The 57,671-nt window shown below is 44.4% G+C and carries 60 protein-coding genes (2 of these 60 running past the window's edge); all 60 read right to left on the bottom strand.

Features of this window, described 5'->3' with window-relative positions; all coding sequences use genetic code 11:
- A protein-coding gene (locus tag SporoP37_RS14860) for a DNA translocase FtsK (protein WP_085431346.1) crosses the window boundary here: on the bottom strand, positions 1-1,925 show its 5' portion. Its footprint begins 418 nt before the window's first position; 1,925 of the gene's 2,343 nt are visible here — the first part of the coding sequence; it begins with the start codon at positions 1,923-1,925; its stop codon lies beyond the left edge, outside the window.
- An 88-nt stretch (positions 1,926-2,013) separates the two neighbouring features.
- Entirely contained in the window at positions 2,014-3,681 is a 1,668-nt protein-coding gene (locus SporoP37_RS14855) for a ribonuclease J (protein ID WP_081244411.1), read from the bottom strand.
- A gap of 113 nt (positions 3,682-3,794) precedes the next feature.
- Positions 3,795-4,685, bottom strand: a complete 891-nt coding sequence (dapA, locus tag SporoP37_RS14850; protein ID WP_099662713.1) for a 4-hydroxy-tetrahydrodipicolinate synthase — start codon at positions 4,683-4,685, stop codon at positions 3,795-3,797.
- A gap of 46 nt (positions 4,686-4,731) precedes the next feature.
- Complete coding sequence (locus SporoP37_RS14845) at positions 4,732-5,757, bottom strand: aspartate-semialdehyde dehydrogenase (protein ID WP_085431344.1); 1,026 nt, start codon at positions 5,755-5,757, stop codon at positions 4,732-4,734.
- A gap of 117 nt (positions 5,758-5,874) precedes the next feature.
- The gene (locus tag SporoP37_RS14840) at positions 5,875-6,465 is read right to left on the bottom strand and encodes a dipicolinate synthase subunit B (RefSeq protein ID WP_081244408.1); all 591 of its coding nucleotides are present in this window, start codon (positions 6,463-6,465) and stop codon (positions 5,875-5,877) included.
- Entirely contained in the window at positions 6,438-7,244 is an 807-nt protein-coding gene (locus SporoP37_RS14835) for an NAD(P)-dependent oxidoreductase (RefSeq protein ID WP_158233579.1), read from the bottom strand. Before SporoP37_RS14835 ends, SporoP37_RS14840 begins: the two co-directional genes overlap by 28 nt.
- On the bottom strand, positions 7,237-7,515 hold the full coding sequence (locus SporoP37_RS14830) for a YlmC/YmxH family sporulation protein (protein ID WP_081244406.1): 279 nt from the start codon (positions 7,513-7,515) through the stop codon (positions 7,237-7,239). The genes SporoP37_RS14835 and SporoP37_RS14830 overlap by 8 nt, the downstream gene beginning before the upstream one ends.
- A gap of 58 nt (positions 7,516-7,573) precedes the next feature.
- Positions 7,574-8,833: a M16 family metallopeptidase gene (locus tag SporoP37_RS14825; RefSeq protein ID WP_085431831.1), complete on the bottom strand. Its 1,260-nt coding sequence runs from the start codon at positions 8,831-8,833 to the stop codon at positions 7,574-7,576.
- A gap of 75 nt (positions 8,834-8,908) precedes the next feature.
- Positions 8,909-11,029, bottom strand: a complete 2,121-nt coding sequence (pnp, locus tag SporoP37_RS14820) for a polyribonucleotide nucleotidyltransferase (RefSeq protein ID WP_085431342.1) — start codon at positions 11,027-11,029, stop codon at positions 8,909-8,911.
- 142 nt (positions 11,030-11,171) lie between these two features.
- The gene (gene rpsO, locus SporoP37_RS14815) at positions 11,172-11,441 is read right to left on the bottom strand and encodes a 30S ribosomal protein S15 (protein ID WP_081244404.1); all 270 of its coding nucleotides are present in this window, start codon (positions 11,439-11,441) and stop codon (positions 11,172-11,174) included.
- Positions 11,442-11,572: 131 nt separating this feature from the next.
- The gene (gene ribF / locus SporoP37_RS14810; RefSeq protein ID WP_081244403.1) at positions 11,573-12,511 is read right to left on the bottom strand and encodes a riboflavin biosynthesis protein RibF; all 939 of its coding nucleotides are present in this window, start codon (positions 12,509-12,511) and stop codon (positions 11,573-11,575) included.
- 12 nt (positions 12,512-12,523) lie between these two features.
- The gene (truB, locus tag SporoP37_RS14805) at positions 12,524-13,435 is read right to left on the bottom strand and encodes a tRNA pseudouridine(55) synthase TruB (protein ID WP_085431341.1); all 912 of its coding nucleotides are present in this window, start codon (positions 13,433-13,435) and stop codon (positions 12,524-12,526) included.
- Between the two features lie 96 nt (positions 13,436-13,531).
- Complete coding sequence (rbfA, locus tag SporoP37_RS14800) at positions 13,532-13,882, bottom strand: 30S ribosome-binding factor RbfA (RefSeq protein ID WP_081244401.1); 351 nt, start codon at positions 13,880-13,882, stop codon at positions 13,532-13,534.
- 22 nt (positions 13,883-13,904) lie between these two features.
- A complete protein-coding gene (locus SporoP37_RS14795; RefSeq protein WP_081244400.1) occupies positions 13,905-14,183 on the bottom strand; it encodes a DUF503 domain-containing protein in 279 nt (92 codons plus the stop codon).
- Positions 14,180-16,483, bottom strand: a complete 2,304-nt coding sequence (gene infB, locus SporoP37_RS14790; RefSeq protein ID WP_085431340.1) for a translation initiation factor IF-2 — start codon at positions 16,481-16,483, stop codon at positions 14,180-14,182. Before infB ends, SporoP37_RS14795 begins: the two co-directional genes overlap by 4 nt.
- The gene (locus SporoP37_RS14785) at positions 16,461-16,808 is read right to left on the bottom strand and encodes a YlxQ family RNA-binding protein (RefSeq protein WP_081244398.1); all 348 of its coding nucleotides are present in this window, start codon (positions 16,806-16,808) and stop codon (positions 16,461-16,463) included. Before SporoP37_RS14785 ends, infB begins: the two co-directional genes overlap by 23 nt.
- Positions 16,805-17,083, bottom strand: coding sequence for an RNase P modulator RnpM (gene rnpM / locus SporoP37_RS14780; protein WP_081244882.1), 279 nt, complete (start codon positions 17,081-17,083; stop codon positions 16,805-16,807). The genes SporoP37_RS14785 and rnpM overlap by 4 nt, the downstream gene beginning before the upstream one ends.
- Positions 17,084-17,104: 21 nt before the next feature.
- A complete protein-coding gene (gene nusA / locus SporoP37_RS14775; RefSeq protein ID WP_081244397.1) occupies positions 17,105-18,292 on the bottom strand; it encodes a transcription termination factor NusA in 1,188 nt (395 codons plus the stop codon).
- Positions 18,293-18,397: 105 nt separating this feature from the next.
- Positions 18,398-18,868 (bottom strand): ribosome maturation factor RimP, encoded by a 471-nt coding sequence (gene rimP / locus SporoP37_RS14770; protein ID WP_081244396.1) that lies wholly within the window; start codon positions 18,866-18,868, stop codon positions 18,398-18,400.
- A gap of 141 nt (positions 18,869-19,009) precedes the next feature.
- Complete coding sequence (locus tag SporoP37_RS14765) at positions 19,010-23,317, bottom strand: PolC-type DNA polymerase III (RefSeq protein ID WP_085431339.1); 4,308 nt, start codon at positions 23,315-23,317, stop codon at positions 19,010-19,012.
- Between the two features lie 64 nt (positions 23,318-23,381).
- Entirely contained in the window at positions 23,382-25,076 is a 1,695-nt protein-coding gene (locus SporoP37_RS14760) for a proline--tRNA ligase (protein ID WP_085431829.1), read from the bottom strand.
- An 18-nt stretch (positions 25,077-25,094) separates the two neighbouring features.
- Positions 25,095-26,354 (bottom strand): RIP metalloprotease RseP, encoded by a 1,260-nt coding sequence (gene rseP / locus SporoP37_RS14755; protein ID WP_081244394.1) that lies wholly within the window; start codon positions 26,352-26,354, stop codon positions 25,095-25,097.
- Positions 26,355-26,390: 36 nt separating this feature from the next.
- Positions 26,391-27,545 carry a 1-deoxy-D-xylulose-5-phosphate reductoisomerase gene (dxr, locus tag SporoP37_RS14750; RefSeq protein WP_085431338.1) on the bottom strand — a complete coding sequence of 385 codons (1,155 nt, stop codon included), beginning with the start codon at positions 27,543-27,545 and terminating at the stop codon, positions 26,391-26,393.
- An 18-nt stretch (positions 27,546-27,563) separates the two neighbouring features.
- Positions 27,564-28,358, bottom strand: coding sequence for a phosphatidate cytidylyltransferase (locus SporoP37_RS14745; protein ID WP_081244392.1), 795 nt, complete (start codon positions 28,356-28,358; stop codon positions 27,564-27,566).
- Complete coding sequence (locus SporoP37_RS14740) at positions 28,355-29,146, bottom strand: undecaprenyl pyrophosphate synthase (RefSeq protein WP_085431337.1); 792 nt, start codon at positions 29,144-29,146, stop codon at positions 28,355-28,357. Before SporoP37_RS14740 ends, SporoP37_RS14745 begins: the two co-directional genes overlap by 4 nt.
- Positions 29,147-29,278: 132 nt before the next feature.
- Positions 29,279-29,836 (bottom strand): ribosome recycling factor, encoded by a 558-nt coding sequence (gene frr, locus SporoP37_RS14735; protein ID WP_081244390.1) that lies wholly within the window; start codon positions 29,834-29,836, stop codon positions 29,279-29,281.
- Positions 29,833-30,561, bottom strand: a complete 729-nt coding sequence (gene pyrH / locus SporoP37_RS14730; RefSeq protein ID WP_081244389.1) for a UMP kinase — start codon at positions 30,559-30,561, stop codon at positions 29,833-29,835. The genes frr and pyrH overlap by 4 nt, the downstream gene beginning before the upstream one ends.
- Positions 30,562-30,640: 79 nt before the next feature.
- Positions 30,641-31,528: a translation elongation factor Ts gene (gene tsf, locus SporoP37_RS14725; RefSeq protein WP_081244388.1), complete on the bottom strand. Its 888-nt coding sequence runs from the start codon at positions 31,526-31,528 to the stop codon at positions 30,641-30,643.
- A 97-nt stretch (positions 31,529-31,625) separates the two neighbouring features.
- Positions 31,626-32,363: a 30S ribosomal protein S2 gene (gene rpsB, locus SporoP37_RS14720; RefSeq protein WP_081244387.1), complete on the bottom strand. Its 738-nt coding sequence runs from the start codon at positions 32,361-32,363 to the stop codon at positions 31,626-31,628.
- 151 nt (positions 32,364-32,514) lie between these two features.
- Positions 32,515-33,027, bottom strand: a complete 513-nt coding sequence (locus SporoP37_RS14715; protein ID WP_085431336.1) for a helix-turn-helix domain-containing protein — start codon at positions 33,025-33,027, stop codon at positions 32,515-32,517.
- A gap of 5 nt (positions 33,028-33,032) precedes the next feature.
- Entirely contained in the window at positions 33,033-33,329 is a 297-nt protein-coding gene (locus SporoP37_RS14710) for a hypothetical protein (protein WP_081244385.1), read from the bottom strand.
- The gene (locus tag SporoP37_RS14705; protein ID WP_081244384.1) at positions 33,326-34,105 is read right to left on the bottom strand and encodes a FliA/WhiG family RNA polymerase sigma factor; all 780 of its coding nucleotides are present in this window, start codon (positions 34,103-34,105) and stop codon (positions 33,326-33,328) included. The genes SporoP37_RS14710 and SporoP37_RS14705 overlap by 4 nt, the downstream gene beginning before the upstream one ends.
- A gap of 116 nt (positions 34,106-34,221) precedes the next feature.
- Complete coding sequence (locus SporoP37_RS14700; RefSeq protein ID WP_081244383.1) at positions 34,222-34,716, bottom strand: chemotaxis protein CheD; 495 nt, start codon at positions 34,714-34,716, stop codon at positions 34,222-34,224.
- Positions 34,717-35,349, bottom strand: a complete 633-nt coding sequence (locus SporoP37_RS14695) for a chemotaxis protein CheC (RefSeq protein ID WP_081244382.1) — start codon at positions 35,347-35,349, stop codon at positions 34,717-34,719.
- The gene (locus tag SporoP37_RS14690; protein WP_085431335.1) at positions 35,339-35,806 is read right to left on the bottom strand and encodes a chemotaxis protein CheW; all 468 of its coding nucleotides are present in this window, start codon (positions 35,804-35,806) and stop codon (positions 35,339-35,341) included. Before SporoP37_RS14690 ends, SporoP37_RS14695 begins: the two co-directional genes overlap by 11 nt.
- A gap of 13 nt (positions 35,807-35,819) precedes the next feature.
- On the bottom strand, positions 35,820-37,889 hold the full coding sequence (locus SporoP37_RS14685; RefSeq protein WP_085431334.1) for a chemotaxis protein CheA: 2,070 nt from the start codon (positions 37,887-37,889) through the stop codon (positions 35,820-35,822).
- 15 nt (positions 37,890-37,904) lie between these two features.
- Entirely contained in the window at positions 37,905-39,044 is a 1,140-nt protein-coding gene (locus tag SporoP37_RS14680) for a protein-glutamate methylesterase/protein-glutamine glutaminase (RefSeq protein WP_085431333.1), read from the bottom strand.
- Positions 39,037-39,903: a MinD/ParA family protein gene (locus SporoP37_RS14675; RefSeq protein WP_085431332.1), complete on the bottom strand. Its 867-nt coding sequence runs from the start codon at positions 39,901-39,903 to the stop codon at positions 39,037-39,039. Before SporoP37_RS14675 ends, SporoP37_RS14680 begins: the two co-directional genes overlap by 8 nt.
- Complete coding sequence (gene flhF / locus SporoP37_RS14670) at positions 39,896-41,005, bottom strand: flagellar biosynthesis GTPase FlhF (RefSeq protein ID WP_335697226.1); 1,110 nt, start codon at positions 41,003-41,005, stop codon at positions 39,896-39,898. Before flhF ends, SporoP37_RS14675 begins: the two co-directional genes overlap by 8 nt.
- A 5-nt stretch (positions 41,006-41,010) precedes the next feature.
- Positions 41,011-43,041 carry a flagellar biosynthesis protein FlhA gene (flhA, locus tag SporoP37_RS14665; RefSeq protein ID WP_085431330.1) on the bottom strand — a complete coding sequence of 677 codons (2,031 nt, stop codon included), beginning with the start codon at positions 43,039-43,041 and terminating at the stop codon, positions 41,011-41,013.
- 25 nt (positions 43,042-43,066) lie between these two features.
- Entirely contained in the window at positions 43,067-44,158 is a 1,092-nt protein-coding gene (gene flhB, locus SporoP37_RS14660) for a flagellar biosynthesis protein FlhB (RefSeq protein ID WP_085431329.1), read from the bottom strand.
- Positions 44,151-44,927 (bottom strand): flagellar biosynthetic protein FliR, encoded by a 777-nt coding sequence (gene fliR / locus SporoP37_RS14655; protein ID WP_081244374.1) that lies wholly within the window; start codon positions 44,925-44,927, stop codon positions 44,151-44,153. Before fliR ends, flhB begins: the two co-directional genes overlap by 8 nt.
- 4 nt (positions 44,928-44,931) lie before the next feature.
- The gene (gene fliQ / locus SporoP37_RS14650) at positions 44,932-45,201 is read right to left on the bottom strand and encodes a flagellar biosynthesis protein FliQ (protein ID WP_081244373.1); all 270 of its coding nucleotides are present in this window, start codon (positions 45,199-45,201) and stop codon (positions 44,932-44,934) included.
- Positions 45,202-45,213: 12 nt separating this feature from the next.
- Positions 45,214-45,879, bottom strand: coding sequence for a flagellar type III secretion system pore protein FliP (gene fliP / locus SporoP37_RS14645; protein ID WP_081244372.1), 666 nt, complete (start codon positions 45,877-45,879; stop codon positions 45,214-45,216).
- Positions 45,872-46,543 (bottom strand): flagellar biosynthetic protein FliO, encoded by a 672-nt coding sequence (locus SporoP37_RS14640; protein ID WP_158233580.1) that lies wholly within the window; start codon positions 46,541-46,543, stop codon positions 45,872-45,874. The genes fliP and SporoP37_RS14640 overlap by 8 nt, the downstream gene beginning before the upstream one ends.
- Before the next feature lie 9 nt (positions 46,544-46,552).
- Positions 46,553-46,915 carry a response regulator gene (locus tag SporoP37_RS14635; protein ID WP_081244370.1) on the bottom strand — a complete coding sequence of 121 codons (363 nt, stop codon included), beginning with the start codon at positions 46,913-46,915 and terminating at the stop codon, positions 46,553-46,555.
- A 21-nt stretch (positions 46,916-46,936) separates the two neighbouring features.
- Positions 46,937-48,118 carry a flagellar motor switch phosphatase FliY gene (gene fliY, locus SporoP37_RS14630; RefSeq protein ID WP_085431827.1) on the bottom strand — a complete coding sequence of 394 codons (1,182 nt, stop codon included), beginning with the start codon at positions 48,116-48,118 and terminating at the stop codon, positions 46,937-46,939.
- Positions 48,111-49,112, bottom strand: coding sequence for a flagellar motor switch protein FliM (gene fliM, locus SporoP37_RS14625; protein ID WP_081244369.1), 1,002 nt, complete (start codon positions 49,110-49,112; stop codon positions 48,111-48,113). Before fliM ends, fliY begins: the two co-directional genes overlap by 8 nt.
- 48 nt (positions 49,113-49,160) lie before the next feature.
- Entirely contained in the window at positions 49,161-49,592 is a 432-nt protein-coding gene (gene fliL / locus SporoP37_RS14620) for a flagellar basal body-associated protein FliL (RefSeq protein ID WP_081244368.1), read from the bottom strand.
- The gene (locus SporoP37_RS14615) at positions 49,582-49,803 is read right to left on the bottom strand and encodes a flagellar FlbD family protein (protein WP_081244367.1); all 222 of its coding nucleotides are present in this window, start codon (positions 49,801-49,803) and stop codon (positions 49,582-49,584) included. The genes fliL and SporoP37_RS14615 overlap by 11 nt, the downstream gene beginning before the upstream one ends.
- A gap of 57 nt (positions 49,804-49,860) precedes the next feature.
- Positions 49,861-50,658, bottom strand: a complete 798-nt coding sequence (gene flgG / locus SporoP37_RS14610; protein ID WP_081244366.1) for a flagellar basal body rod protein FlgG — start codon at positions 50,656-50,658, stop codon at positions 49,861-49,863.
- Positions 50,659-50,741: 83 nt separating this feature from the next.
- On the bottom strand, positions 50,742-51,113 hold the full coding sequence (locus tag SporoP37_RS14605; RefSeq protein WP_081244365.1) for a TIGR02530 family flagellar biosynthesis protein: 372 nt from the start codon (positions 51,111-51,113) through the stop codon (positions 50,742-50,744).
- A gap of 17 nt (positions 51,114-51,130) precedes the next feature.
- Positions 51,131-51,817 (bottom strand): flagellar hook assembly protein FlgD, encoded by a 687-nt coding sequence (flgD, locus tag SporoP37_RS14600; RefSeq protein WP_232329772.1) that lies wholly within the window; start codon positions 51,815-51,817, stop codon positions 51,131-51,133.
- Positions 51,818-51,820: 3 nt separating this feature from the next.
- A complete protein-coding gene (locus tag SporoP37_RS14595) occupies positions 51,821-53,212 on the bottom strand; it encodes a flagellar hook-length control protein FliK (RefSeq protein WP_085431327.1) in 1,392 nt (463 codons plus the stop codon).
- A gap of 28 nt (positions 53,213-53,240) precedes the next feature.
- A complete protein-coding gene (locus tag SporoP37_RS14590) occupies positions 53,241-53,846 on the bottom strand; it encodes a MotE family protein (protein ID WP_085431326.1) in 606 nt (201 codons plus the stop codon).
- 1 nt (position 53,847) lies between these two features.
- On the bottom strand, positions 53,848-54,300 hold the full coding sequence (gene fliJ / locus SporoP37_RS14585; RefSeq protein ID WP_081244362.1) for a flagellar export protein FliJ: 453 nt from the start codon (positions 54,298-54,300) through the stop codon (positions 53,848-53,850).
- Positions 54,297-55,631: a flagellar protein export ATPase FliI gene (fliI, locus tag SporoP37_RS14580; RefSeq protein WP_231293259.1), complete on the bottom strand. Its 1,335-nt coding sequence runs from the start codon at positions 55,629-55,631 to the stop codon at positions 54,297-54,299. The genes fliJ and fliI overlap by 4 nt, the downstream gene beginning before the upstream one ends.
- 1 nt (position 55,632) lies before the next feature.
- Complete coding sequence (gene fliH / locus SporoP37_RS14575; protein WP_158233581.1) at positions 55,633-56,406, bottom strand: flagellar assembly protein FliH; 774 nt, start codon at positions 56,404-56,406, stop codon at positions 55,633-55,635.
- Positions 56,399-57,412: a flagellar motor switch protein FliG gene (gene fliG, locus SporoP37_RS14570; protein WP_081244359.1), complete on the bottom strand. Its 1,014-nt coding sequence runs from the start codon at positions 57,410-57,412 to the stop codon at positions 56,399-56,401. The genes fliH and fliG overlap by 8 nt, the downstream gene beginning before the upstream one ends.
- Positions 57,413-57,426: 14 nt before the next feature.
- Positions 57,427-57,671, bottom strand: partial view of a flagellar basal-body MS-ring/collar protein FliF gene (gene fliF / locus SporoP37_RS14565; protein ID WP_081244358.1) — the 3' end only. It continues 1,351 nt past the right edge of the window; only the last 245 of its 1,596 coding nucleotides appear in the window; its start codon lies off the right edge, out of view; its stop codon occupies positions 57,427-57,429.

The raw sequence follows: 57,671 nt of genomic DNA, 5'->3' as shown, positions 1-57,671 counted from the left end.
GTCCGTGAATCAATAGCTGAAGATACCGCAAAAGCAATACGGGAAGGAATATTTGCTTTAATGATCCCCGTAATAACATCAACACTCGGACGCTGTGTTGCGATAATCAGGTGTATGCCTGCCGCTCTCGCCATTTGTGCCAGTCTGGTGATGGAGTCTTCGACATCACTTGACGCAACCATCATCAAGTCGGCCAGTTCATCAACGATTACTACAATATACGGCATGCGTGGATGTTTCTCGTCATGCTCTTCATTCCACTGTTCAATATGATTATTATACCCTTCAATATTTCGGGTACCTGTATGAGAAAACAATTCATATCTGCGTTCCATTTCAGATACCACACGCTGCAGTGCCTGTGCTGCTTTTCGCGGATCGGTAACGACAGGGGCCAATAAATGCGGTATCCCATTGAAGACGTTCAGTTCTACCATTTTCGGATCGATCATCATCATTTTTACTTCATGCGGCTTCGCCCGCATGATGATGCTCATAATTATTCCATTTACACAGACACTTTTCCCGCTTCCTGTCGCTCCAGCAATTAATACGTGAGGCATTTTATTGAGTTCGGTCATCATCGCCTGTCCGGTTACATCACGGCCAAGTCCGACAAGCAGCTTGGATTGTGCACGATTGTTTTCTTTTGATTCAAGCACTTCACGCAGGCTGACCATTGCCACTGCATGATTCGGCACTTCAATCCCTACTGCTGATTTCCCTGGAATTGGAGCCTCGATACGAATACCGCTTGCCGCCAGCGCCAAAGCAATATCATCTGCCAGACTGACGATTCGGCTTACTTTAACACCGGAATCAGGAAGAATCTCATATTTGGTTACAGCTGGGCCTAAATGTACTTGAGTGACACGCGCCTTCACCCCGAAGCTAAGGAATGTTTTCTCCAGTTTCTTAGCATTTGCCTGAATCAGATCGTACTCTCCTGACTGATCACTTGACACAGGCGGTTCAAGTAAACTCGTTGACGGAAGTATATATGCTTCATTTTCCTGTTCTCCGCCCATCACCGGAAAATCAGCTGCCGGATCTTTTAGGTCTGCTTCCGGCGTTTCTTCTTTAGTCTCATTACTTTCCTCTGCTTTTTCGAGCGGAGGCGCTTGTTCTATTTTTGATGTGAAACTTGAAATAATCGGTTCACTGACGGGCTCCGGCTCTACTGGAATCATTTCTGCCACAGTCGGCTCCGCCGTTTTCTGTTTCGACTTTCTGCTGCTGCGCATACCTTCTTTACGCTGTGCTTCCGGTGACTTAACAGGCTTCTTTTCCCGTGCTGCCCACTTTTTCTTCACACTATTAATAAAGATGGGTGTCTGTTCAACCAGATACGGAATTAGCGCCTTGCCTGTCAGCAGGATAATACCGATCAAGAGCAGCAGCACCCCCGCTACTGTGGCGCCTGAGGAATCTACGAGTGAGTAGAACATTGCAAACAACACAGCCCCCAGCATACCGCCGCCCAATGTGCCTGTCTGATCGTGGATTCCTCCGTTGGTAACAAGAACCTTCCACGTTTCCTTCAGCGCGGAATTCGACATTAGTACTTTACTTTCATACAAAGTCTGAAACAGATGGACATGACTGAACAGCAGCATACTGGCTAAAATAAATAGACAGCCGATTACGATGCGATGCTTGTATCCGCCAACCTGCCGTTTAATCATAAATATTAATGCCTGCACAATAATTAAAAATGGCAGAGCCACATACCAGTTCCCTAATAAAAACCTGGAGAATGCTGAAAGTCCGCTGCCAATTATTCCGAACTCAAATATCATGATGATCGCTATGCCAATTAGTACGACACCCAGTATTTCAAACCAAAGCGGCTGCATCTGACTTTGCTGTTTTTTTTGTTGTTTTTTCTTTGCCGGGGCTCTCTTTTTTGCCCGTTTCTTCGCCATTTGCCAACCCCCTTTCTGAAAAAAAGATTTCCAGCCAAGAAGGCATGGAAATCCACTGGTTAGTTAATTTATCACCGAACGATGCGGATTAGTATTCCATAATGATGGGAATAATCATCGGGCGTCTCTTCGTTTGCTGATACAAATAAGAACTTAACGTTTCACGGATCTCTTGTTTAATGTTTGTCCATTCAAACGTTTCTTTATTCACATACTTCTCGACAATCTTACGAATAAGCTTTGTCGCTTCTTCAAACAGTTCTTCCGAATCACGAACGTAGACGAAGCCTCTTGAAACGACTTCAGGACCTGCAGCAATTCGCTTTTGCTTTCTGTTTAACGTGACGACGACTGTAAAAATCCCGTCTTGTGATAGTAGCTTACGGTCACGCAAGACGATATTCCCTACGTCACCTACACCAATACCATCAATCAGAACATTGCCCGCCTGAACTCTTCCGGCCATGCGAAGTTTGTCATTCTTGAATTCTACAATATCGCCTTTGTCTGCAATGAAGATGCGGTTTTTCGGCAAACCGACTTCTTGTGCCAGCTTGGAATGTGCAATCAGCATACGGTATTCACCTTGAATTGGAATAAAGTATTTTGGCTGCATCAAGTTCAGCATCATTTTCAAGTCTTCCGCAGAGCCGTGGCCCGAAACGTGCACATTACGAGTGGAAGTCAGGACAGTTGCGCCTGCTTTAGACAGTTCATTCATCATCTTATACATGGAAATCTCCATGACAGGCGACGGAGTAAATGTGATCAGCACGGTATCTGTGTTCTTAATATTGATTTCTCTATGATGTTTGCGTACGATCTTTTCCAGCGCATCCAGCGGTTCACCCTGGTTGCCCGTTACGATAATGACTATATCCTGGTCATCATGGTTATCCATATCTTTCACCGGAATCACAATATCCTCTTCCACCTGTAAATAGCCAAGGCGAATTCCTACCTCAAAATAGCTTTCCAGACTTTTACCGATGACCGCAACTTTCTTTTTCTTTGCGGCTGCCTGGTCAAGGACTTGCTGGATTCTGATGAAGTTTGATGCATATAACGCCACCAATATTCGCCCTTGCGCTTCATGGAACGTTTTGGACAGACGTTTTTCGATCACAGACTCGGATGTTGTATAGCCCGGACGCTCTGCTTCCGTAGAATCTGACATCAGAATAAAGACGCCTTCTTCACCAAGGGCAGCCATTTTTGCAAAATCAGGACGATACTTTCCTTTTGCAGCCTGGTCGAATTTAAATTCACCCGTATTGACGATTGCACCTTCACTCGTGTGAAAAACGATTCCTAAAGAGTCTGGAATACTGTGCGTCGTGTAAAAGAATGTTACATGCGTGCGCTTGAAATTCATACGGCTTTTATTAGTCACTTCAAAGAATCGGACATTAGACGGTGCAGGCATTTTTTTCAAATGCTCTTTCGCCAAAGCTAATGTTAATTTCGTTCCGTAAACCGGGGCTTGTACTTTTTGCAACAGATATGCAATGGATCCAATTGCATCTTCATGGCCGTGCGTTAAGAAGATCCCTTTCACCCGGTCTTTATTTTCTTCCAGATACGTCATATCAGGTATAACGAAGTCAATTCCAAGCATTTCTGTTTCCGGGAACATTAATCCAGAATCCATAATAAACAGTTCATCATCGATTTCAACGATGTACATGGATTTTCCGATTTCCCCTACTCCACCCAGTGGAATCACTCTAATTATTTCATTTTGTATTTTGGTCACATTGTTTCCTCCTATATTCTATTCCCGCCCACAACGACTAAACTCCATTATACGAGATAACAGGTGCTCAGTACAAACAAAAAAAGCCGGATTGGTCGTCCGGCTTTAGTTTATTACACATTTCCCGTTTTTTTATGAAAGTTTTCGAGTGCTGCATCGATCAGCGATGCTTCATCTGCATCCATTGCAACGAGCGGCAAACGCACGCCGCCGGCAGATACACCGGCCCTTTTCAATGCGTATTTTACAGGCGCCGGATTCGGAGCAGAGAAAAGCGCCTTGAATACCGGCAATAAAGAACGGTGGATATCCGCAGCCTCTTTTAATCTGCCATTTTGGAACGCCTGAATCATTTGCTGCATTTCATTGCCAACCACATGGGACGAAACGGATATAATTCCTCTTCCTCCGATTGAAAGCAATGGCAACGTCAAGCTGTCATCACCGCTGTATACTTCAAAATCTTCAGCTGTACCTTCAATGATCTCAGCCATTTGCTCAAGACTTCCGCTGGCTTCTTTAACCGCTTTGATATTATCGATTTTTGATAATGCAATAACCGTCTCAGGAAGAAGGTTGACGATAGACCTGCTTGGAATATTATAAAGCAACACCGGCAATGTCGTGACACCCGCTATTTTCGAAAAATGCGCGTACATACCTTTTTGATCAGGCTTGTTGTAGTAGGGGGTCACAAGCATTATTCCGTCAGCGCTAGACAATTCGGCAGCTTTCGTCAATTCCATTGACTCGGCTGTATTGTTTGTCCCTGTACCCGCAATGACGGGAATCCGCTTATTTACCGTTTTTACTACAAAATCAAGCAATTCCTTTTTTTCCTCCGCAGTAAGTGTCGGTGATTCACCGGTCGTACCGCTGACGATGACTGAATCTGTCCCATTTGCGATTAAATGCTCAAGCAGTTTTGCTGTCTGCTCATAATCAATCGTACCGTCAGGAAAAAAAGGAGTGACCATTGCTGTTCCGATATTTCCAAGTTGCACATTGATCATTCCTTTTCATTATCATTCTTTACTCTAACTGCCCGAATTATTTGATCAATGCTTCAGCGATCTGCACAGAATTGAGCGCAGCACCTTTGAGTAAATTATCTGATACAATCCACAAGTGGAATCCTTTCGGGTTATCGAGATCTTTACGGATTCTTCCAACGAATACTTCATCTTTATCCTCTGCGTACAAAGGCATTGGATAGGTTTGAGACGCAGGATCGTCCTGTAATACGATTCCTGGCGCTTTCTCAAGCAGTGACTGGATATCCTTTACTGTGACGTTATCCTGATCAAGTTCAATGTAGACCGATTCTGAATGACCCGATACCACCGGTAATCTGACACATGTTGCCGCTACTGCCATGTTCTGATCTCCAAATATTTTCTTCGTTTCATTGATCATTTTCAGCTCTTCCAATGTATAGCCCGACTCACCAAATGAATCAATCTGCGGAATCGCGTTGAAAGCGATCGGATAATGGCGCGCCGCTGAAGCTGACGGCAACACTTCCGCCTGTATGTCAGTGCGGTCAGTGAATTGCTTGCTTTGTTCAGCCAGTTCGTCGATCGCTTCTACACCTGCACCGGATACAGCCTGATACGTGGAGACAATCAGCCTGTTCAGACCGTACTGATCTTTAATCGGCTTCAGTGCGGCCACCATCTGAATAGTGGAACAGTTCGGATTCGCAATGATTCCGGAATGATTAGTTAATTCGTGCGGATTCACTTCCGGAACGACGAGCGGTGTATTGGGATCCATACGGAACGCACTCGTGTTATCTATGACAACTGCTCCGCTTTTCACTGCATCATGTGCAAATTTTTCAGAGATACTCCCGCCTGCACTAAAGAATGCAATGTCAATACCTTCAAAAGCTTTCGGCGTTGTTTCCTCTACAACGTACGTCTCCCCGCCAGCTTTGATTTCTTTGCCCGCAGAACGTTTGGATGCTAATAACTTGATAGACGCGGCTGGGAAATTCCGCTCAACCAATTTCTCAAGTATTTTCGTTCCTACCGCTCCGGTCGCTCCGACAATTGCAACATTAACATTCTTCATCTATATCTTCCTTTCAATGATTAACAAGTAATATTTGGGACAAATAGTATCATCCGCGTCTCGTTAATTGTTATTGAACGAATTATAACATATTTTGCAGAATTTAAAAATCTATTTTCATGCATCATCATGAATTATCAATAATGGCTGCAGCTGCTGATGATTTAAAGCCGAAGCTACTGTCTCCGGCAGCAGAGAAAATTTTGAAATCAGGGAGTTTGGTTTCTTCATGCAATCATCCTGCCCGAACGGAATAAAATAAACATTTTTCATATTGATCAGTTTCATGAGGTTCATGCCGTTTAATCCCAGTGCGTCATTTGTCGAAATACCCAGTACAACCGGTTTGCCGTTACGCAGCGTAGCCTTTGCCGCCATCAGCACAGGCGAATCAGTTGCAGCATTGGCCAGCCGGCTCATCGAATTTCCTGTAAGCGGCGATATCACCATGCAATCGAGCGGATTCGTCGGCCCAAACGGCTCTGCTTCTACAATACTTGACACGACTTTTTCCCCTGTCGCATCTTCAATCCGTTTAATCCATTCTTCCCCCGTACCAAAGCGTGTCGCTGCATGAAGCACAGAATGTGTAATAATCGGAACAACGGCCGCCCCTTCTTTTTGCAATGAACTGATCATCGGAAGCAGTTGGTCGTATGTGCAATGTGACGCAGTAATTCCTAATCCGATTCGTTTTCCTTTAAGCATCTGGTTCCCCTTTCATCTATACTCATTCTCAAAACCGCTTCAGCCAAGACAGCTGCCGCGTCCTCGGGAAAATGTTTCCCGGGCAATTTGAGGTGTATCGTATAGTATTCAGAGAATTCGCCATGCTTTAGGCAACCAGGAGCCGAAGAAACATCAAACACATGCACAGTGCCTGTTTGATCGGCGCGGAGCCATTGTGCAGGAATGGTATTTACCAGATAGCCGCGGGAGAATTCTGTACGCTCTGTCAAACGCTGCGTGCCGTATCCGAGCATATGAGCTTCCGCCAGCTGCTCATCCGAACGGGCCGCGATGATGACTTTTGCCTGCATTTGATGCAATGTATGCGCAATTGCTTTTCCCACCCTGCCAAAACCGGCAATATAAAATTGCTTTCCTGCAATTTGGCGCTTCGTTTGCTCATAAAATACGTGAACGAATGCTTCTGCCGTTAGTTGGGCATTTTTCCAGATGAATTGTTCATCCTGTAAATAATTGATATGCCGGATTCCTTTTTTGCTCAATTCCTGTCTCCATTGTGCAGATGACTGCCCTGTGTAGACAGAACAGCCTTCTTTCAGATATTCCGCGGGGATGCATGGTTCCATCGGCAATAAAGGAAGCAGAAGATGATCGGGCCGCTCGTCAATCAGCATCTGTTTAAGCTGGTCATCAAACGAGTCAGCAGCTATATACTGACTCGTAAGACCGGCCGCAAGCAATAAATCATTCGCTAGCTTCAATCGCTGATCCGTGCCCGCCACAAGCCATTTAGTCATATCCTTCCACTTCCTTTCTGTCGAGTTCATGCGTTTTTCCAAATAAAATACGATCTTCTCCCACCAAAACAATTTCATGCCATGGAATATATTCAATCACGTCTTGATCACGCTGACGGAAAAGAGTTTTACCCAACTTTTTCCGAATTTCAAATCCAATGATTTCTCCTGTTTGGCGGTTGAATAGAAGATCTGTATCGGCCAAAAATCCGTACCGCATCCCTTCTTCTACTTGAATCAGTTCTTTTTGTGCAAGTTCTGATAATCGCATCGGAGTCCTCCTTCTCATATGGTCTCTTTCATCATATGTTTAAGAAGGGAGAAGTCGACTAGTTCTGCAGTATTTTAAATTGCTGAATATTTGATTTAGGAGCAATGATTGACGCAGCCCGGTCACTTGCCAACATTTGCTGACCCAATCGGTACACATTACGCTTTTCCACATTTTCAATTCTATCGACCACTTCATCGATGTTCTGATGGAAGCCAAGTATCAGTTCATTTCGGCCGTTTCTGTACATGCGTGATTCTGAACCTTCCAAGCCAAGCACAAAGCTTCCTTTCAGCTGTTCTTTTGCGTTGCGCAGCTCTTTATCTGTCAGTCCGTCATGCAGCAGTTCTGCGATGACCTGATCGATCGTTTCATACGTTTCCTTAAAGTTTTCGGGAGATGTACCGCAATAAATGACAAAACCGCCTGCATTTTTATATGCAGCATAATACGTATACACCGAATAAGCGAGTCCCCGATTCTCCCGGACTTCCTGAAATAGCCTCGAAGACATCGTCCCTCCAAGGATACTGTCAAATAAACTTAATTCATATATTTTTTCATGAGTCGAAGGAAGAGACGGATAGCCAAAGCACATATGCGCTTGTTCTATATCTTTTGCTTTTAGGATTTTCTGTGCTGTGAAATTCGGAACAGCGCTTTCAGATATAGTAATGGACGGTGTTTCTTTGCTTTGATAGCTGCCGAAATTCGCTTCAATCAACTTAATCAGACGATCATCGTAATTTCCCGCAATTGAAATTACTAGGTTTTCCGGACGATAATGTTTTACCATGAACTCTTCAACCATTTCTTTTGTGAATGCCTTAATCGACTCCGCACGCCCGCCTACCGGCTTCCCGATTGTATCATCAGGGAACATTCCCGCCCAAAGCCTTTCATCGGCGTCTTCATCCGGCATATCTTCAACAGAAGAGATCTCGTCCAATATTACCGATTTTTCTTTTTCCATTTCCTCTTCTTTAAACTGAGAGTGGAAAAACATATCCGATAAAATGGTTAATGCGTATGAGGCATGATGGCTCAGCACTGTCGTGTAATAGCATGTCATTTCTTTTGAAGTGAATGCGTTGAGGTCGCCCCCAATCTGATCAAACTGTTCTGCAATCATTCGGGCACTTCGTGCAGCTGTCCCCTTAAAAAGCATATGTTCGATAAAGTGTGCAATTCCTTCTTGCTCTTTTGTTTCATTTGATGAGCCTGCATGTATCCACAGACCAATTGCAACGGACTTTACGTGCGGCATTTTCTCATGAACGATGCGGACACCGTTTGAACATGTATATTTTTGAATCATCGGCTTCACTCCTTCAAAGTACAAAAAGCCTCCTTCGCCGCAACTTGTGCAGGAAGAGGCTTTTTGTCTGATTGATTACTCTTTGTTCGCTTGTTCTTTTTCTTTTTCTTCTTGAATAACAACTTTACGGGAAAGATTAACCCGGCCCTGTCTGTCAATTTCTATAACTTTTACAAGCAGCTCATCGTCAAGCTTCAATTCGTCTTCCACAGCCTTCGTGCGGGCTTCCTGGATTTCAGAAATGTGAAGCAAGCCATCTTTACCAGGGAATAGCTCCAAGAATGCGCCAAATTTCTCAATGCGTTTCACTTTCGCGAGGTAGTACTCCCCGACTTTTGCTTCACGCACGATGTCTTCGATCATCTTCTTGGCCTTTGCGTTCATTTCAGAGTTTGGTGATGCGATATAAATCGTTCCGTCTTGCTCAGTATCGATTTTAACTTGCGTTTCTTCGATAATTTTATTGATTACTTTTCCGCCCGGTCCGATTACATCGCGGATCTTATCCGGTTTAATATGGATTACTACAATTTTCGGTGCATACTCAGATAATTCCTCACGTGTTGAAGAAATAGTCGTCATCATATGATTAAGAATTTTAATACGCCCGATTTTCGCCTGCTCCAGGGATTCTTCTAAAATTTGACGGGACAAACCATCAATTTTAATATCCATTTGCAGTGCAGTAATTCCTTTTTCAGTACCTGCAACTTTAAAGTCCATATCACCTAAATGGTCTTCCATTCCTTGAATATCAGACAAAATGGAATAGTTTTCATCTTTTTTAATTAAGCCCATAGCAATTCCGGCAACCGGTGATTTAATCGGAACGCCCGCGTCCATCATAGCCATTGTTGACGCACAGATGGATGCTTGTGAAGATGAACCGTTGGATTCCAGAACTTCCGCCACTAGGCGCATTGTGTAAGGGAATTCCACTTCGTCAGGCAGCACCGGCAATAATGCACGTTCGCCTAATGCTCCATGCCCGATTTCACGTCGGCCCGGTCCGCGGATCGGCCCTGTTTCTCCGACACTGAAGTTAGGGAAGTTGTAGTGATGCATGAATCGCTTAGATTCATCCAAGCCTAATCCGTCAATTATCTGAACTTCACCTAGCGCACCCAACGTACAAACGCTTAATACTTGCGTTTGGCCGCGTGTAAATAAAGAAGAACCGTGCGCACGCTGCAGAAGGCCTGTTTCAGATGACAATGGACGAATTTCGTCAAGTCCGCGGCCATCCGGTCGGACCTTATCGTCTGTAATCAGACGGCGCACTTCATCTTTCAGCATTTGCTCAAGGATTGCTTTCACTTGTTTAATGGTATCTTCATCAGCTTCCGATTCCTCATAGTAATCAAGGACTGCTGTTTTCACTTCGCTGATAGCTTCTTCACGTGCATGCTTTTCTTCTGTTTGGATCGCTGCAATTAAATCCGATTCACAACGGTCTTTCACTTCTTTGATAATATCTGCGTCAAATTCGAATACTTCGACCTCGAACTTTTCTTTGCCGATTTCAGCAGCAATTTTCTCTTGGAATTCAATCAGCTTCTTAATTTCATCGTGGCCGAACATAATCGCTTCAAGCATGATTTCTTCAGTAACTTCTTTAGCTCCTGCTTCTACCATATTGATCGCATCTTTTGTTCCTGCCACAATCAAATCGATTTCAGATGTTTCCAACTGACTTGGTGTCGGGTTAACAATGAATTCGCCGTCAATACGGCCGACTTGAACACCTGCAATTGGGCCGTCAAACGGAATATCTGAAATTGATAATGCCAAGGAAGAGCCGATCATCGCTGCGATTTCTGAAGAACAATCTTGGTCCACCGACATAACAAGTGAAATCACCTGCACATCATTACGGAAGCCATCCGGGAATAAAGGTCTGATCGGACGGTCAATTAACCGGCTCGTCAACACTGCTTTTTCTGATGGGCGGCCTTCACGCTTGATAAATCCTCCAGGAATTTTACCAACTGCGTATAAACGTTCTTCATAGTTAACTGTAAGCGGGAAAAAATCTAGAGGTTTTGGTTTCTTAGAAGCGGTTACCGTAGAAAGTACTGTCGTATCACCGTAGCGGACGAGTACAGCACCGTTTGCTTGCTTTGCAAGTTGGCCGGCTTCGATCGTTAGCGTACGTCCAGCCCAATCGAGTGTATAAACTTTTTTCTGTTCTGACATTGTAGAACTCCTCTCTATTGTAAAACTGAAACATCATACTGGTATGTAAGTAGATATAGTGTATCAAAAAAGACGCATCTATGCGATATTTCTTATCTTCATTCCATAGAAAAAAGCGGGCAAAGCCCGCTTCTCAGTCTTATTAACGGCGTAAGCCAAGTGATGCAATAAGATCACGGTAACGTTGAACATTAGTTTCACGCAGATATCTCAATAGACGACGGCGTGTACCTACCATTTTGTACAGACCGCGACGTGAGTGGTGGTCTTTCTTGTGCGTACGCAAGTGGTTGTTCAGGTTATTGATCTCTTCAGTAAGGATAGCAATCTGAACATCAGCAGATCCAGTATCATTTTCATGAGTCTTGAATTGGTTGATTAATTCAGCTTTTCTCTCTTGTGTAATAGCCATCCTTTTCACCTCCTAAATAAAAGTATCCCCATCTCCCGAGCAAACGTTGGTGACTCGTTTTGCCAAGAAGCGGTTCGTGTATTGAACACTATTGTATCATATCACGGCATTCTGTCAGTTGCAACAACCAACTAGTCGGTTAATAAGTCCTTTGCAGTTTGCTTATCTATCCCGATTTGTGTTTTCAGCGCTTCGAGTGAATCAAATTTTTTCTCAGCACGTATTCGATGCAGCCATTCAATCGCTATTCGCTGTCCGTAGAGATCCATCTCTTCACCTATCAGATGCACTTCTGCGGTAGGAATCCTATGCTCGGGATCATGAAACGTCGGCTTAACCCCCATATTGCAGACACCGGGGTACCAAGTATCCCCAATCAGACAGCGTACCGCATAGACGCCGTTCGCAGGAACGACATGCTCTTCAGCTGTTTGAATATTTGCTGTCGGAAAGCCCAGTTGCCGTCCCCGTTTTTCACCGTGCACCACCTCACCAAGCGTGCGGAACGGACGGCCGAGCAGTTCTGCAGCCGCTTCCACATTACCATCAGACAAGAGTCTGCGAATTTCCGTGGAAGAAACTTTTCTTTCCTCAGCGAATGTCACTTTAGGAATTACCGTTGTGCCGTACATATTTCCCGACAGCTCCTGCATATCTTTCATCTTTCCGGAACCTTTTGAGCCAAACGTAAAATCAAAGCCTGCTGTCACGTGCTGCACTCCCAGCCCCTTAATGAAGATCTCAATAAAACGTTCCGGTGACAGGCCTGCCAGTTCCCAGTCGAAACTGACGATGAACAGTGCATCAATACCGAGTGAATCAAGCACACGCACCTTTTCATCCAGCGGTGTGATATAGCCGACGTTTTTGCCTGAAAACAATTGCGACGGGTGCGGATCGAACGTCATGACTGCAGTCTGCAATCCCAGTTCATCACCCGTTTTTTTTGCGCTGCAAATGACTTCTTGATGACCTTTATGTACACCGTCAAAAAATCCGATAGCTAAAGAATAGGCCTGTTGTTTTCCAATGTCTACCTGATCAGGATATCGTAATCTAAAGATTTCCATTTCTATCTCTCCTTACTCACTGCCCAGCAGCATTTTCTCCGGCTTCATTAATCCGGGTTTTGTCGGATGATTTTGATAGATCGCCAGCACATGCCCTTCAAACATCATCACGATGGATGGATGCTCAGCCAGCAATGGGACCGCCGGGAGTACTTGGCCGTTCCGTATTGATTCCAGCAGTTGTTCATCTATTTGCAGCTGCGGGAAATCCGTCAACACTTCCTCGATAGGGCGCAAAATACTCTGAATGTTTTGTTCTTCCATCAGCTGGGCGACGTCGGCCAATGTATTACAGTCAGACTGGTCAAAGTTACCCGAAACAGTCCGGACTAACGAATGCATATGTGCAGGATAGCCCAAAATTTCTCCTATTTGCACAGCCAGCGTGCGGATATACGTTCCTTTTCCGCACCGGACTCTAATGGAAAATGTCACTTCTTCTCCGCTGAATTGCTGGTCTTCACCCAGCAGTTCTATTTGATCGATATGTACTTTACGTACGGGACGTTCTACTTCGATACCTTTTCTTGCATATTCATACAGACGTCTGCCGTTTACTTTTACCGCGGAATACATCGGAGGGATTTGTGTAATTTCTCCAGTTAGCTGCGCGAGCGCTTCGTTAATTTGTGCCCTGGAAAATTCTTTATGCGTCAGGTCACTTGCTACAGTTTCCCCTTGCGCATCTTCCGTTTCTGTAGCGCGGCCAATTGAAACAGTCGCAATGTATTCTTTCCCTGCATCCGTGATATAAGAAGCTACTTTTGTTGCTCTTCCAATGCAGATTGGCAAAACACCTTCCACTTCCGGATCCAGTGTGCCCGTATGCCCTACTTTTTTAGTACGCAGGATCTTCCGCAGTTTAAACACACAATCATGTGATGTCATGCCTTTCTCTTTCCATAATGGCAGAATACCGTGCATCATACTCCTCCTTCCTCAGTTCATTGTAAATACTTGCTCTATGTAAGAAGGGAGGAAGTCAAGCCGCCTGAGCGACTATGAACTTCCTCCTCTCGTTTATTGTTCGTTTTCATCGTTCACTTTACGGATCAGACTTTCAATCCGGTTACCGTAAGCAACTGATTCATCCATTTCAAATTCAATTTCAGGTGTTTTACGCAAACGGATCCGCTGGCCGATTTCCGACCGAATGAAACCTTTTGCTTTGGAAAGCCCGATTAACGAATCCTCTTTTTCTTTATCTGTACCCAACACAGAAATAAAGATTTTCGCCTGCTGCAAGTCTCCAGTAACATCTACACCTGTCACTGTTACAAATCCGATGCGCGGGTCTTTCAGCTTTTGGCCGATAATATCGCCCAATTCTTTTTTCATTTGTTCAGCTATACGATTGGCACGCACTGACATGGCAATTCACCTCGTTTTTTGCTCATAAGTAGTCAACTGTACACGCGGTCATTTCCCAATCAGGATTAGATTCAAACAGGCGGATCGCTCTTCGCACTTCGCGTTCAGCCGCATCTTTAGAAGATGCGACAGCCACTAAAGCAAAAGTAGTTCGCTGCCATAAATCCTGATGATCAATTTCTGCAACAGATACATTGTAGGAGTTTTTCACCCGATCACGCATCCTATTCAACACTGCACGTTTTTCTTTCAACGAAGCGGCTGCCGGGATGTAGAACGAACATTCCGCGTACACAATCATACTCGCTTGATTTCTTCCATTACGAATGCTTCGATGATATCTCCTTCTTTGATATCATTGAATTTTTTAATTGTGATACCACATTCATATCCTTTTGCAACTTCTTTTGCATCATCTTTAAAACGTTTCAGCGTATCAAGCTCACCTTCAAAGATTACAATATTATCGCGCAGTACACGAACGCCAGCGTCACGGGTAATTTTACCGTCGATTACATAACTTCCTGCAATCGTACCGATTTTTGTAACTTTAAACGTTTCACGAACTTCTGCCTGACCGATTACTTTCTCTTCATACTCAGGATCCAGTAAACCTTTCATTGCAGATTCAATTTCTTCGATCACTTTATAGATCACTCGGTGCAGACGAATGTCTACACCTTCTGCTTCAGCAGCACGTTTGGCATTGGTGTCCGGACGTACGTTGAAACCAATAACGATGGCGTTGGAAGCAGCTGCCAGTGAAATATCAGACTCATTGATTGCGCCGGCACCTGTATGGATGATTTTGACGTTAACGCCCTCTACTTCGATTTTCATAAGAGAAGCCGCCATTGCCTCCACAGCACCCTGTACATCTGCTTTCACAATCAGGTTCAATTCTTTCATTTCGCCTTGCTTCATTTGATCAAACAGGTTATCAAGCGTCACGCGCGTTTTTTCTACGCGCTGTTCCTGAAGTGCTTCTCCAGCACGAGTTTCACCAATTTGACGAGCAGTTTTTTCATCTTTAAATACGACGAAACGATCTCCTGCATGCGGCACATCACTCAGTCCCGTGATTTCTACAGGAGTAGATGGACCAGCCTCTTTCACGCGTCGCCCAAGATCGCTGACCATTGCACGGACACGCCCGTACGTATTACCGACAACAATCGGATCACCTACATGCAATGTACCGTTTTGTACTAGCAGTGTAGCGACTGCTCCCTTACCTTTATCAAGCTGCGCTTCGATTACTGTACCTCTTGCTCTGATAGATGGGTCAGCAGTCAATTCGCCTACTTCTGCCACTAATAGAACCATTTCCAGAAGCTGTTCAATTCCTTCACCTTTAAGTGCTGAAATCGGAACAAAAATCGTATCTCCGCCCCAATCTTCGGAAACGAGGCCGTGCTCTGTTAATTCCTGCATGACACGGTCCGGATTAGCTGTCGGCTTATCCATTTTGTTAACCGCTACAATGATTGGAACTTCCGCAGCTTTTGCATGATTGATCGCTTCAATAGTCTGCGGCATAACGCCGTCATCCGCTGCTACAACCAAAATTGTCAAATCCGTAACTTTCGCACCGCGTGCTCTCATCGTCGTGAAAGCTTCGTGGCCCGGTGTATCCAAGAATGTGATTTTCTTATCATTTACTTTAATCTGATACGCACCGATATGCTGAGTGATTCCGCCTGCTTCGCCTTGCGTTACTTTCGTATCACGGATAGAGTCAAGCAATGTAGTTTTACCATGGTCAACGTGACCCATAATTGTAACTACTGGCGGTCTTTCTTCTAATTCACCCGGAGTTTCTTCTTCCTCTTCAGGATCTTCGAAGTAAATTTCCAAGTCTGTTACGTCAATACGGATTTCTTCTTCTACTTCCACGCCGTATTCCGCACAGATTAACTCAATTGCATCTTTATCAAGCTCTTGGTTAATCGTTGCCATTACACCAAGCAAGAATAATTTCTTAATAATTTCAGATGGCTCTTTACCCAGCTTCTGAGCTAGTTCACCAACTGAAAGTGATTCGTAAAATGTAATTTTTTCCGGCAGCGGCTTTTCAATTTTCTGAGGCGGTACTGCCGGGCGATATCTGCGGCGTCCCTGGTTAATTCCGCGTGCTGGCGGTCTTCCGCCGCGACCGCCGCCCGGACGTCCGTCGCCTGCTGGACGCGGCGCGCCTGATCCCTGTCCTTGACGTGACTGCTGATTTCCGCCAGCGGATGAAGATTGGCCCTGAGGACGTGATGAGGCTGAGCGGTTTGTTCCGCCTTGGCTGCCTGCAGAACGATTCGCATCCTTAGCAGCTGATTGTCCGCCAGTCTGTGTTTTCCCAGCCGGCTTGTTTGCATGATTGCCCGGACGTTCAGTTCTCTGACTGTTTTGTTTGTTTGCGGGCTTTCCTGCAGATGCTGCATTCGGCTTTTTCAGTCCGCCAAACGTCTTATCCAGTTTAGATATCATATCTGGTTCCAGTTCTTCCATATGGCTTTTTATCACAATATTGCTTTTACTTAATTCATCAGCAATATCTCTGCTAGTTTTGCCCACTGATCTGGCATATTCATGTACTTTCATTTTCGTCATTAGCCCACCCCCGGTTATAATCGTTGAGGAGCTCGGATAACTTTTTGGCAAATCCTTTATCCGTAAGCGCCAAGACCACTCGCGCTTCTTTTCCAATTGCATGTCCAAGGTCTTCACGACTTCCAAATACATGCTTCTCAACGTTGTAAGTATTACATTTATTCGTTAGTTTTTTCATTGTATTCTTCGATGCATCAGCGGACAGTATGACCAGCTGTGCATTCTGTGAACGGACTGCTTGTACGGCTAAATCTTCCCCCGTCACGATTTTACGTGCGCGGGCAGCCATACCCAGCAGTTGATAAATAGCTGTCGGATCCGTCATTTGATTGCCTCTCGGCGAATTGCATGCAAGAGATCATCATAGACCTGCTCCGGAACTTTTACACCTAGCTGCTGTTCAATAGAATGTTGCTTACGTGCTTTTTCCACGGCATCCTCCGTTTTAGAAACATATGTACCGCGGCCTGATTTCTTACCGGTCAAGTCGACGGATACTTCTCCTTCTTTCGTACGGACAATTCGAATCATTTCTTTTTTGGGCAACATATTACCTGTTGCTGCACACTTACGCAATGGGATTTTCCGATTGTTAGACATCAGCATGCAATCCTTTCCAAGTCAATCTTCCGTGTCATCATCTGCGTATAAATCAAAATCATCAGCTGATTCTGCCGGTGTTTCATCTTCGTACTCATAAGCCTCCAAGAATGTTTCATCGCCGGTCTCTGATGCATCGGTTGTTTGAGATTCTTCACGCGGATAAATCCCAAGCTCTCTCGCATCCGTTTCGCTTTTAATATCAATTTTCCAGCCTGTCAGTTTGGCAGCCAATCTTGCGTTTTGGCCTCTTTTACCGATTGCCAGAGAAAGCTGATAATCCGGAACGACTACAGTGGTTGAACGCTCTTCTTCATCCACCTGTACATCAATGACTTTTGACGGACTCAGCGCGTTGGCTACAAATACCACAGGGTCTTCAGACCATTCCACGATGTCTACCTTTTCACCATTAAGTTCATTCGAGATCGACTGTACACGCGCTCCCCGTGAACCTACACAGGAACCGACCGGATCGACTTCTTCGTTCGCTGTATATACAGAGATCTTGGAACGGTCTCCCGCTTCACGTGCAATGGATTTGATTTCAACAGTTCCATCGTAGATTTCAGGCACTTCCAGTTCAAACAGGCGACGCAGAAGTCCCGGATGTGTTCTGGAAACAAACACTTGGGGTCCGCGTGCTGTTCTTTCGACTTTCGTAATATATACTTTGATACGATCGTGCGGCGCATATGTTTCTGTTTGAATTTGTTCGCTTGACGGCAGTACCGCTTCTACTTTTCCCAGACCTACAAACAGATTTTTAGGATCCATGCGTTCTACAATTCCGTTCACGATGTCTTCTTCACGATCGATGTACTCTTCATAAATCAAACCGCGTTCCGCTTCACGGACACGCTGCGTCACAACTTGCTTAGCAGTTTGTGCAGCAATACGTCCAAAGTCACGCGGTGTGACTTCTTCCTCTACGACATCGCTGATTTCATATACAGGATTGATGACTCTTGCATCTTCCAATGAAATTTGAAGGCGCTCGTCTTCTACTTCTTCCACCACGTCTTTGCGTGAATAAACCGCCATGGTGCCTTTTTCTAAATTTAAATCTACACGCACGTTTTGTGCCTGGTTAAAATTTCGTTTATACGCTGTTACAAGCGCAGCTTCAATTGCATCGACTAGTACATCTCTTGATATTCCTTTTTGCTGTTCAAGAGCCGTCAGTGCTTCGAGTAGCTCACTACTCATGTTCATCACTCCTACATTCCATTATCGTCCTGTCGCTCTTGGATTTTGATCATCCAGCTATAAGCACCAACCAGCTTTAGCTGAACGGTGCTTATAGCTATAGGATTAAAAATCAATCGCTAATCGCGCAAACGCAATTTTCTCGGTGTCAATTGTCACCAGTACTTTTCTTGTCTTAATCCGTATTTCCACTTTTGCATGGTCCGGTCCGTATCCGAGGAGATACCCCTCGAATTCTTTCATTCCATCAATTGGTTCATATGTCTTGATGAACACATACTGGCCTACGGCTCTTTCAAAATCTTCTTCTTTTTTCAGTGGTCTTTCCGCTCCGGGAGAAGACACTTCAAGGAAGTAATTTTGCGGAATCGGGTCCACGCGATCCAGTTCCTCGCTCAGTTTATTACTGACAGCCGCACATTGATCAATGTCAATGTTACCTTCTGGCGTATCGATGTAGACGCGTAAAAACCAATCGCGGCCTTCTTTCAAGAACTCAATGTCTACCAGCTCCAGACCCAATTCTTCGACGATCGGGCTTGCCAACTGTTCGACTTCCTCTGTAATTTTACTCAAATGGTATCCCTCCCGAAATTCAAAATAACAACAGAAAAGAGCGGGAAGCCCCACTCTTTTCCGCAAGACGTATAGCAAAAGTTGTTTTAATCGTATCACAAGGCCTTTTACAATGCAAATGTTGAAACTGTCCGCGGCCCGTCAGAACAGGGATAATTGGTTTGCTTCCGGCATCCCTTCCAGGCATCCGAGATTATCCAAGTATTCTACAATCGTCTTCGATACACGGCCTCTCTTCTGGAAGTCCTCTTTCGATAAAAACTCTCCGTCTTTTCGTGCTTCGACAATTGTCTTGGCGACGTTCGTACCTAATGAAGGAACTGCGTTAAACGGCGGAATCAGTTTATTCCCTTCAATAAGGAATTGTGTGGCGTCGGATTTATACAGATCAGGCTTTGCCATCGTAAAGCCCCGTTCGACCATTTCAAGCGCAATTTCAAGTACGACGACTAAGTTCTTTTCTTTCGGCGGCGCGTCCAGCCCTTTGGCATTTATTTCTTTGATTTTCGCCCGGATCGATGCGGAGCCCTTGGACATTGTCACCAAATCAAAGTCTGTTGCACGCACTGTGAAATATGTTGCGTAATACATAATTGGATGATGCACTTTAAAGTAGGCGATTCTGAGAGCCATCAGTACATACGCAGCGGCGTGTGCTTTCGGGAACATGTACTTGATTTTCTTGCACGAGCTGATATACCAGGCCGGCACTTTATTCTCTTTCATCGCTTCTTCAAACTCCGGCGTCAGCCCTTTCCCTTTACGCACAGATTCCATAATTTTAAATGCAAGAGACGGTTCCAGTCCCTGATAGATCAGGTAGACCATAATATCGTCACGACAGCCGATTACTTCTGACAACTGGCATGTTTTATTTTGGATCAGCTCTTGCGCATTACCGAGCCATACATCCGTACCGTGAGACAGCCCGGAAATCTGGATTAACTCAGAGAACGTGGAAGGCTTAGTTTCTTCAAGCATTTGACGGACAAACCGAGTACCAAATTCGGGTACGCCTAGCGTTCCGGTTTTACAGTCGATCTGTTCTTCAGTCACACCAAGAGACTCAGTTCCGCCAAACAGCGCCATGACCCCTTCGTCATCAGGCGGAATCGTCTTGGCATCGATGCCTGATAAGTCTTCCAGCATTTTGATCATCGTCGGGTCATCATGCCCGAGTATGTCCAGCTTCAACAGGTTATTGTCGATAGAGTGGAAATCAAAGTGCGTTGTCCGCCACTTGGATTGAATGTCATCCGCCGGGAATTGAACAGGCGTAAAGTCAAAAATATCCATCGTGTCCGGAACAACAATGATTCCTCCGGGGTGCTGTCCGGTATTCCGTTTGACACCCGAGCAGCCCTGCACCAGCCTGTCAATTTCCGCCCCGCGCATTTGAATGTCATTATCATTCATGTAGCCCCGCACATAGCCATATGCTGTTTTTTCAGCGACAGTACCAATCGTTCCCGCACGGAAAACATAATCTTCTCCAAACAATTCCTTTGTGTAGTTATGGGCGTGCGCCTGATATTCACCACTGAAGTTCAGATCGATATCAGGCACTTTATCCCCCGCGAATCCAAGGAACGTTTCAAAGGGTATATCCTGCCCATCTTTTTTGAACATCGTTCCGCATGCCGGACATGCTTTGTCAGGTAAATCATACCCTGAGCCCACAGATCCGTCATCAAAGAATTCACTGTGCTTACAAGATGGACATACGTAATGCGGCGGCATTGGATTCACTTCAGTGATTTCCATCATAGTTGCAACGAATGACGAGCCTACAGATCCGCGCGAACCTACAAGATAGCCGTCATCCAAAGACTTCTTCACCAGTTTATGTGAAATGAGATAAATTACCGCAAAACCGTTGTCAATAATAGACGTCAGCTCTTTAATAATTCGTGCTTCAATAATTTCAGGCAGCGTGTCGCCGTAAATATGACGGGCCATAGAATATGTCAGCTCACGGACTTCTTCTTCTGCGCCTTCAATTTTCGGCGTATACAGATCATCCTTGATCGGTTTCACATCGCCAACACGTTCGACGATTTTCAACGGATTATCGATCACAATTTCTTTGGCTGCTTCCTCTCCTAAAAACTCGAACTCTTTGAGCATCTCATCCGTCGTACGGAAATGGACAGCCGGTAAAGAGTGCCGGTTCATCGGGTTGGCACCGCCTTGAGAGCGCACGAGAACTTTACGGTAGGTCGCATCCGTTTCTTCAAGATAATGCACATTCCCTGTTGCACAAACAGGCAGTCCTGTCTTCTTACCGAGTTTCAGCATCTTGCGCATAATATCTTCCAGATTCCATTCATCCCGGATCAGATCCAGTTCCATCAAATGAGAATAGACCGGTTTCGGATGAAGCTCCAAGTAGTCATAAAAACTTGCGATTTCTTCCACTTCCTCCATCGGCTTCTGCATCAATCCTTCGAATACTTCGCCTTTATCACAACCCGATCCTATCAGCAGCCCTTTGCGGTACTTAACGAGCAATGATCGGGGGATACGCGGCACACGATAAAAGTAATCCATATGTGAAATGGAGACAAGTTTGAATAAGTTCTTCAGGCCTTCATCATCCGCAGCGAGTATGGTGCAGTGGGAAGGACGTGAACGTTTATATGCATCCCCTTCCCCAATGTTTTTATTGAGGTCGTCCAGCCATTCAATTCCTCTTTCCTTTGTATCTGCCAGCAGTCGTAAAAATAAATGAGCTGTAGCTTCCGTGTCGTATATCGCACGGTGATGCTGAGTTAATTCGATATCGAATTTCTTAGCTAACGTATTTAAACGGTGGTTACGCAGTTCAGGATAAAGGAAGCGGGAAAGTTCCAATGTATCAATGACCGGGTAAGCGATTGTTTCAATCTTGGCACGCTTACACGAAGCATAAAAGAAGCCCATGTCAAATGAGGCATTATGGGCAATCAGGACCGCATCACCGATAAAATCGATAAATTCTGCCATGACTTCTTCAACTTCAGGCGCATTTTCCACCATATCATCCGTAATGCCCGTCAGGTTAGTCGTAACAGAAGACAACGGATGATGAGGATTAGCGAAACGTTCGAATCGATCGATAATCTCTCCATCTTTCACCCTTACAGCCGCCAGCTCAATAATCGTGTCGTAGACAGCGGATAATCCTGTTGTCTCGACATCAAATACTACGTACGTATCGGTTTCGAGCAGACGGTGCTGTTCCTCATAAACAATCGGCACGCCGTCATCCACCAGGTTGGCCTCTAAACCGAAGAGCACTTTGATGCCGTGCTTCTTCCCTGCATTATAAGCTTCCGGAAATGACTGTACGTTTGCATGGTCAGTAATCGCGATGGCAGGATGTCCCCATTTTGCCGCCTGTGCGACTAATGCTGATGCGGAAACAACAGCATCCATCTGACTCATAGATGTATGTGCGTGAAGTTCTACACGCTTTTGTCCTTCAGGCGCTTTGTCTTTACGTTCCACAGATGGAATAACAGCCAAATCCTGTGCCATCATAATTAAATCCCTTACGAACGTATCATTTTGAATACCGCCTCTTGCGCGTACCCACATCCCTTTTTTAAAGGATTTCATCATTTCCGCATCTTCGTTGTCACGTGAAAACATTTTCACTAATATTGAATCGGTGTAATCCGTCACTTTCAATGTCAGCAAAGATCGTCCGCTCCGCAGTTCGCGCACTTCCGCGTCAAACACAAAACCTTCGATGATCAGCCGGCGTTCTTCATCCTGGATCTCCTGAATCGGCACGACCGCCTCACCGGCCTTGATCGGTGTCCCAAGGATCAGCGCTTTATCGGACTCACCCTGCTCACTCTTCATCGTTTCACGCTGCTGCAGCTGATGGTAAGCCTGTTTTGACAGGACATCTTCTTCTTGTTTTTTCTGTTTCAGAAACTGTTCGCGCTCTTCTTCTGCTTTATCATTTTCAACAATCGACACATCGAACATAAATTTTGGAAATCCGAATTGCTGATACAATGACGACAGTGTTTCAATATATTTGTTTTTCAGCGTCTGACATTCCAGATCACTCGAACACGTGATCATTAATTTCTCGCCATGCAGTCTCGGTTTTTGTTCCACTAGGCATTGGCGCATGGGCGGTGAAATGTCAGCCAATTCACCCACGACGAGCGGCCAATAATCTGCAATTAACTCTTCACTTACTCCGCTGTTTCTCGCTTCCATTTCAAGATGCACATTTGCAATCGCCGCAAATGATTCATGGACGCGCTGCTGCACGAAGCGGAATACGTCAATGGGCAACACTTCATCCAATGTGATATTGAACTTCCATACTCTTGATTTCTTCTGAACAGTCACTCGGTTCAATTCACCATTTTGAAAATAATTCATTAACTGATCATCAGTCAGACCTGTCTGCTGCAATAAAGTTAAAAACTTTTGGGCGGCATCCACTCTATATTCCTCCGTTCTATCGAGAAAAGAAGGGAAGTTCCGTTAACGGACTCCCCTTCTTGGATTAATCTGCACTAAAGAAGGACTGCAACTTTTCAGGCACTTCTTCTTTTTGCCAGTCTATTGATTCCCCACTGTGGCGGTACGTGACTTCCACAATCCCCTCACTTGCTCTCTTACCGATTGTAATGCGAACCGGCAATCCAATCAAGTCGGAGTCGGCGAATTTAACACCCGCTCTTTCAGGGCGGTCATCATACAGCACATCGTACCGATAGGATTCCAGAACGGCATACAACTCATCCGCAAGCTGGGTTTGGATTTCGTCCTTCACATTCACTGTAATCAAATGAATATCAAAAGGCGCTAAATGCTTTGGCCATTTCAATCCATTTTCATCATTAAATTGCTCAGCAATAGTCGCAAGCAAACGCGAAATTCCAAGACTGTAGCTTCCCATAATAAACGGCTTCGTTCTGCCGTGCTCGTTAAGGAAAGTGCCTTTCATTTGCTCACTGAAAGTCGTGCCCAGTTTACGAAGATGCCCGATGCCGATTCCTTCCGTAAATTTAATCGTCCCCATTCCGTCTGGAGAAGGTTCCCCTTCTTGAATGAATCGAATATCCACGTAGTCATCGATGGCAAAGTCGCGTTCAGGATTAACGTTCAACAAATGATAATCATCTATATTCGCCCCTGCTACTCCGTTTACGACCGAGCCGATGGCATGATCTGCATACACTCTGACGCCGATCGGCAGTTTGACAGGACCGACCGACCCGAAATGGCAGTCGAGCAGATCAATGATTTGTTGTTCTGTTGCCAGCTCCAAATGAGAGGCTTTTAAGATGTGTTTCAATTTATGTTCATTGATATGATGGTCACCCCGGCATACAACCATAACAAATTCATTATCTGCCTGATAAACCAGAGATTTGATTACACGCTCGGGTTCCACAGACAAAAATGAAGTCAAATCTTCAATTGTCCGTAAATTCGGTGTAGATACTTTTGTTAATTCCAGCTGTTTTTCATCCGGCGTCTCATAGTCGATATTCACTTCAGCGAATTCCATATTCGCAGCATACGAAGAGCTGTCACTATAAGCGATACGGTCTTCCCCGTTTTCTGCCAATGCTATGAACTCATGCGAACCTTCACCGCAGTCTGACATGACCATACGGAATCGCATACCCAGCCGCGTTAACATATTCGTATATGCCTGCATGACTTCCAAATACTTTTCATCCAAACTTTCCTGCGTTGCATGGAAGGAGTATGCATCTTTTCTAATAAATTCGCGGCTGTGAAGTAAACCTGCCCTCGGCTTTATTTCATCACGAAATTTAGTCTTAATCTGAAAAATCGTTAACGGCAGTTTCTTATAGGAGCGCACTTCGTCACGAAGCAGATCGATGATTGCTTCTTCGTCACTTGAACTCAAGGCTAACTCGTTCGTCTGTCTGTCGGCAACATGAAACATCTCTTTGCCGTACGAATTCCAGCGGTCAGTTTCTTTTAAAATACTTGAGCTTTGCAGCGCAGGCAAGGAAATTTCTATGCCCTCAATCGCTTCCATTTCCTGGCGGGCTATCCGTTCAATTTTGCGAAATACTCTTTGTGCCAGTGTCAAATATGTGTATACACCATTGGCATTTTGCCGGATATAACCTGCCCGCAGCAATAATTGATGAGAACGCATCTCTATGTCTGCCGGATTTTCACGCATTGTGGGTATAAACGTTTTCGATTGTTTCATCATATGCTTCCACCTTTTTTAGAAGAAAAATCGTTGAATGTCATTCCATGTCACAACCAGCATCAGAACCATCAGCAACATGATACCTACGAAATGCACCATACCTTCTTTTTGTTTATCAATCGGTTTACCGCGCAAGCCTTCAAACAAGAAGAACAGCAATCTGCCGCCGTCTAGGGCAGGCAAAGGCAGTAAGTTCATAATTCCCAGATTAATACTTAACACAGCGCCCCAGTTCATTAAATTGAAAATACCGTATTGGGCAACTTCTTCAGTCGCTTTGTAAATACCGACCGGACCGGACAGCGCATCAATCGTAAACTGACCTGTGACAAGCATACCTAACAATTCAAATATTTTCACAGTCCATGTGTACGTCTGTTCTGCTCCGAACACGATGGATTTGATCACGCCTTTTTCCAGCGGACTGGAGTAGATCACTCCGATTTGTCCGAATTCACGCCCGGCGTCTTCAATCGTTTCAGGCGTAACTTGTAAGGAGACAGGTTTTCCTGCACGATCTACTTCTAAATTCATCGGAACGCCGGGGCTGTTTTGAATAGCTTCGGAGAACTGCGCCCAAGAACTGATAGATTTGCCGTCCACTCCTGTTACTACGTCATCCTTTTTCAATCCTGCCGTCTGCGCAGGCGTGTCAGGCTTCACTTCAGAAATAATCGGTTCATTCGTCGGTACGCCATTGATCAGCCCAAGGGCAAGAAATATGAAGAATGCTAATATAAAGTTGAAAAGCGGTCCTGCAAAAATAGCCATTGCTCTTTTGCCGAGGGACTTAGATTCAAATTGACGGTCATAAGGCGCAATTAATGTTTCCTGCCCCTTTTCGATAATCATGGCAGTTCTGGCAATTTTCAGATGAACCAATTGTCCGTCTTCATCATATCCTTCAATATATAATTCTTTATCCAAATCCGATTTTTCTACTTCTACATTCAAAATGTTAGGATTGGAGACATTTCGATTTAGATAAATCTTTTCTATTTCGTTCTGTGCATTCAGCAGTAGCCCCACACGATAACCGGGCTGCAATTCAACTGTATCGAAGTCCTCGCCAGCCATCCGCACATAGCCGCCTATAGGCAATAAGCGAATCGTATATTGGGTTTCCCCTTTCCGGATCGCTAAAATTTTAGGACCCATTCCGATTGCAAACTCCCGAACCATGATTCCGGCTTTCTTCGCAAACAAGAAGTGACCGAATTCATGAAATGCTACAAGTGTCCCGAATATTACTATAAACGCAATAACGGTTTCCATTCAGTAACCACCTTCACCGGCTGTGACAGCCTGAAATTAATCTTTATACTTCACTATACCATAGACTTTTTTTCGCGTAATGCGATCTGTTTCCAGAATTTCTTCCAGATTCGGTTTTTGAATCGTCTGATGCTGATTCATCATCTGTTCGATGATTTCCTCAATTTGCATAAAGGATATATGACCTTCCATAAACAGCTGAACCGCCACTTCATTAGCCGCATTCATTGCTGTCGGCATAGTGCCCCCTTCCCTACCTGCATCATATGCAAAAGACAGGGCCTTAAATCGGTCATAATCCATTTTTTCAAAATGCAATTTACCGATCTCGTCCAAGCGAAGACGTTTCGCATCCGCCATCGGTATACGGTCCGGATACGTCAATGCATACTGTATCGGCACGCGCATATCGGGTGATCCCAGCTGCGCCATGACACTGGTATCTTCAAACTCCACCATGGAGTGAATAATACTTTCTTTATGAAGCAAACATTCAATCTGATCATAAGGCATAGCAAATAAATGGTGTGCTTCAATAACTTCAAGACCTTTATTCATCATCGTAGCTGAATCAATTGTCAATTTATTGCCCATCGACCAGTTGGGGTGTGCAAGCGCCTGTTCCACTGTTACATTTTGAAGCTGGTCCCGTGTATAGTCTCTGAAACTCCCGCCGGAAGCAGTTAAAATCAGGCTGGTGATCCGCTTCGGATTTTCTCCGTTCAATGATTGGAATAATGCCGAGTGTTCACTGTCAACAGGAACAAGCGGGACATTATGACGTTTGGCGGCTTCTACCACCAGATCCCCTGCTGCCACTAACGTTTCTTTATTTGCAATCGCAATGGTCATCCCCGCTTCAATTGCCGCAAGCGTCGGCCGCAGACCTACACTGCCGATTACTGAATTCAGCAGGATATCTGCTTCGACTCCTGCCGCCGCCTCGATCAATCCTTCATCCCCATGAACGATTGTAACTTCTGGAAACTCATTTTGTAAGCGCACTGCATCTTCTTTCTCCAATACGGATACTAATTTCGGATGAAACTTCGCAATAATCTCACGTACTTTTTGAATATTCCTTCCTGCGGACATCGCCGTCAGCGTAAACTGTTCAGGATGAGCTGCAATAATGCTCAATGTTTGTGTCCCGATGGAACCTGTCGCACCAAGCAAATTGATTTTCTTCATATATGAACTTCCTTTCCGTTATCCTATGAATTGAACAAAATGAAGCAACGGCAAAACGAAAAGCAAACTGTCAAAGCGGTCCATGATGCCGCCGTGTCCCGGCAATAACTTTCCTGAATCTTTCACATGATAATAACGCTTCAGTGCTGACTCTACGAGGTCACCCATTTGACCGACAATCGAGGCCACTATGGTGATGATGATAAACGATAGATACGACGTACTGATAGGAAAGAACATGTTATAAATCAGTGTTATTACTACTGCACAAATGATTCCTCCGACAAACCCTTCAATCGTTTTATTGGGCGAAATTTCGGGCCACAGTTTACGCTTGCCGATTTTACGGCCTACAAAATATGCACCTGAATCTGTTGACCAGATAATCAGCAGTGCATATCCTATGTACTCTAAACCGAATAAACGGGTTTCAATCAAATAATAAAAGCCAATTCCAACATACAGTGCACTGACTGCACTGAATGCAATATCTTCAAATGTCCAGCGGTTTTTCACAACTACAGTATATACCAGCAGCAATAATACCAGTACATAGATCATCTCCAGTTTCTCCAGCCGAAGAAACCCCTCCACCTGTCCGGTCCATCTGGAAGGCAGTAAAATGACGAGTAAGAGCAGCCATGCGATAAATCCGCCAATAGAAAAAACGGACATATTGCGCATGCGGAGTAACTCATAAAGGCCGATTGTAGATATCGCAAAGATCATGATGATAAAAGGCAGTCCGCCGATAACAATCAATGGCACGAAAAATGCGAGAGCTACAAGAGCTGTGATGATTCTTTGCTTCATCTTTTTTGATCTCCTTCCAAGCTTCCAAAGCGTCGATCCCGTTTTTGGAAATCTTCAATTGCCTGTAAAAAACATTCTTCATCATAATCGGGCCATAATACATCCGTAAAAATGAATTCTGCATAAGCCAGCTGCCACAGCATGAAATTAGACAGACGTACTTCGCCGCTTGTGCGAATGAGCAGATCGGGTTCGGGCAAGTGTGCCGTCATCAGCTTAGCTTCGATAGCACTCTCGTCTATGTCTTCAGCTCGTAATGTTCCCGCCGACACTTCCTTCGCCAGTTCTTTCATGACATGTACAAGCTCTACTCTGCTGCCGTAATTCATAGCAAAATTCAATGTGAGACCCTGATTGTTTTTAGTTTGTTCCATTGCTTTTTTTATCGCTTTTTCTGTATGACTTGGAAGTGCATCTATATTTCCTATCATTTCAACTTTGATATCCTTTTCCATCAGTTCGGGTAAATATGTAGTAAGAAACTGACCGGGAAGGTTCATCAAAAAGTCGATTTCAATTTTCGGCCGCTTCCAATTTTCTGTAGAAAATGCGTAGAGGGTGAGGGCTTTCACACCCATATCATTTGCGAAATTGGTGATTTGACGGACAGTTTTCATTCCCTCATGGTGACCGGCAATCCGTGGCATTTTGCGCTGCTTCGCCCATCTTCCGTTTCCATCCATGATGATTGCGACATGGGCAGGAATCTGTCTACTTTTAACAGCTTCGATCCGTTCATCCAGCAACTGAATATCTGCCGTTTTTTTTCGCATTAATTTTCTAAGCATAGCGTTCCCCCACTTGGCTCTATTCGGATACTCCTACTGCCTATCCTACCAAATTGCATGGCAAATAGCATGCAAAAGAAAGAAAAGAGCGTCCTAAAAGTAGGACGCTCCTCCTTATAGAAAGTTCTTTACTCAAATTTCCAAGATTTCGTTTTCTTTATCTTTTGCAGTTTGATCAATCTTTTCAATGAACTCATCAGTCATCTTCTGCACTTGGTCATTGAAACGGCGCAGTTCATCTTCAGTGATTTCTGCATCTTTTTCAAGTTTTTTCAATTCTTCATTACTGTCGCGGCGAACATTACGGATTGCCACTTTTGCATCTTCTGCTTCACGCTTTACTTCTTTCACCAATTCTTTACGGCGTTCTTCTGTAAGCGCAGGCACTGCCAGACGAATAACTGATCCGTCATTTGACGGAGTGATGCCGATATCTGATTTCATGATTGCTTTTTCGATATCTGTAATCGTCGTCTTATCGTATGGCTGAACAACAATAAGACGCGGTTCTGGAACTGAAATTCCAGCCATTTGGTTTAGTGGAGTCGGTGCACCATAATAAATGACAGAAATTCTGTCCAGCAGGCTTGCATTGGCTCTGCCCGCACGGATAGACGACAATTGTCTTGAATAAGCGCTGTGCGCTTTTTCCATACGTTCATTGGTTTGATTCATCACTTCTTTTGTCATTGCTTATTCCTCCTGACAACCGTACCGATATCTTCTCCAAGCACGGCTTTTTTAATATTACCATTTTCCATAATTGAGAATACTACGAGTGGTATATCATTGTCCATACATAGTGTGGATGCAGTCGAATCCATTACTTCCAGTCCTTGGCTAATCACTTCCAAGTATGACAGTTCTAAGTATTTTGTAGCAGTTGCGTCTTTCATTGGGTCAGCTGAGTATACACCATCCACATTATTTTTTGCCATTAAAATGACATCTGCCTCGATTTCAGCAGCACGTAAAGCAGCTGTTGTATCTGTGGAGAAGTAAGGATTTCCTGTTCCCGCTGCGAAAATAACGACACGGCTTTTCTCCAGATGACGGATTGCTTTTCGTCGTATGTAAGGCTCCGCTACTTGTCGCATATCAATTGAAGACATAACACGGGTTTCAGGACCCAGCTTCTCAAGTGCATCCTGCAGTGCTAGCGAGTTCATGACTGTTGCGAGCATTCCCATATAGTCAGCCGTTGTGCGGTCCATGCCCATTTCACTTCCGACTTTCCCTCGCCAAATGTTCCCGCCGCCTACTACTACTGCTACCTCTACACCTAATTCTACAACCTCTTTTACTTGGTTCGCAACTGATTTTATAACTTCCGGAGATAAACCGTAGCCCTGGTTCCCTGCCAGTGCCTCTCCACTTAATTTTAACACGATGCGTTTATACTTTGGAATACTCATGTTGGCCCTCCTGCAATTTCTAATTCTCAAAAAAGAGGAACACATAATAGATGTGCTCCTCTGTAAGGTTGTATTATACTCAGTTACCTTTAACCTGGCTCATTACTTCGTCAGCAAAGTTATCTTCGCGCTTTTCAATTCCTTCGCCCACTTCATAACGAATAAACTCGACTAAAGTTCCGCCAGTCGATTTTACGAAATCACGAACTTTTTGATCTGAGTTTTTAACAAACGCTTGGTCCAGTACGCAGATTTCTTCAAAGTATTTTCCAAGACGGCCTTCTACCATTTTCGCAACGATATTTTCCGGCTTGCCTTCATTCAATGCCTGCTCAGTCAATACTTTACGCTCGCGCTCTACTTCGTCAGCAGATACTTCGTCACGTGAAATGTATTTTGGATTCATTGCCGCGATGTGCATTGCAACATCTTTCGCTGCTTCTGCATCAGTTGAACCTTCAAGAACAGTCAATACCGCAATACGTCCGCCCATGTGAAGGTATGGTCCGAAAGCATCCTGATCTGTCTTCTCACGGATTTCAAAGCGGCGAAGAGTGATCTTTTCACCGATTTTAGCTACCGCATTTGAGATGTGCTCTGATACAGTCAATCCGTTGTCCAGTTTCGCATCGTTTGCTTCCTCTACAGAAGCAGGCTTTGCCGCAAGTAAAAACTCGGAGATTTCTTTAACAAGTGTCTGGAAGCCTTCGTTTTTCGCTACGAAGTCTGTCTCAGCATTCACTTCAAGGATTACCGCTTCGTTACCTTGAACTAAAATGTTTGTTACTCCTTCAGCTGCAATACGGTCTGCTTTTTTCGCTGCACTTGAAAGGCCTTTTTCACGCAAGAAATCCAATGCTGCGTCCATGTCTCCGTCGACTTGCGTCAATGCTTTTTTGCAGTCCATCATTCCTGCGCCAGTTTTTTCACGTAGTTCTTTAACCATTTGGGCTGTAATTGTTGCCATGTGAGAATTCCTCCTATTTATATATCATCTGACTTGCGTATTACTCTAAAAAAGACGATAAGGGGTACGCCGCTTATCGTCTCATCATTTACTCATTTCACTCTGCAGTAACAGTTGCTGTTTCGCTTGCTGTTTCAGCTGCTTCATCGTCTTCACCTTGACGGGATTCAATCAAAGCATCTGCCATTTTGCTTGTAAGTAAACGTACTGCGCGGATTGCATCGTCGTTCGCCGGGATGACATAGTCGATTTCGTCCGGATCACAGTTAGTATCTACGATTCCAACGAGTGGAATATTCAATTTGATTGCTTCAGCTACCGCGATACGCTCTTTACGTGGATCCACGATAAAGATTACATCCGGCAAGCCTTTCATGTCACGGATACCGCCTAAGAATTTCACAAGACGTTCGTGCTCTTTATTTAATTGAGAAACTTCTTTCTTTGGAAGTACGTCGAATGTGCCGTCCTCTTCCATTTTCTCAATAGCTTTCATACGTGCTACACGCTTTTGAATAGTACCGAAGTTAGTTAATGTTCCACCCAACCAGCGCTGGTTGATGTAGTACATTCCTGCACGTTCTGCTTCTTCTTTGATCGCTTCTTGTGCTTGTTTCTTCGTACCAACGAAAAGGACTTTACCGCCGTCAGCACCGACTTGGCGCATGAAGTTGTAAGCTTCCTCTAATTTTTTGACCGTCTTTTGAAGGTCGATGATGTAGATGCCGTTACGCTCCACAAAAATATACTTCTTCATTTTTGGGTTCCAGCGGCGTGTTTGGTGTCCGAAGTGTACACCTGCTTCTAGCAATTGTTTCATTGAGATTACTGACATGTTTAATTCCTCCTATTGGTTTTGTCCTCCGCGAACATCATGCGAATAAGTGACCATAATGGCACCCACTCATTCATCCGAACGCGTGTGTAGTAATACCATCTACTAAAATAACATAGTTCTGCACTGGTTGCAACCGCTGTGTGTACTTTCAGTCAAACTTTAATAATAATTCGATTTCCGTTTTACCTTTTTTCAGTTCTCTGGCAATTTCTGAAATGGACTTTCCTTCTGCGTACAGCTGCTTGGCCATCTCTCGGTCATCCAGTGGTTTGGGCTCCTGGTTTGGCAGGGATTCTTTTGCCTTTGGCTTATTCTCTGCATTTTTTTGATAAGAACGAAGCGCTAACTGAACAGGCAACGGATGAGGTTTTGGCTGCGGCTGTTTCGTCGCAGCTGTTTTTTCAGGTGCTTCGGAAATCGGCTGCCTATCCTTCAAAGTGCCGTTATTCGAATGCGCCTGTTGTTCCAGCTGACTGATCAGCCGGTCATTTTCTTCTTTGATTTCTGACAAATACGCCAGTACCGACTGATCCATTTCCTTCATGAGCTGCTGCTGTTTTTTTTCGAGGTTATTGAATTTGGATATTTTTAAAAACAGCAGCGTAATAACCATAAAACTGATAATTTGTAAGATGAATAAAAGTGCCAGTAAGATTCCCATGTGGTTTACCCGCTGCAGTCAACAAACGACCCTTTGAATGGATGCTTGGGCCGCTGCTGTTCTTTCTTTTGTTTTTCTTTTCTTTGATCGGACTCATCATCAGGCTGACGGTCGTCTGCGTCCAGCTTAGCATACGGATCCGCTTCTAAAACAGTTTCTTTGCTTTTAAGCGCCTGCTTTTCGGTCAGCATATTTGCACTGTCCTGTGCCAGCTGGGACTGTTGCTGCTTCTGCTCAGCAATTTTACCTGCTTCGAATGTTTTGGGGATTGCAATTTGAAGTTCAATACTTTTCAAACTCATAAAATCCCTCCGTCCGTAATTTCAGCCGCAAGCAGCGACCGTAATTTAAATAACGCTTTTGAATGAATTTGGGAAATTCGAGAAGTAGATAAACTTAGAATCTCACCTATTTCAGTCAGCGTCATATCTTCCTGATAAAATAAACTTAACACGAGCTGTTCATTTTCATTCAGTTCTTTAATCTTTGCCGTCAGGTCTGAAAGCAATTCATTCTTTACGGATTGCTGTTCTGGTGTTTTTGTTTTTTCATCCTGCAATACGAATGTTTGATCATTTTGTTCATCATCGTCATTCATCTTCTCATCAATCGATAAGACATTAGCAAAATACTGTTCATGCACGGTTTGATAGACTTGATCTGTAGTCACGCCTAAATGATCCGCCACTTCTTCCGGTGTTACCGACCGTAAATAAGTCTGCTCCAGCTTGCTGATCTCTTCGTCCATTTTTTTCGTTTTTTCACGGGAGGAGCGGGACAGCCAGTCTTCTTTCCGCAGCCCGTCGATAATGGTGCCGCGTATACGAAAAGACGCATACGTATCGAACTTCAGATCACGGGCAGGGTCGAATTTCGTAAGTGCATCAAAAAGACCCTGATACCCGAGTGATTTGATTTCGTCCCGTGAAACGTTTTTCGGCAGTCCGGCACTGATTCGCTGTACGTGATAATTGACAAGAGGTGTATACATCCGAACTAACGTATCACCTGCATCAGGATCACGGTTTTCGATCCATAATTTCCACTGATGCCGTTCAGTTACGTCTTGATTTGCCATCGAATTCACGCCTTTCCTGTCAGGTTCTTTCTGCGAATTTCCAACTCTTATGTATAAGTATAACAAATCTTAATAGATAAAGGCGACTAATGGATTAGCCGCCTTCTCTCTTATTGTCAGATTTCTTGCGTTCCGGCATTCACCGTTCGAACGTGCAAGATACTTGTTTCGGGATCAAATTCAATTGTACGTCCGCTCGATCCCCCCGTATCCTCAGAAACAATGGGAATCGAATATCTGTTTAACTCTTTTTTTACAGCTTCCACATTACGCGGACCGATCCGAATGGTGTCGTTTGAACCGAACTGGAACATTTGAGCACCGCCTGCAATTTTCGCTTTAATACTGAAAGGTCTGACCCCTTCCGCTTTCAGTAATTCAATCATTGCATGAATCCCTGTATCCGCAAACTTTGCGACATTCAGCTTAGTGGACTTCCCAAGCTCACTGTCTGGCAGCATGACATGCACCATGCCTGAAATTTTTTTCGACGAATCATACAGTACTACGCCCACACACGAACCGAGGCCTGATGTGCGAATCGTATGGGGAGATTTAGCAATATTCATATCTGCAATTCCTACACGCACTACCGTTTGTACATTTGCCATTTACAGAACACCTAATGAACTGAATATTGTACGGTAAGACGGCGGATCAGGCAACAAGAAGAAATGCCCGGCGAGACTCGAGATTCCCTGTTCCCCTTCCTGTAATATTTCCGTCTCTATAACGATGACTTCATCGCTGTACTGAGATACTTCGATCAGGCCGAAGCTGACTATTGCACCCACCATATCCACGCTCAAAGAAGGTACCGTCGGATATATATTTAATGAAGTGAAATCTGACAGTGCGGATAAATAAGAACCTGACAATATGTTTCCTAACTCCTGAAGCGCTGAAGCGCCCATCCCAAGATCTTCTACATCCATAAATGTGAATGCTGCGTCACCGGTTAATTTACGGATGAACTGTGTGGCAGATTCAATTGTCAGCACAAAAAACATTGTGCCTGTCAAATCGCCTTCGATCCGCAAAAAGATGCCCGCTACTACTTTTTCAGTGCCGCCTGCCAAGTCAAACATTTCGTCGAATGTTACAAGTTCCACATTCGGCACACGCATATCAATTTTTTGACCCAACAGCTGTGATAATGATGTGGCTGCGTGGGCTGCACCGATATTGCCAATTTCCTTTAACACATCAAGATGCATTTCGGTGATTTCATTATCAGAATTCATCGGAGTTCCCCTTCTTAATCGGCTGCAGCACTTTTTCCAGATTTAGCATAACCAACAGACGTTTCCCTACTTTTGCCACACCCGAAATAAATTCAGATTCTACTGATCCCACCACTTCCGGCTGGGGACCGATTGCACTGCTTGGCACATCCATTACATCATTGGCGTCATCTACAATCAAACCGACTTCAGAGTCTCCGTGTGACACAATAATAATACAGCTCGTTTCATCAAACTCTTTATATTCCATATCAAAACGTTCACGCAAATCAACTACCGGTGTTACAACGCCCCGTAAATTCAATACTCCCTTTACATAGGAAGGCATGCGCGGCACACGTGTAATGGATAATGATTTCTCGATGGATTCCACTGCATCCAGGCCGATTGCATATTCTTTATTCATCAATTGGAAGACGATTACTTTCATATCGCTCACTTCTACAGCTTTTGTCATGTCGTCACCTCGATTATTTAATCAATGCATTACAGTCAACAATTAACGCCACTTGACCGTTCCCGAGAATTGTAGCGCCAGATATCGCAAAGACACTTTGGAGATAATCTCCAAGTGATTTCAGGACGATTTCCTGCTGTCCGATGAATGAATCTACAACTAACCCCGCCAGGCTGTCTCCTTTACGGACAATAACAATGGACTGGAATTCTTCGTCTTCAGCACTTTTGTTTTTCATTTCGAATATTTCTTTCAAATCCACTAACGGCACAATTGTTCCGCGGAAATCGATTACCGGCTGATTATGCGCATTTAAAATATCCGATTTCTGAATAATTGCCGTTTCAATAATGGATGACAATGGAATTGCATATATCTCTTTATCCAGTTCCACCAGCATGACAGAGATAATAGAGAGAGTCAGCGGCAGCTGCACCTGGAATAATGAACCCTTTCCTTCAGTGGAATCGATCGAAATGTGGCCGCCCAGTGATTCGATGGTATTCTTGACCACATCCAGTCCGACACCGCGCCCTGAAACATCTGTGATCGATGCCGCTGTGGAGAAGCCCGATGCCAAAATCAATTCCGCCACTTGTTTATTCGTCAGTGATTCTGCTGCTTCTTCACTGACTATGCCGCGTTCAATGGCCTTTCCGACTACACGCTCACGGTTCACACCAGCTCCGTCATCTTCCAGCTCGATGAACACATGGTTGCCTGAATGATAGGCGCGAAGTGTTACTGTGCCTACTTCAGGCTTTCCTTTTGCAATACGTTCTTCCGGACTTTCGATTCCGTGATCCAGCGCATTACGGATTAAGTGAACGAGCGGATCGCCGATTTCATCGATTACTGTACGGTCAAGTTCTGTCTCAGCCCCGATGATTTCGAGATCAATTTTTTTATTCAGATCACGTGCCAATTGACGAACCATTTTAGGGAATCGGTTAAAGACTGTTTCTACCGGTACCATCCGCATGTTCAAAATGATATTCTGCAGGTCTCCGGATACCCGCGTCATTCTTTCCACAGATTCATTGAGTTCAGGATTATGAAGTTCACTTGCAATAGACTGAAGCCGTCCGCGGTCGATAACAAGTTCCTCAAACAAATTCATGAGAATATCCAGACGGTCAATATTTACGCGGATCGTTTTGTTTGAATTGGAAGCTGCGGCTTTTTTAGCTTTAGGCGCAGATTGAGATGTTTCTTGGTTTTTTTCCGTTTTTGCTGCGGCAGCGGCAGGGATTTCAACTGCTGCTGGTGCTGCTTCACTTTCATCCAATATAGATTGTTTATACTTCTGCACGTATTCGTCCGTGATAAGTGTAATTTGAACATCTTCTATTTCAGATACTTTCATCACTTTTGATTTGAGCTCTTCAGCATCTTCATGTGTCAGCAGCACAATCGTAAATTTCTGATCAAACTCTTCATTTTCCAATTGTTCCACTGTAGGAACTGTTTTTATTACTTCGCCTGATTTTTCTAATATCTCAAACGTCATAAATACCCGTGCCACTTTCAACAGGCAGTCTTCACGCAGTGTCACTGTAATTTCCAGCGCATTAAATCCTTGCTCAGCAGATTGAGAAATTACAGTCAGTTCAAATTCGTCATAATGAATACCTGTAGAAGTAATGACTTCCAATGGCGCTTCTTCAGTAGTTGCTGCCGGCTCTGCTTCCAGATCCAATGGCTGTCCTGCTTCTATCCGATTAAGGGTTTCAACCAACTTACTGACATCTTTCTTTCCATCGCCGCCTGCTTCAATATCCTGAACCATAAGTTCAAGATCATCCACCGCTTCGAATACTACGTCCAGTATTTCCGTTGAGACACTGATTTTCGAATTCCGGATTGCATCCAGGACGTTTTCCATTTTATGTGTCAGATCCGCAATGTCTTCATATCCCATCGTTGCGGACATCCCTTTAAGGGTATGAGCTGCTCTAAAGATTTCATTGACAATTGCCAGATCATCCGGATTATTTTCCAAAGCAAGCAACTGTTCACTGCAAGCTTGCAAGTGTTCTTTACTTTCTTCTATGAACATATCCAAATACTGATTTACATCCATTGTAAAGCCCCCTAGTTACTTCAAATTTCCCATTATCACATCAGCGATCTGCTGTACATCTTTAATTTCATCGCTGAGACCTGCATCTATTATGGCTTTGGGCATTCCATACACAACGGAAGTATTTTTGGATTCCGCTATGGTAATTGTTTGACATGCAGCACGTAATAATTCCATTCCTTCTCTTCCGTCATATCCCATTCCGGTCATGATGGCTGTAACATATCGTAATTCTTTATGGGCCGCTGCAGATTCAAGCAGCACATTTACTGCCGGGCGGTGTCCGGAACGCGGAGCTTCTTCTCCATCCAGTACAATCTGATAACCTGTCCCTGCCTTTTCAAATTTCAGATGCAGGCCGCCAGGTGCTATATAGGCCGTGCCGTTTTCAATCTGTTCGCCATGTTCTGCTTCTTTGACAGTTATTTCACTCAGTCCGTTCAGCCGCTCAGCCAATGACTTAGTAAAACCTGGCGGCATATGCTGCACGATTAAAATAGGATGGGGAAATTCTGCGGGAAGCCTGGTAATGACTTCCTGCAAGGCTCTTGGACCCCCGGTCGATGTACCTATTATAACAAACGTTTTGGAAATTGGTGCTATATTTTTAGATAAATTTGCCGTTTGTGCTATTGGTGTCACATACGGTCCGCTGACATCCGGCACGTTTCCTCTAATGACAGGTGATGATTGGTGAGTGTATGACGATGTAATCTTTCTTGTCAGTGTTTGTATCCCTACATTTGAGGCGGCGAATACTTTTTCCACTATCTCTTTTTCAATTTCATGCAGATTTAAAGAAATAGCGCCTCCAGGCTTAGCTATAACATCCACCGCGCCATATTCCATAGACAGAACCGCATTTTCGGTATTATGTTTCGTTGTGCTTGAAAGAATCACGACTGGAACCGGCGTCTGATCCATGATTTGCTGGAGAGCTTCCAGCCCGTTCATTACAGGCATTTCAATATCCATCGTAATGACATCCGGACGAAGTTCACGGACTTTCTCCGTCGCGTCTCTTCCATTCCTGGCGATGCCGACTACTTCCATCATGGGGTGTTTATTCAGCATATCGGAAATGAGCTTTCGCATAAAAGCCGAATCATCTACTACAAGAACTCGTTTTTTCTTGCCTGTAATCAAATTAGACACGCCCCTTTTGGAAAATACCTTTGATTTTATCTATGAATCCAGAATTTTCAATTGCAGTGCCCGGCTTTTCGCCGTATAAAAAAGTATCCGTGATCGACAGCATCCGTTTACTGACCTGCGCATTCGGATACATTCTGATAAAAGGCGTTTGCGCAATAACTGCATTTCGGACATGCACATCATCGGGCAACAGGCCTAGGATGTTGGTTTCTACCGACAAAAACTTCCGCATAGCGAGCTGAAGGCGTGCCAATGAATCCTTTCCTTCCTGCTCTTTCAGTACGCGGTTGCCTACGATGTAAAATGTTTTATTTGCATCCCGCAAACAAATAAATTTCATCATGGAGTACGCATCTGTGATGGATGTTGGCTCAGGTGTTGCAATCAAAATAATCTCATCCATTGCGACGATCAAATCAATAGAACTTTTTGTCGCGCCCGCACCCATATCGAATAAAATAACATCATAGCTTCTCTGTAAAATAGAAAAACCGTCTATGAGCCTGGCAAACATCGTATCCGACCATTCCAGAACCGTTTCCAGTCCCGAGCCGCCTGCAATAAAAGCCAAATGATCTTCTATAGGTGTCACGACTTCCCAAAGGTCCTTTGAATTAGTTAAATAGTCCTTTAAATGATAATTTGGTGTTGCCCCGAACAAAATATGAATATTCCCCATACCGATATCCATGTCTACAATTAAGACTTTCTTTCCTTTCGCCACTAGTCCATATGCGAAATTAGCAGTGAAGTTCGACTTGCCTACACCGCCCTTTCCGCTGACGATGGCAATTGAACGGGCTGCCTGCTTTTGATTTCCTATCATTTTCAATCGAAGCGCTTCTGCCTGATCATGCATGTGAATCACCTTCTAACAGAAGAGCCAGTACTTTTTCAACATCCGCCTCCGTCAAATCTTCAGGCACTTCTTGTCCATCCGTAAAATAGGCCATGCCGATCCGGTTCTTCAGCATCAGGTTGAACATAGAACCCACAGAATTCGTTTCATCTGTTTTGGTGAAAATAAACTTTTCAATCGGAAGTTTTTCAAAACGGTTGATAATCGTTTCCATATCCTGTTCTTTTGACGTAGTAGACAGCACCAGATATGTTTCCATTTCCAATGAAAAATCGATGAGATTCTTTAAATCATCCACAAATTTTGCTTCTTTATAATTTCTTCCTGCAGTGTCGATAAATATAAGGTCGCGATCTTTTAACTTTTCAATTGCTGCATGAAAATCTTCTTCGTTATATGCTATCTCCACAGGCGCCTGCAGCAGATTGGCATATGTCCGTAATTGCTCGATTGCCGCAATCCGATACGTGTCTGTCGTAATGAAGCCGACTTTCTTTCTTTCTTCCAAAAGTGCACGCGCTGCAATTTTCGCGATAGTCGTCGTTTTTCCTACACCTGTTGGCCCCAGAACGTTGATAAATTTCTTTTGATAAGAGATTCCTCCAAACGGAATATCTTGAAGACGTTCTTTCAGCCATTCATGTACAATAGCCATTTGCTGGTCTTCTGCGTAGTCTGCTTTGTCTTGCTTCATTCGATTAAATATCAAATTGCCAATTTCCATGATGTATTCATGATCGAGTCCTTGCGCCTGCAGCTTTTTTAATACTGGCAATAATTCATCAGGAAATTTGTCAAATGATCGATCAGATGGTTTTATATCGTGAAGCATCTGCTTGATTTCGCGCATCTCCCGTTGAATACGTTCAACAGATTCCGGTTTCGCGAGCTGCTGCGGTGCAGAACGTACCGGTGTTTCATATATCCGCTGGTCATTGGTTTTATCATAACTGGCAACCACTTCCACAGAACGTTTGCTGAAAAGTCCGAGAAAGCCTTTAGTTTTTGTGACATTGGAACTCAGTATAACCGCGTCGTCCCCGAAATCTTCCCGCACTTTTGCCATCGCTTCCACCATGGTAGGTGCTGTGTACTTTTTCATTTTCATTAAATATCCACCACTCCTACACTTTGGACTTCTACTGATGCTTCGAGTTCGTTATACGACAATATAGGTATTTGCGGGAAATACCGCTCCGTAATCTGACGTAAATACATACGAATTGCCGGCGAACATAAGATGACAGGTGATTGATCGAGCATGGCTACGCGTTCCACTTCTTGGGCGATCCGCTCCAAAATCTGCTGAGACTGGGAAGGATCGATTGACAGGAAATTCCCTTGCTCTGTCTGCTGGATACTGTCGGCAATAAGCTTTTCTACTTTGCCGGATACGGTTAATACTTTTAGCGCCTCATTTCCCGCCACATATTGACCCGTAATTTGCCGTGCAAGAGACTGCCTGACGTATTCTGTCAATACATCGACATCGGATGTGTATTTAGAATAATCTGCGAGCGTTTCGAAAATAATCGGTAAATTCCGAACAGATACTTGTTCGTTCAATAGCTTAGCCAGTACTTTCTGAATTTCGCCTATCGATAACGGCGTTGGTGTAAGCTCATCAACCAGTATCGGATACGTTTCATGAACGTGGTCCACTAGCTGTTTCGTTTCTTGACGTCCAAGCAGATCGGATGCATTAGCCCGAATAATTTCCGTCAAATGCGTAGAGACGACACTCGGCGGATCCACGACTGTATAGCCCATGATTTCCGCTTCTTCTTTCGTTTCTTCCGTGATCCACTTTGCCGGCAGTCCAAATGAAGGCTCAACTGTGTCAATCCCTTCAATTAAGTCCTTTCCGCCGGGACTCATCGCCAGATAATGATCCAGCAATAATTCCCCTCTGGCCATTTCATTACCTTTGATTTTGATGCGGTATTCGTTCGGCTGCAGCTGGATATTATCCCGAATCCGTACAACCGGAATGACAAGGCCCAGTTCAATCGCAAGCTGACGGCGTATCATAACGACACGATCGAGTAAATCTCCGCCTTGCGTTGCATCAACAAGCGGGATGAGCCCATAGCCAAATTCAAATTCAATGGGATCCACATTTAATAGATCTACGACGTTTTCCGGTCGTTTTAGCCCTTCAGTTTCCACATTCTCTTCCATTTCAAGCAGTTCTTCCGGATCTTCTTCCGGTTTACGAGACATCATGAATGCGCCCATTGCCAGAGCGGCTGAGATAGGAATGGTTAAGACGTCATTGATCGGTGTTGCCAAACCGAGTAAAAGAATCGTAACGGATGCCACATATAGCAATTTAGGCTGTCCGAGTAATTGATTCGTAATATCTGTGCCAAGATTTCCTTCTGACGCGGCTCGTGTAACGACGATCCCTGTCGCAGTGGAAATCAGTAAGGCGGGAATTTGCGAAACGATTCCATCTCCGACAGTCAGTGTGGAGAATTGAACAGCCGCTTCAGCAAACGGCAGACCCATCTGCACGACCCCGATGATCATCCCAACAAGCAAGTTGATCATGACTATAATAATCCCGGCGATGGCATCCCCTTTCACGAACTTTGTTGCCCCGTCCATTGCCCCGTAGAAATCAGCTTCATTACTTACTTTTTCACGGCGTGTGCGTGCTTCGGTATCAGAAATCATTCCTGCGTTGAGATCAGCATCAATACTCATTTGCTTTCCGGGCATTGCATCAAGTGTAAAACGTGCCGCTACTTCGGAAACACGTTCTGACCCTTTAGTGATTACGATAAATTGAATAATAATCAAGATTACGAATACGACAAGTCCGACGATAATGTTCCCGCCGGTAACGAATGTGCCGAATGTATCAACTACGCCACCCGCATTTCCTTCTGATAATATTGCCCGTGTAGTGGACACATTCAAGCCAAGACGGAATAATGTCAATAACAATAATAAGGAAGGAAAGATAGAAAACTGCAGCGCTTCCTGCATATTCATTGCAGTCAGAAGCACCATTAAACCGAGTGTAATATTGATAATGATTAAGAAACTCAGTAACCAGGGCGGTAACGGGATGACAAGCATCGCAACAATCATAATAACCGCCGCGAGTACTCCTATATCTTTAAACTGCATGCCACCCCTACTTTCTCTATTTCACTTAAATTTTCCGCTGTATACGGTAAACGTATGCTAAGATTTCCGCAACCGCCTTAAAGAACTCTTCCGGTATGCGGTCGCCAATTTCCACTTTGTCATACATTGCACGCGCAAGAGGCCGATTTTCTACCATGACAATCTCATTCTCTTTTGCTATCATTTTAATCTTTTGTGCGACAAAATCTGCACCTTTAGCGACAACAATCGGCGAATCCATCTGTTCCTCATCGTACTTGAGGGCAATTGCGAAGTGTGTCGGATTCGTGATGACCACGTCCGCTTCAGGTATTTCTGACATCATGCGGCGCATTGCCATCTCCCGCTGCCGCTGTTTAATGCGGGATTTAATAAGCGGATCGCCGTCCATATTTTTATGTTCATCTTTGATATCCTGTTTAGACATCTTAAGATTTTTTTCATAGTCAAATTTCTGATAAAGAAAGTCCAGAATGGAAATAAACAACAATACCATGGAGGCAATAATGCCCATCATACCCACTAGTTTTGCAATGGTCAGTAAGGTGTACTCTGGTGTCCGAAAAGCCAAATCGAGAACTTTTCCGAGATTTGACCAGATGATCAGAGTAGTAACCGTTCCAATGAACGAAATTTTTAAAATGGATTTTAATAATTCTACAATCGCCCGAACGGAAAAAATACGTTTCAATCCTTTGATTGGATCTATTTTCTTTAGATCAAACTTCAATGTCTCTGCAGTGAATAACAGACCAAATTGAAGTAAATTCGCTGCAATACTCGCAATCACTGCTATAATCATAATCGGCAGAAGAATAATTGCCATTTGTTTAATAATACTTATGTAGACAAGCATGACTTGTTCTTGATCCATCATTTTGATCGGAACAAAATGTGTAAATGATTCTCTGAAAAACACGAAAAAATTATCGCGCATGAATCCTGCTGCGAAAAACATAAAGATAAATACAGAGAGCAGAACGATTGCACTCGTTACGTCCTGGCTTTTCAGAACTTGCCCTTTTTTTCTGGAATCTTCTCTTTTTTTCGGAGTGGCTTTCTCTGTCTTCTCGCCGGCGAAAAATTGTAAATCCAGCCTTAGTAACAAATCAGCCACCTCCGAGAAGTATCATGAGATTTCTCATGGTCATGATCATAATTTCAAACATCTTTTTCATAACGACGATGAATACACTGGCCATTGTGACGATCACCAGGAAACTTACACCGATTTTAATAGGAAAACCGACCACAAAGATATTTAACTGCGGAACCGCTCGTGCTGTTATACCGAGCGCCAAGTCCACAAGAAATAACGTGGCCACCACGGGGATTGCCATTTGAAATGCAATAGCAAATGATTTTGCGAATGTCAGTACCATAAAGTCCGCCATATTCGGACTGCCAAACGGCGGCCACATGGCAGTGACGGGGACAAATTCATAGCTGTAAAATATTCCGTCCAGCAGCATATGATGCCCGTTCACAACGAGCAGCAAGAGCACTGCCAGTGAATTTAAAAATTGTCCAAGCAACGGTGACTGGGCACCCGTCTGCGGATCGATGACGTTCGCTATCGCAAATCCCATCTGGAAATCAATAAATCCGCCTGCCACCTGAATGGCCGACATAATAATAAAAGCGGCAATGCCGATTGACAAGCCGACTACCGCTTCCTTTATAACAAGCAATATGTATTGGCCATCAATCTCTAACTCAGGCAAAGTAACAGAATAAGACATCATCCAGGCCAATATCGCAGCGAGCATGAGCCGCTGTGTGGCTGGAATAGACTTATAAGAGAATAACGGCAGTGTTACGAAAAATGACGTAACACGAGTCAAAATAAGTAAGAATGCGGGTAACGACGGGATGAGTTCATTCATTCAATCACCCGACGTACCTGGAAAGATTGGAAAAGATCTCGCTCGCATAATTTGTAACATACGATAACATCCACGGACCAAAAAATATTATTGCCACCATAACCGCTATAATCTTCGGCACAAATGCCAGTGTCTGTTCCTGAATCTGTGTGGTAGCCTGGAAAATACTTACGCTTAGCCCTGTCAGCAGCGCCACAATTAGGAGAGGCCCTGAAGCGAGAAGAATAACCCACACTGATCGTTCTGCGATGGAAATAACAAATTCACTCGTCATTCAAATTCCTCCCTAAAAGCTTTGCAGCAATGACTGGATAATGAGATACCAGCCATCAACCAGAACAAACAATAAAATTTTAAACGGCAGTGAAATCATAACAGGCGGAAGCATCATCATCCCCATTGACATCAGGACACTTGCAACAATCATATCGATGACCAGAAATGGAATAAAAATCATAAAACCCATTTGAAATGCTGTTTTTATTTCACTCAGGGCAAATGCCGGGACCATCATCGTCAGCGGAATGTCTTCAATGGTTTCAGGTTTTTCCATCTGATTGTAACGCATGAATAATTCCAGATCTTTCTGCCTGGTATGTTCACTCATAAATTCTTTAAATGGTCCGCTGGCACGTTCATATGCCTCGTCCAGACTGATTTCTTCATCAAACAGCGGCGTCAGTGCCTCTTCATTCACTTGCGATAATACCGGTGACATAATAAAGAAAGTTAAAAACAGGGCTAATCCAACCAGCACCTGGTTTGGCGGCATCTGCTGGGTAGCCAGCGCCGTACGGACAAAAGACAATACAATAATGATGCGTGCAAATGACGTCATCAGAATTAAAATGGCTGGAGCAAGTGATAATACGGTCAGCAGCAGAAGCATTTTGATCGAAGTAGAGACATTGGACGGATCACTGCTGGAAAATGTATTCAGAAAGTCAGCCATTTTGGTCGCTTCCTTTCCGCTTCAACCGGTCCAATTGCTCTTTTCGCTCAGTCTTGATCTCTTCCATTTTAGAAGAGAATACTTGACTGAAAACAGTAGATTCATCTTCCGCGTATGGGTTTTTGCCTTTTGCAGAAAAACGGGAATACAGTTGGGACAATATTCCCTTCTGCACTTCATTGCCCTGATCATAACGGGCAAGTAACTCTTCAATTTCATGAGGATCATCTATTTCCCGAAGCAGCTGAACATTCTCTCCTACGCCCACCACAAAGTAATGACTACCCATTTTTACTAGTTGAATAGATTTATTTTGACCTAAAGGAACACCGCCCAGATTCGTCATTAATCGCGTTTGATCAAAGCTGCGGTTCCGTCTGTTTAAGAAGCGCAACAGCCAGACGAGCAAACCGATAACGAATACGAATGCCAAAAGTGTCCGGATATAGTCCCCAGCTGTCAAACCAGTCGGCCCGGCCAGTTCTTTATCTGTTACTGTGGGTTTATCGCCTTCTGCAGCAGGTGCTTTGTCACTGCAGTCTTTTCCTTTTCCAATACATTCGGACACGCTGATATCCGGATCCGTTTCCGCATAAACTGCCGGCATAACGGGAGTGCACAGAAGGAAGAGAACCAGATACGAAATGATCCATTTAACATTCATAGGCCGCATTTAGCTCAGCGCTTTATCGATCGCTTCAATAACACGGTCTGCCTGGAACGGTTTTACGATGAAATCTTTTGCTCCTGCTTGAATTGCATCGATGACCATCGCTTGCTGCCCCATTGCGGAACACATGATAATTGTAGCTCCCGGATCCGTACTTTTAATTGCTTTTAAAGCGGCAATGCCATCCATTTCAGGCATCGTAATATCCATTGTCACCAAATCGGGCTTTAATTCGTTATATTTCTCTACCGCTTGAGCGCCATCCGCAGCTTCGCCTACTACTTCATAATCATTTTTTGTTAAAATGTCTTTAATCATCATGCGCATAAATGCCGCATCGTCTACTACCAAAATTCTTTTACCCATTATATTCCCTCCAAGTATCTGCTATCTTAAATTATTCAAACGATCCATCTGACTTAAAATATCCGTAATACGGACTCCGAAGTTTTCGTCAATGACTACTACTTCCCCTTTAGCAATATAGCGATTATTGACTAGAATATCGACCGGCTCCCCTGCCAATTTATCCAGTTCAATAATCGAACCTCCGGACATTTCCAGTATTTCTTTAACAGAACGCTTCGTACGTCCTAATTCTACTGTTACCTGGAGTGGTATATCAAGTAGTAAATTTAAATTATTTGATTCTTCCTTATTTAAAGAAGGCGCCTGAAAACTGGCGAATTCTGCTTGCTGAACATGTACAGGTTGCTGCACAGTTTGTTGTGCCGTCTGGGACGGAGCCGTCTGCTGTGCGGGTGCCTGCATCGGTTGCGGTTCAGGGGCAGTTTCAGCGGGACGGGCTGGTTCCGGCTGCGGTGGCGGCGATGCCTGCGGGGCAGTCGGCGTTTCCGTAACTGTCGCAGCTTCTTCTTCCCCCATTAAGGAAGAAACCAGTTTTTTACCGAACTCGAGCGGAAACAGCTGCATAATATCGGAATCAATCAACTCACCGACTTGCAAATTGAAAGATACGCGGATCAAAAGATTATGCGCAGGTATATTTTCCGTTCCCTGGTCCATCTGAATATTCATCAAGTCAATAGTCGGCGGTGAGATATCTACTTTTTTATTAAAAATTGTAGACATCGATGTGGCAGAAGACCCCATCATCTGATTCATCGCTTCCTGCACTGCACTCAAATGAATTTCACTTAACTCTTCGTTTGGGGCTGTGCCGTCGCCGCCCAGCATAAGATCTGCGATAATGGCTGCATCGCTTTGTTTAATCACAAGCAAATTGACACCGCTCAGTCCTTCCGTATATTCCACTTTTATAGCGACATACGGATGAACAAAGTCTTTATCCAGATTATCACGCTGAATTAATGAGAGCGTCGGTGTTGTTATATCCACTTTTTGACCCAGTAATGCTGATAAAGCAGTAGCTGAACTTCCAAATGAAATGTTACCGACTTCTCCCAGTGCATCTTGTTCCATTTCACTCAGATAGTCGTTAATGTTAATTACTTCATTCTCAGGCTCACCCGCCGTCCCCGCAGGCTCAAGTGTTTCACCGCGCAATAGCGCTTCAATCTCTTCCTGTGAGAGAATATTATCACTCATCATCCTCATCCTCTCCCGAATTCAATATTTCCAGTATTTGAACAGCCATGCGATTTCGTAATTTACCGGGCTGTGCAGTGAATTTAGGTTTTTCCCCGATTCGTACTGTAAGCGGTTCTTCAATACTTGTATCAAGGGATATAACATCGCCGGGCTGTAAATGCAGGAAATCATTTATTGATATCCGGCCTTTACCTAAATCGGCCACGACCGGCAACATCGCATGTTTGATCCGTCGTTCCAATTCCACACTCTGTTCGGGTGTCGGTTCCTTTTTGTTCGTCTGCATCCAGTACTGAACAGATAAATTCGGAATAATTGGTTCCAGCACGACGTGTGGAATGCAAATGTTGATCATTCCGCTGGATTCGCCGATCGTAATACTGAATGAAATAACAATAACGGTTTCGTTAGGCGAGATCATCTGAAGAAACTGCGGATTGACCTCCATTTCCGTCAGATACGGATCAATGTCAATCAGACCTGCCCACGCTTCCCGTAAACTGTCGAAAGACCGCTCAAACAGATTCGTTAAAATCTTCGTTTCAATCTCCGTCATCGTGTCGGTTTTTCCTGAACTCGATCCGTATCCGCCCATCAGCCGTTCAAGCATGGAATAAGCGACGTTCGGATTCACTTCCATCAGAATGTTCCCTTCGAGCGGTGAAACATCAAATATATTAATCAGCGTCATGTTAGGGATTGAGCTGATGAATTCTTCAAACGGAATCTGATCAACCGATACTACGTTAATTTGAACATACGTACGAAGCTGGGCAGAAAAGTAGGTCGTTAATAGTCTGGCAAAGTTCTCATGGATCCGGGTCAGACTGCGGATCTGGTCTTTTGAGAAACGGAGTGCACGTTTAAAATCATAGACACGTACTTTTCTGGTCTCTTCTTCTTTTTTCATTTCTTCTGCTGACATTTCACCCGTCGATAAAGCAGACAACAGCGCATCTATTTCATTTTGGGACAGTACATCTCCCGACATAGGCCAACCTCTCCTTGCTTGCGTATCTCTATGCGATCATACCGGCCGTCACTGGATGATATAAGAGACAATATACACTTTCTGTATTTTCCCATCCTGCATCAACTCGTTAAGCTGTGCTTTGATCGTGTCTTCAAATTGCTGTTTGCCGATCTTTCCTTCCAAATCTTTTGCAGTCATTTCCGACAGCTCCTGGATGGCCAGATTCTTCACCTGAAAATCGCGTTTCGACAATTCTTCAGCTGCTTTTTTACTGTCCGTCTGGATTTTTAATGAAATGCGGACAAAATTGCGGCCTGCTAAATTCGTCGTGATTTCCTCCATATCTACAGACGATTCGATAATTTCATCAATCGATGGCGCTTTTTCTTCTCCGCCACTGTCCTTGTTGAAATTCAAAATCAAAACGACTGCCACGACACCGATCAATGTGATGCTTACTAAAATAATCAAAGAAATCGTTAATAATTTATTCTTCATCTTCTTCACCCCGGATATGCGGATTCGACAGCAGCTGGACCGCTTGATAAAATGCTATAATCCGGCTGTTCACTTCTTCAGCCGAATCGAGAACGATATACTTTGACCCTGTCGTCAGCGTAATCGTCGTATCGGGAAACGACTCGACTCTCTCTATGTACAATGCATTTAATGTGAACGTCGTTCGATTCAATCTGGTCACTTTAATCATATGTATAAGGGGCCAGGCCAAGGCCGGCCCGACCCTCCTTTTCAATCTATGCTGTATTTATCGTTTCAAGTTCACAAGTTCCTGCAGGATTTCGTCGGAAGTTGTGATAATCCGTGTGTTGGCCTGGAATCCGCGCTGTGCTACGATCATTTCTGTGAATTCTTCGGACAGGTCGACGTTGGACATTTCTAGGGAGCCGGATTTGATAGCACCGCGGCCTTCTTCAATTGCTAAACCTTCTGAAGGCTCACCCGAATTTGCACTTACTTCATATAAATTACCACCGACTTTAGATAAACCACCTGGGTTATTGAATGTCGCTAAGCCCACATTAGCTAACTTCTCCAATTCACCATCCTCATTAACAACATTCACTGCACCATCTTGGCCAATTGAAAGGGATGTTGATGTTAAAGGAACATAAATTTTAGTTCCCGCCTCATCCAACAAGTATCTTCCATCCCCATCGACAATGTCTCCTTCTTTATCTAAATAGAAGTTTCCTGCTCTAGTATAAAACTTTTCAGATCCACCATCTTGCCCAACGATGAAGAAACCATCCCCTTCAATAGCAAGGTCTAACGTATTGCCAGTTGTTTGCATAGAACCACCAGAATGAATTGTATCTATTGTAGCGAGCTGTGAACCCAACCCAACTTGTTTCGGATTCACACCCCCACGGTTTGCGCCGGGTTCCGAAGCACCCGCCACAGTCTGAGAATACAAATCCTTAAAAACCGTACGCCCTTTCTTAAATCCATACGTATTAACGTTAGCAATATTATTACCAATTACATCTAACTTTGTTTGGAAGTTTTTTAATCCAGAAATTCCTGAGTACATTGAGCGAATCATAAATAGTTTCCCCTCTCGGTTTTAGAGTGCACCGCGTCAGTCAGTCGGCGGTGCAGCGGCATCCTGTTAAGGTCCTGCCGTGTTTAGCTGAGCAGTATCGTTCCGTCTATATTGGTAAATAGCTGATCCTTCGCTTCCGTTCGGTCCATCGCGGTGATGACGGTTGAGTTCTTGGCACTGACTATGAGTGCGGCCTGGTCAGTCAACACGAGTGATTCACGGATTCCTTTCCTTTTCGCCTCGTCCACTTTTTCTGAGATGCGTGCCCATTCTGCGTCGGTCATTTGAATGCCCCGCTCCTGCAGACGATCTGTGGCATGTTTGCTGATTTTTAGTTTTTCAGGCTGTTCGGCATTGTGCAGAAGTTCAAGAAATGACTGCTTCGGCTTCGCCTGTGCCTGCCCTTGGCGTATGAGTGGCGGTGATGGAATGCGATGGATATTGATCTTATTCATGACATCGCTCCATTCGTTTATTCACTGATTGAGGTAAACTGATTACCTTCGATTTTCGTGCCGTCCTGCAATATATAGTGTAAGCTACCTTCTTTATTCGTCACAGATATAACTTTTCCCGTACGCTCTGCATCACCTTCTGTAAAACCGACCATCTTGCCGATTAGCATACTCGCTTGGACGAGACCGTTTGGCTGACTGCCCGTGCCTGTACTTCCCGATCCGTTCCCCATGACTTCAGAAATATTACCGGGTGATAATTCCTTGCCGTCTGCCATCATAAAGACTACTGAACCATCAATATATTTAATTGACTGAATAATGCCCGTTCCTTCACTAATTACCGGTTTGCCGTCTCCGTCTGTTTGATCAGTTACTTCATGCCAGCGTATTTCTTTGCCTACAAAACTGTTGTATTGAATCAGCTGACTTTGATTTTGGGAATCAGCGAATTTCTCAAATGCTTTTGTTAAGTTCATCGTTTGTTCCAATGAAGAAAACTGTGCCATCTGTGCAATGAATTCTGTATCTTTCATCGGATTCGTCGGATCCTGATTGGTCATCTGTGCAATCAGAATTTTCATAAACGCATCTTTCCCCATCGTGTCAGGACCTGTCTTGCGCTGATCCCGCTGCTTATTGATCAAAAACATTGAGTCTGTAATTGTATTCTGTGCTGCTGTTGAGTTTGTTCCTTCCGGCAATGTTTACACCTCCAGTTCAATCATAAATTCTTGGAATGTTTGTTCCTGCTCATCCCGCTGTTCGTTCTGTTCTGATGGTTGTTCCTTTTGCTGCTGGTTCTGTCTGTTAAATGCCTGTTCCCGGTCACTCTTTGACGGATCTTGAATAGTCTGGGATAAGTCAATTCTGTCTACTTGGAGATTTTGCTGATTAAACGCATGCCGCAGCTGATGCATCTGGCTGTCGAGCATTTCACGCGCCATCGCGGTGGATGCTAATATTCTCGCGGTCATAACCCCGTTAACTTCCAGCAATTCAATCCGTATTTGCCCCAGGTGTTCTGGATACAGCTTCACCGACAGTCTGTTCATTCCATTCGTCTGTCCAAAGTTCGCGCGGTTCAATACTGCTTGGAATTCCCTCATCAGTGCTTCGCTCCGGCTTTCCGGCACTTTATCAGCTGGATTCATATGAAAGACCGGACGCGCTTCTGTTTGAGTCATCGCGGATTGCGGTGTTACTGTTTCGGCGGGTTTTGCCTGCTGTTCTGGCTGCTTCATATCTGCCGCAGGCTGTTCTGAAGTGAAGCGAATCACGTGCTGAATAGCCGGCGGAATCTGGATTGGCCGTTTGATTTCAGGCTGCACAGTTTTTTGTTCAAGCTGATTCGCGATTTGCGCCAGAATTGGCTGGATTGTTTTCACTGAATCCGCCTGGCTGGACGAAAGATCTATTTTAGGCACAGCCAATTCCACCGCTTTCAGCAACGCGGTAAATTCGACGGCTGTTCTTTGCGGCAATTGCTCCATCACTTCCTGTATCTTTTCAGGAGGCAGCTGATGTAATACATCGAGCACAAACCATATATCTCCCGTTGCCGCAATTTGTTCCAATTGTTCTTCAGTAACATATTCACCCTCTAGGACATTCGTAATCTCTTCCACTAGTTTATCAGGATTTTTACTTAACAGTGATGCTAATTGTTGCAGACTTGGAAACTTCTCGGCCTTTGAGAGATCAGTCAGCTGCAGTTCTTCAGTTTCAGCAGTTTCAGCCGGTTGTTCTGGTATTGCTTTTACTTCAGCTTCATCCATTAGTATGACGGGCTGTTCCTGCGATTGCCGAAGGCCTGTTTCTTTCAATAGCTGCGCTGTAACCGAGGTTGCACTTGACTGCTGCAGTTTCTCGAGTGTTCCTGCTAACTCATCGAGCGAACCGGCGTCTAAAACTTCACCAAGGAATTTCAACAATTTTCCTTCTTCTGCCGTTGGCTGTTCTTTTACATGTACAGAAGAAGAAGCGATCATACTTTGAAAAACACTTCCGAATACCTGACCTTCTGCACTTGCAGGAGAAATAGGTGAATTCATCGGAATACTCGAAGAGCCTACACCCAGTAATAGTCCTAAGTTCACTTTTTCACCTCCCTCAAAAACTATTATACTACTTTGTGAGCATAGATGTATATTTAGCGGCCTGTTCAGGGGACATTTTCTCTAGTATAGCTGCTAAAGTTGCAGGCTTTAGACTAGATAAAATCTGAACAGCTTCTGCATCGCCCATTTTTGTAATGACCGGCGCAGATGATTTGGGCGACATTTGCTCGTATGTTGTGACAATCTCTTTGAAATCGCGTTTGGATTCGCTCTGCGCGAGTTTCAGTTTCTCGATTTCTTCGTTCAATTTCTCTTTTTCTATTTCTAGAGCTTCATTTGAATCTTTTACTTGCGTCAGTTCGTCCTGGAGTTCAAATAATTGCGCTTCTTTTTCCTGAATTTCTGCCTGCAGCGAAATGACGCGTTCTTCCAGAATCAAATCACCTTCCACTTTCTCGTCTGGTGCTTTTCCCTCAAGAAACGGTACTTTTGACGTCCATTCTTTCGCCTGATCAAAGACATTGACATCTGCCACTTTTGCTATGATTAACACAACAGCTGCCGTAAACAGTAAGGGGATGATGATCCAGGCAAGTACTATTTGAAGAAAGCCAATCGACTTTTTGCTTTCTGTCATCAACTCGGTTTCTTTTTGTTTTTTTGATTTAGCCACTTTACCACCCGTCTTCTTTTGAACGGAACTTCATCGTCGACAGTTCGTCAATTCGATTTGCCTCTGCGTGTTCCATTTCGGCATTATATTGTTCTTTCCCGATTTCACGCATTTTCTCAAATTTCTTCACTTCAATATTTTTTTCCAGCAATTGTGATTCAATCCAGTTCATCTTCGACCGGGATTTCATTACTTCCTTCTGCATCTGGTCTATCGTCACATCGAGCGTATTGATAAATCGGGAGTAGTTGTGTAAATCATCAATAGAAAAACCGGAAGCCATCCGCTGCTGCTGCTCCTCGAGCACGTCTTCCTTCTTTTTCATCTGATCGTACAGCTGTCTAGCCACGCATTCAAACTGTTCAATCGCTTCTTTATAGGCCATTTCTGTTTCATCGCGCTCTTGTTCACGCAACGTCAGAACTTTTTCAAAACGATAATGATAAGTAGTCATCTGCGTTCTCCTCCTCCAGAAGCTAACGCGATCATTTCATTTACCGTATCTTCCAGCCGGACATTCTCATTAAATTTTTGCTTTAGAAAATCGGTGATGATCGGTTCATATTCAATCGCTTCGTCAATTTCACGGGATGTGCCTTTTTTGTATGCACCAATATTGATGAGATCTTCAGATTTATCATAGGCATAATACAATTCACGCAATTTCGCCGCTGCTTTCAGATGTTCGGGATCGGCAATGTGATTCATCAGACGGCTGACACTCTTCAGCACATTAATCGCCGGATATTGGCCTTTATTGGCAAGTGTCCGGTCCAGTACAATGTGCCCGTCGAGTATCCCGCGCACGGCGTCGGCAATCGGCTCATTCATGTCGTCACCGTCAACCAGCACCGTATAGAAAGCAGTGATGGCACCTTTTTCATTCGTCCCGCTGCGTTCAAGCAATTTCGGCAAAATCGCAAACACTGAAGGCGTGTAGCCGCGGGTTGCAGGAGGTTCACCGACCGCCAGGCCAATTTCACGCTGCGCCATGGCAACACGGGTCACTGAGTCCATCATGAGCATGACATTCAGGCCTTTGTCACGAAAATATTCTGCAATAGCTGTAGCAGTCAGTGCACCTTTAATCCGCATGAGTGCCGGCTGATCGGATGTGGCCGCCACTACAATCGTTTTCTTTAGCCCTTCAGGACCAAGATCCCGGTCAATAAACTCCCGGACTTCGCGGCCCCGTTCCCCGATCAGCGCGATGACATTAATATCTGCTTCCGTGTTACGCGCAATCATACCGAGTAATGTACTCTTTCCCACACCTGACCCCGCAAATATTCCCACCCGCTGTCCGCTGCCGACTGTCAGCATGCCGTCAATCGCTTTTACACCGACAGCCAGCCTGTCGTTAATGGTCGGTCGTGTCAGCACGTTCGGCGGGCTGTTTTCCGTACGGACTGTCGCCAGCCCTTTCGGCAGTGCACTCGAATCAATCGGATTCCCAAGCGAATCAAGTACTTGTCCGAGCAGATTCATTCCAACTTTTACTTCAAGCGGCTTGCCCGTTGTTTCAACAAGGCAGCCACTTGAAATATTGCGTATATCTGTGTAGGGCATGAGCATGACGATTTCTTCACGGAAGCCGACGACTTCTGCCTGGATCAGAGATCGGCCTTCTTCAGGGACATTCAAATGGATGAAACAGACATCCCCAATCGATGACTCAGGACCTTCTGATTCAATCAGTAATCCGACCACGCGGTTAACCCGTCCGTATTTTTTTAACGTGTTGATATTCGGAATAATTCGAATAAGATCTTCGGCTTTTTTCAAATTACACACCATCTTCCATGATTTTCACCAATTGTTCTTTCAGTTCATTCAGTTGATCATCTACACTCACAACGATTCGGCCGTGGTTCGTTTCGATAAAACAATCTGTCGCATTGAAATCTTCATTGACAAAAATAAGGAACGGTGTTTCGGGCGGAAAGATGGAAGCAAGTTCCGCCCGATGCGTCGTCACCATTTTAAAGTGCTCAGTCGGGACGAATAATTTAATCTCCTTCATCTCCTGCGCTTCCTTGATTCCTTTTCTGACGAGGCATAAATAAGCCTCATCGTCATCTTCTATCGTTTTATTAATAATTTGTTCAGCTGACCGTATGCCAATATCCAAAATGACGCGTTCTTGATTGATTAAATACTGCGTTGCGTTCTCGTAAGACAATGTAGTAGTCTCATTGGCAGCTTCGACCATTTCCCGCATTTCTGCCAGCGCTTTATTGCGGCCGTCTTCAAAGCCTGCCTGAAATCCCTCGTCATATGCTTGCTGCTGTAATTGTTCTTTTTCATTTGCCCAGGCCGCCTGCATCGATTCAATGTCGGCTGCCGCTTCTTCCATCCGCTGTTTAATTTCTGTATCTGTAATTTGTCTGCGCTGCTCCATCTCCTGCAGCAGGCGGTTGCGCTCCATGAACAAAGCACCGGCCGATACAGGTTTCTCTTCTTCAGCAGCATCTTGCGGAGGCTGTAAATTACGGATCGAAATTTCTTTCACAGGATTTTGGTTCATTACCGTACGGCCAGAACGAAACAGATTAGACAATGATGTCATCTCCTCCGCCACGCGCGATGATAATTTCTCCTGCATCTTCGAGTCTGCGGATAGTTCCTACAATGCGGGATTGTGCTTCCTCCACATCCCGAAGCCGGACAGGACCCATGACATCCATCTCTTCTTTAAAGGACTCTGCCATGCGCTGTGACATGTTCTTGAATAATATATCTTTTACTTCCTCACTCGATACTTTCATTGCCAGAATCAGATCTTCGTTTTCACAATCACGGATTACGCGCTGAATTGAACGGTTATCCAATGTAATGATATCTTCAAAGACGAACATTCTCTTCCGTATTTCTTCTGCAAGCTCTGGATCCTGAATTTCGAGCGCATCGAGTATCGTTTTTTCCGTTGATCGGTCTACACCGTTCAGCACTTCGACTACTGCATCTACGCCGCCTGTTTCCGTGAAATCCTGCGTGACAGTGGATGACAGTTTTCGTTCGAGAACCGCTTCTATTTCACTGATCACTTCCGGTGAGGTTGATTCCATTGTTGCGATTCGTTTGGCTATGTCTGCCTGCATTTCCTGCGGCAGCTGTGAAAGGATCAGCCCTGCCTGTTCAGCCTCTAAATAAGACAAAATCAGTGCAATCGTCTGAGGATGCTCATTTTGAATAAAGTTCAGAATTTGTGACGGCTCCGCGCGTCGTGCAAAATCGAACGGCCGGACCTGAAGGGAGGAGGTCAGCCGGTTGATAATTGCCTGCGCGTGGTCTTTTCCCAGCGCTTTTTCAAGTACCGTTTTGGCATAGCCAATTCCTCCTTGAGAAATATAATCCTGTGCAAGCGCGATATTATGAAATTCTTCAATAATCTCTTCTTTTACAGAGGATTCTACTTTTTTTACGCCCGAAATTTCCAACGTCAGCTGCTCAATTTCTTCTTCATTCAAATGCTTATATACCGATGCCGACACTTCAGGCCCCAGAGAGATGAGCAGCAATGCAGCTTTTTGTTTACCTGACATATCCTTATCTTTCTTAACCAACTAACATCCCTCCGTTACTCCTTGGCAATCCATGTTCGCAATAACTTCGCAAATTCTTCTGGTTTATCTTTAGCCATTTTTTCCAGTTGCTTTCTGCGCGCTGTCGCTTCGGTTTCCTGTTCCAAATTAATGTCATCTACTTTGACAGCTTCCAATTCAGCCTGTTCGAGAGCCAGCTCTTCTTCGAGTTCTGCTTCATTGCGGCGTTTACGCAAGAATAGAATGACTAAAATAATTACCGCAAGAAGCAAAATTCCTC

Source organism: Sporosarcina sp. P37 (assembly GCF_002109365.1).
Taxonomy (GTDB): Bacteria; Bacillota; Bacilli; order Bacillales_A; family Planococcaceae; genus Sporosarcina.
Note: the sequence above shows the minus strand (reverse complement) of the source record. Positions and strands in the feature narration are given on the sequence as shown.

Excerpts from the sequence above, each read along its gene's own strand:
- SporoP37_RS14845 (WP_085431344.1), bottom strand. The coding sequence starts at position 5,757 with ATGAAGAATGTTAATGTTGCAATTGTCGGAGCGACCGGAGCGGTAGGA.
- SporoP37_RS14840 (WP_081244408.1), bottom strand. The coding sequence starts at position 6,465 with ATGCTTAAAGGAAAACGAATCGGATTAGGAATTACTGCGTCACATTGC.
- SporoP37_RS14835 (WP_158233579.1), bottom strand. The coding sequence starts at position 7,244 with ATGACTAAATGGCTTGTGGCGGGCACGGATCAGCGATTGAAGCTAGCG.
- SporoP37_RS14830 (WP_081244406.1), bottom strand. The coding sequence starts at position 7,515 with ATGCGATTATCAGAACTTGCACAAAAAGAACTGATTCAAGTAGAAGAA.
- SporoP37_RS14825 (WP_085431831.1), bottom strand. The coding sequence starts at position 8,833 with ATGATTCAAAAATATACATGTTCAAACGGTGTCCGCATCGTTCATGAG.
- pnp (WP_085431342.1), bottom strand. The coding sequence starts at position 11,029 with ATGTCAGAACAGAAAAAAGTTTATACACTCGATTGGGCTGGACGTACG.
- rpsO (WP_081244404.1), bottom strand. The coding sequence starts at position 11,441 with ATGGCTATTACACAAGAGAGAAAAGCTGAATTAATCAACCAATTCAAG.
- ribF (WP_081244403.1), bottom strand. The coding sequence starts at position 12,511 with ATGGAAATCTTTAGATTACGATATCCTGATCAGGTAGACATTGGAAAA.
- truB (WP_085431341.1), bottom strand. The coding sequence starts at position 13,435 with ATGCACGGTATTCTGCCATTATGGAAAGAGAAAGGCATGACATCACAT.
- rbfA (WP_081244401.1), bottom strand. The coding sequence starts at position 13,882 with ATGTCAGTGCGTGCCAATCGTATAGCTGAACAAATGAAAAAAGAATTG.
- SporoP37_RS14795 (WP_081244400.1), bottom strand. The coding sequence starts at position 14,183 with ATGATTGTGTACGCGGAATGTTCGTTCTACATCCCGGCAGCCGCTTCG.
- infB (WP_085431340.1), bottom strand. The coding sequence starts at position 16,483 with ATGACGAAAATGAAAGTACATGAATATGCCAGATCAGTGGGCAAAACT.
- SporoP37_RS14785 (WP_081244398.1), bottom strand. The coding sequence starts at position 16,808 with ATGACGGATCCGACAGCTATTTATCAACTGCTGGGTATGGCTGCCCGC.
- rnpM (WP_081244882.1), bottom strand. The coding sequence starts at position 17,083 with ATGTCTAACAATCGGAAAATCCCATTGCGTAAGTGTGCAGCAACAGGT.
- nusA (WP_081244397.1), bottom strand. The coding sequence starts at position 18,292 with ATGAGTAGTGAGCTACTCGAAGCACTGACGGCTCTTGAACAGCAAAAA.
- SporoP37_RS14760 (WP_085431829.1), bottom strand. The coding sequence starts at position 25,076 with ATGAAACAATCGAAAACGTTTATACCCACAATGCGTGAAAATCCGGCA.
- rseP (WP_081244394.1), bottom strand. The coding sequence starts at position 26,354 with ATGGAAACCGTTATTGCGTTTATAGTAATATTCGGGACACTTGTAGCA.
- dxr (WP_085431338.1), bottom strand. The coding sequence starts at position 27,545 with ATGAAGAAAATCAATTTGCTTGGTGCGACAGGTTCCATCGGGACACAA.
- SporoP37_RS14745 (WP_081244392.1), bottom strand. The coding sequence starts at position 28,358 with ATGAAGCAAAGAATCATCACAGCTCTTGTAGCTCTCGCATTTTTCGTG.
- SporoP37_RS14740 (WP_085431337.1), bottom strand. The coding sequence starts at position 29,146 with ATGCTTAGAAAATTAATGCGAAAAAAAACGGCAGATATTCAGTTGCTG.
- frr (WP_081244390.1), bottom strand. The coding sequence starts at position 29,836 with ATGACAAAAGAAGTGATGAATCAAACCAATGAACGTATGGAAAAAGCG.
- pyrH (WP_081244389.1), bottom strand. The coding sequence starts at position 30,561 with ATGAGTATTCCAAAGTATAAACGCATCGTGTTAAAATTAAGTGGAGAG.
- tsf (WP_081244388.1), bottom strand. The coding sequence starts at position 31,528 with ATGGCAACAATTACAGCCCAAATGGTTAAAGAACTACGTGAAAAAACT.
- rpsB (WP_081244387.1), bottom strand. The coding sequence starts at position 32,363 with ATGTCAGTAATCTCAATGAAACAATTGCTAGAAGCAGGTGTACACTTC.
- SporoP37_RS14715 (WP_085431336.1), bottom strand. The coding sequence starts at position 33,027 with ATGGGAATCTTACTGGCACTTTTATTCATCTTACAAATTATCAGTTTT.
- SporoP37_RS14710 (WP_081244385.1), bottom strand. The coding sequence starts at position 33,329 with ATGAGTTTGAAAAGTATTGAACTTCAAATTGCAATCCCCAAAACATTC.
- SporoP37_RS14705 (WP_081244384.1), bottom strand. The coding sequence starts at position 34,105 with ATGGCAAATCAAGACGTAACTGAACGGCATCAGTGGAAATTATGGATC.
- SporoP37_RS14700 (WP_081244383.1), bottom strand. The coding sequence starts at position 34,716 with ATGGCAAATGTACAAACGGTAGTGCGTGTAGGAATTGCAGATATGAAT.
- SporoP37_RS14695 (WP_081244382.1), bottom strand. The coding sequence starts at position 35,349 with ATGAATTCTGATAATGAAATCACCGAAATGCATCTTGATGTGTTAAAG.
- SporoP37_RS14690 (WP_085431335.1), bottom strand. The coding sequence starts at position 35,806 with ATGACAAAAGCTGTAGAAGTGAGCGATATGAAAGTAATCGTCTTCCAA.
- SporoP37_RS14685 (WP_085431334.1), bottom strand. The coding sequence starts at position 37,889 with ATGGATGTAAATCAGTATTTGGATATGTTCATAGAAGAAAGTAAAGAA.
- SporoP37_RS14675 (WP_085431332.1), bottom strand. The coding sequence starts at position 39,903 with ATGCATGATCAGGCAGAAGCGCTTCGATTGAAAATGATAGGAAATCAA.
- flhF (WP_335697226.1), bottom strand. The coding sequence starts at position 41,005 with ATGAAAAAGTACACAGCACCTACCATGGTGGAAGCGATGGCAAAAGTG.
- flhA (WP_085431330.1), bottom strand. The coding sequence starts at position 43,041 with ATGCAGTTTAAAGATATAGGAGTACTCGCGGCGGTTATTATGATTGTT.
- fliR (WP_081244374.1), bottom strand. The coding sequence starts at position 44,927 with ATGAATGAACTCATCCCGTCGTTACCCGCATTCTTACTTATTTTGACT.
- fliQ (WP_081244373.1), bottom strand. The coding sequence starts at position 45,201 with ATGACGAGTGAATTTGTTATTTCCATCGCAGAACGATCAGTGTGGGTT.
- fliP (WP_081244372.1), bottom strand. The coding sequence starts at position 45,879 with ATGGCTGACTTTCTGAATACATTTTCCAGCAGTGATCCGTCCAATGTC.
- SporoP37_RS14640 (WP_158233580.1), bottom strand. The coding sequence starts at position 46,543 with ATGAATGTTAAATGGATCATTTCGTATCTGGTTCTCTTCCTTCTGTGC.
- SporoP37_RS14635 (WP_081244370.1), bottom strand. The coding sequence starts at position 46,915 with ATGGGTAAAAGAATTTTGGTAGTAGACGATGCGGCATTTATGCGCATG.
- fliY (WP_085431827.1), bottom strand. The coding sequence starts at position 48,118 with ATGAGTGATAATATTCTCTCACAGGAAGAGATTGAAGCGCTATTGCGC.
- fliM (WP_081244369.1), bottom strand. The coding sequence starts at position 49,112 with ATGTCGGGAGATGTACTGTCCCAAAATGAAATAGATGCGCTGTTGTCT.
- fliL (WP_081244368.1), bottom strand. The coding sequence starts at position 49,592 with ATGAAGAATAAATTATTAACGATTTCTTTGATTATTTTAGTAAGCATC.
- SporoP37_RS14615 (WP_081244367.1), bottom strand. The coding sequence starts at position 49,803 with ATGATTAAAGTGACCAGATTGAATCGAACGACGTTCACATTAAATGCA.
- flgG (WP_081244366.1), bottom strand. The coding sequence starts at position 50,658 with ATGATTCGCTCAATGTACTCAGGAATTTCTGGATTAAAAAACTTCCAA.
- SporoP37_RS14605 (WP_081244365.1), bottom strand. The coding sequence starts at position 51,113 with ATGAATAAGATCAATATCCATCGCATTCCATCACCGCCACTCATACGC.
- fliJ (WP_081244362.1), bottom strand. The coding sequence starts at position 54,300 with ATGACTACTTATCATTATCGTTTTGAAAAAGTTCTGACGTTGCGTGAA.